Source organism: Pseudomonas sp. GL-RE-26 (assembly GCF_019956275.1).
Taxonomy (GTDB): Bacteria; Pseudomonadota; Gammaproteobacteria; order Pseudomonadales; family Pseudomonadaceae; genus Aquipseudomonas; species Aquipseudomonas grandcourensis.
In genome coordinates this window covers 115,344-173,014 of sequence record NZ_JAHBDI010000044.1, presented here as the reverse complement: position 1 = coordinate 173,014, position 57,671 = coordinate 115,344, and the positions used below count along the sequence as shown (strand labels likewise).

Below are 57,671 nucleotides of genomic sequence, written 5' to 3'. Positions count from 1 at the left end.
GTCGACGATGGCTTTGGCGGTGTCATTGAGCAGGTCACGTACCCGCAGGATTTCGTCCGGGCTCCAGCGTCCATGGTGCATTTGCAGGGCGTGGCGCAGGTTATGCACAGCCTCATGGATTTCCGCCGGGCGATCATGGCCGCGCAGCGAACGCTTGCTGACGTCGATGCGCATCCGCACGCCATCCAGTGCTACGGCTTGCTCTTGCAGGAATAGACGTCCGGCATCGGTGATGGTGTAGCGTTTTTTTCCGCCTTCGGCGTCGCCCAGGATCAGTTCGCTTTCTTCCAGGAACGTCAGGGTCGGGTAGATCACGCCGGGGCTGGGGCAGTAGGCGCCCTCGAACATGCCTTCGATCTGGCGGATCAGGTCGTAGCCATGGCACGGCTGTTCGGCGATCAATGCCGGCAGCAACAACTTCAGATCGCCGGGGGCAAACACCCGGGGCCCACGGCTTCCGCGTTCGCGGGCGGGACGTTTTTCGAAGCCGTCGCGGCCATCGCCGTGCTCGCGGTGGGGGGAATGATGGTCTCTCATTTTCTGCTTTCTCTCGTCGTCTTTAGATACAACTTAAGATATATCTTAACGAAAATGCAAAGGTTCCTGACCAACGGCAGTCCCTGCATCGGCCCTGGCTTGAAGGTCAAATCGAAAAAATAGAGCTTATTAGTACAGGTAAAATTTCAGAAATTAGTGTTAACTCTCTAATGTATTAGTTTGCTCCATTGTTTACTGGGGTTGTGGTATTGGTCTTACAGAAGGTACTTTGTTAATCTCTCGAATATCATTGCAGGCAGGATGCTGTTTGTAGTCTGTCTCTTACAGTCAAGCATTGGTTTTATAGTTATTCCTGCTTTTTTCTTTCTGCTGTCAAGGCACTCCGGCTACGCACTTGCAGGAACTTTCTTGCTTACTTTAAAGATAAATTGATCGATCATCTTTCGGCGTTGAAAGTTCGGCTGAGCCAATAGCTGCTCGTGACAGTTTTTGCTCGGCATGAACTTTCAGCCCTTCATCCTTTTAAAAACACAGGTACTGAAAGATGTTCAAGAAAATCGCGTTCGCTGCTCCCCTGGCTGTTCTGGCTCTGAGTTCTTCGATGGCGTTTGCCGCAGAAGAAATTCGTAGCTCAATCAACATCAGTGCCACCATTCCAAGCAAGGTTTTTCACGCTCAACCAGTGAATCCTGACTTCGGTAAAGATGAAACGATGGCCTACAATCTGGTCGACGGCACCTTGAGCCCGTTGCGTGCAACTTACGACGTTCGGCACACCAACGGTTCGGTTAACGCTTATGTAGAAGGTGGTCCGCAACCTCTGTTCAATGGTGCCGACAGCATTGCGCTGACCTACTCCTTCAATGGCGTAACCTTGACCGGAACTTCTCAAGAAGTGGTCGGCGATACTGAGTCCAACGGTGGTATGCGGGCTGATCTGGTGATTGCGGCGGCCAAACCAACTACCACTCAGGCAGGTCTTTACACCGCCACCCCTGTTGTGATTTTTGATGCCATTCCGCGCACCTGATTTTCGAAGCCGCAGGCGTATCCCGTAATACGGTTATGAACTAAGTCGGTTCTTTATTCGTTAACGCTTACCGGTCGATGGGTAATCACTGCCCATCGATCGGGTTTAACGCACTTATCTTTAGAGTATCTCGTTCATGTTCCCGATGACTCCCATCGCGACGGCGCTTGCCCTTTTTTTTTGCGCAACGGCTCTGGCTACAGCGGCGGAAAGTGGCCAAACACCTCGAAGTTTGTTAGCGCAGGCCAAAGGTTTGCCTAGCGAGTTTGAAGAGCATTTTTTTGATGTGCCATTAGCGGTGCGCGTGGAACTTGATCAACAGTTTCTGGGGGAGGCGATGGTGGTGTTAACCCGCGACGATCGTATCACCCTCGTTGACTTCACTGATGTCAGTGACAGCACGATCAAAGCCAGCGAACGCGACACTTGGTCCAATTATCTGAAACAAGGTGTAGCACTGGGCGGCTGTCAGACTAAATGTCCTGAACAATTGCTTGCCGTGCACTACAGCCTTGAAAACTCCCTGGTCTCGATTCTCACGCAAAACGCCGAGCGTGACGAGCAGGCGCAGCTTTACTATGCGTTGCCTGAAGGCGGCAGCACCGGGTTGATCGTACGCAACCAGTTGAATCTCAACGGTGGCCAGAATCAGGACCTGGGCGGACGCTATGGTCTTGAAGCCAGCAGCAGTCTGGGTAACTGGACCCAAGCGGTAAACATTCAGCTGTCCCGATTGGGTGGCCCGGATAACCAGCTCTTTCACTCGGTGAATGAGCTCTTCACACAGCGCGAACTGGAAGGTAATTTCCTGCGCCTGGGCCTTTTCACGCCCTCGTCCGAAGGGTTGACGCGACAACCGCGTACTTTTGGCACCAGCCCTGACACGGCATTCGGCGTCATGTACGGCAGCTCGGACAGCTTGGCGATCAATAACCCGAAACCGGCGGTCTATCCGATTTATGTCACCGCCAATCGTCAAGGCTCGGTAGAGATCTACCGTGACGGTTTGTTGATCAATACCCAGGCGGTGCCCGCCGGATTACAGACCCTCGATACCCGACCGCTACCGGGTGGGATCTATGAAGTGGAGGTGCGCCTGATCGAAGACGGTCAAATCACCTCCAGCTCTCAGGAACTGATTTACAAACCCAGCAATTGGCGCAATCACGACGAGCGCTGGCGCTACAACCTGTTCGCCGGCCGTGAATCCAAAGTGCTAAGCAACTGGGACGAGCAGGACGACGGCGACATGACCGCCGGAGCGGCATTCAACTTTCTGCTGCATCCACGAGTCATCCTTGGTCTGAGCGGGCGACAAGTGCGGGACACTTTGCAGTATGGAACCTCGCTCGATTGGGCGATCGTCAACAGTGCCAGTCTTTATGCCAGCGTCTACCAAACCGAGGATTACGGCACCGGACTTGATGTTCAGGGGCTCTATTCCTATGGCAGCGGCAGCATCGTCGCCAGCCACAACCGTAGTTGGCTCGACACGACCCGGCTCTACGACACGTTACCGGACGGTACGCGAGTGCGGCAGCGCAATGTCTTTGTTGGTCAGACAAGTAACTCATCGCTGTCGGTGAATCATCGTCTGACCAGCAAAAGTTCGATCAATGCCCGAGTCTCCCACAGTGAAGGCAACACCGAAGGCACAGGGGTGGATCTCGGATGGACCCAGCGTACCCGTCTGTTTGGCAGCGATGCCAACTGGCGGTTGTCGTTGTTCGACAGGCCGGGAAGTTTCAGTTCGGGTGATGACAGAAACCGCGGTATCGACTTGAGCGTCAACATTGCATTGGGCGGTCCGGGTGAGCAGATATCCGGCAGTATCGGTACCCGTACGGACCGGGATGGCGGCCGGGACAACAACGCGTCGATCAGCTATCGCAAAGACCTTCAGGATCACCTGCTGCAAAGTGTCTCGGCCACGGCGATCACTGATACCTACGGCGTCGGTTTGAATGCCATGGCAACGATGCAATCGGACCTGGTCAACGGCGACGGTTTTATTCAGCGCTCGTCTTTCAACAACGACCTCACCGGCGGTCTTAACCTGGACAGCACCGTGGCCGTCGGCGCGAGCAAGATGGTCATGACCAGCCAGTACCACCGAGATGGCGCCGGCATGATCATCGATGTGGCGTCGGATATCGATGGCATTGTCTTGCGTGCGGACGACTTGAGTGGCAGCAGCGCGGTGCTGCGGCCGGGGCGTAACTTCGTACCCATCACGGCTTACAAAAGCAGCTCGGTGAGTTTCGATTTCGAAGGCAATCATGTGCCTGCGGCGAACATACAGCCACCCCGTTCCAGCTATCACCTGAACAAGGGCGGCGTGGAGTACCGCAAGATCACCGTCAGCAAAACCGTCACCGTGCTCGGACGCTTGGTCGACCCTCAGGGTAAGCCGCTCAAGGGCCATCACATCATCAACCACGCCAGTCGTGGCGTCAGCGAAATCGACGGCTTCTTCTCCATGGAAATGAACGCCGGTTCTCCCACCCTGGAAGTGCGCTCCGGCAACCAGTTGCTCTGCCAGTTCCGTCTCGATCCGGACAACGCCCAGCGGGAAAACGATGTGCTGATGATTGGTGATCTGCGCTGTACGCCGGATACGTTGGCGGATGCCACTGGCAATGCCGAGACGGCCGGATAAGTAGCCGTCGAGGCTCTGGAGGAAGTTTTGTGTCTATCAATATGAATGCGGTGTGTGCCATAAAAAAAGCGATGAGTTATTGTTTTTTGTACTTGAGTCTCAGTACGGCTCCTTTGTTCGCTGGTGCGGCGTCGATGGATATTCAGGCGAAATTCAGTCCTGATCCGACTAATCCGTTGGTTAATAAATTTATCAATACAACGCCGCCTTCAGGGTATTGCGCTGACTTTTATACTACCTGTGACTTCCACAATATCTTCAGTTTAAGAACACCACTTGAGTTTAGTTCAAGTTATGCCATCCCGGGGCGACATAGCGATCCACGGCAGGGCGCGATGTTCAAGGTGCCCGCTGACTGGAAAACATTCGCTGTCACGAAAGTTTCGGGTGAAGGCTCGACCGCCAGCGAAACTGTAGAAATGAAAGTGCGTATTGCCGGTTTAGGGGCTCGATACAGGCTCAGCGATACGTCCAGCAATTTAGTTGGGCGCCCAGACTCTGATCACAGAATTTTGTGGACGGGGCAGTCTTGGATTACTGCTCCATCGCCGTGTAGAAACAGTAATACAACTTCGCACAATGAACGGGAGTACAATTTTTTTTGGCTCACGCCCGTTGCGGGTACATGTGCAAAAACGGCGGCGTATACCATTCCTGGTTTTGAATATTTGTTCTTTGACATTGGTTATGCCCTTGAAACACCCGAGCCTCTAAAAATGAGTCAGGGGATCTACACCGGCAGTGTCACTTATCAGGTAGGGCCTCATGGTGACTTTGATATGGGCGACAACATGTTACCCAGTGAAAACAGCCTGACGCTGAACTTCACCCTGGAAGTTCAGCACACTCTAAAAATTGAAATTCCACCCGGTGGTAATCGAATCGAACTGGAGCCTCAAGGCGGTTGGCAAGCCTGGCTCAATCAAGGGCGCAAACCGGTTCGGTTGTTCCGGGACCAGACCTTTAATATTTCGGCGTCATCACGATTCAAGATGCAGCTCGAATGCCAATACCTGGCGGGGAATGCCTGCGGGTTACGCGACACTGAATCCGCGCATCTGGTGCCGCTCAACACCAGTGTGAGCCTGCCGTATGGCCTGACCGATGCAGCGGGGCAAGCAGTCAATCGTCGCCCATTGCGTCTGGATGGCAGTGGCACGGAGCTTTTTCAACCCGGCTTTTATCTCGATCGCAAGCCGGCAACCCTGCACTTTGAAATTGCCCGTGAACACGTCGAGTCGATGCTGAGTGAGGGCGTTAGAAAAACATACTCGGGTGATGTCACGGTGATCTGGGATTCGGAAGTTTAAACCCATGTCGGTGGATCCGATTCGGGGGGTTAATTTATTGAGGTGGTATGTCATGAAACGTCTGTTGGTACTCTTTGGTTTTTCTGTGTTTTCCCATGCTGCTCTGGCCGGGCCGCAAATCAATGTCGGAGTTGTTTACGACTATCTGGATGGCGATAAAAGTACTTATTTGAAACGTGTATTCAACGGTGGTGACAGCACCGCTTTCGTCAAGATCAACATCCTCGAAATTATCTATGACATCGATGGCAAGGCCCGGGAAATTCCACTGGAGAACCAGGCAGATGGCACTTCCCGCAATGGCTTGATGGCCAGCCCCGCGCGCTTGATCGTGCCGGCCAACGGCATGCAGGGTTCGCGGTTGTTGTACATGGGGGAGCGTGAAAAAGAACGTTACTTCCGTGTGCGCTACGTGCCTGTGGTGCCGGAGAAGGAAGATGAGTTTGCTGTGTCCGTCGAAGAGCGTGAAGACTACAAAAAGAGCCTGTCGGCAGGGGTCAACGTACTGGCCGGGTATGGCACTGTATTTTTCGTACGCCCCAAAGATACTCGTTACGACAGTGTGATCGAGAACGACGTCAGCCAGTACCGAATCCGTAATAACGGCAACACCGTGGTGGTGATCGATGAGTTCAAGGACTGTTCAGTCAAGAATGAACAGGAATGTCAGCCCGTTACCAAGCACCACATTCTGGCCGGTCGAACGTTCAGGTTCGATAAGCAGGCAGGCCGTGAATACCGTTTCACCATGGTTGAAGGGTCAAAAGCCACAAAACTGGACGTAAAGGGATAACACTGAGCATTGGGCGGAAGTTGCGTTACGGCTTTCAGCCTTTTTAATTGCGTGCAGTGCAAACAGGTGATGACGCATGTTTAAGAAATTAATGACCCTCATTTCGATGGTGGCGCTGACGTTGGGCAGCGTTTGTGCGTATGCCCTCGTCGAGCGAGAAACCTTTGAAGTCTCAGTCACCATCCCGACTGCGGAATTCTATGTGTTGCCGGTTGATCCGGACTGGATTGGACGAGAACAGAAACTGACCTGGGATTTGACTGCGCAGGCACTAAGCCCGCTGCGTAAACAATTCGATGTCAAAAACAGCAATGGCGAAATCACTGCACGATTAAGTGAAGAACCTTATTTGAGCAATGGCAGAGACGTAGACAACATTGTATTGGATGTTCAGTTCAACCGGGTAAAGCTCACGGTGCATGATGCGCCCGTCATTTCGGAAATTGACGGAAAAACCGGTAAACGCGTGGAGCTGGTGATTGCGGCAGTCAAACCGGATGACGGTTACAAGCCCGGTGAGTACTACGGCAGCGTGCACATGATCTTTGAGGCGAGTGCTCCTTGATCCTGTTTTAGAAACAAATGACGAGCGTTTTCGTCACGTTTAAATTTCAGGCTGGTTAACAATGAAACTCTCTTTTTCGCTAAAAGTGATGACTGTGCTTTCCTTGGCGGGAGGTTTATTAACAGGGTTGTATGCTCCGTCCGCCAATGCGGTAGTTCAGGAGATTCGGGCGGAGTTCGTACCTGATCCGACAAATCCGATGCTCAACAAATTCAAGAACACAACACCGGAAACCGGGGTTTGCCCCCAATGGATTGCCGCTGTATGCAAGAGGATGGGAATCTTCAGCCTTCAGGTACCCGGTCTACGATTCAATTCCTCAAAACCTATTCTTGCCAATCATGCCGATCCCAGACAGGGTGCGATCTTCAGTGTGCCGTCCAGTTGGCGGAGTCTGGAGGTCGTCCACTCCCGTACAGGCGAGCGGGAGACGGTTCAGATGAGAGTCGCGGGAATTGGCGGCACCTGGAATATGGCCAGACCCCCAGGGGTCAGTGCCTGGTCGCATGGGGGGTACTGGTTTTATCAATGGCGCAATGCGCCGGCTCCCTGTACCGGTGCTGCCGTGGGGGCTGCCGGTACAGCTTTCTCGCCCTTTTTCTGGCTGGTTCCCGAGGGTGCGGGCGCTTGTGGCAGGGTACCCTCTGTCGATATTCCCTGGTTCAACTTCTATTCGGTTTCGTACGTCTATGAACTCCGGACTCCAAACCCCTTGGGAATGTCTTCAGGTGAATACAAAGGTTCACTGACCTACACCACAGGTCCGGGAATGGATTTCGACATGGGGGATGTGCTGATTCCCAACGACGACGCCATTACCCTCAATTTCACCCTGGATGTCATGCATGCGCTAAAAGTCGACGTCCCGCCGGGAGGTAACCGCATTGAACTGGTGCCTCAGGGCGGTTGGCAAGCCTGGTTGAATCAGGGACGCAAGCCGGTGCGGCTGTTCCGGGACCAGACATTCAATATCTCCGCTTCATCGCGGTTCAAGATGCAGCTCGAGTGCCAGTTCATCGCCGGAAACACCTGCGCTTTGCGCGACACGGGCTCTGCCGATCTTGTGCCCTTGAATACCAGCGTGACACTGCCATACGGCTTGACCGATGGAACGGGACAACCCGTTGATCGTCGTCCCCTTCGACTTGATGGCAGTGGCACTGAGTTGTTTCAACCTGGTTTATACGTCGATCGAAAGCCGGGAGCCCTGCACTTTGAGGTGGCTAAGGAGCACGTCGAACAGATGTTGCGCGAAGGGGTTGCCAAAACCTATACGGGAAATGTCACAGTGATCTGGGACTCGGAAGTGATCTAATAGCACGCCCCTGAAGGCTCATTTTACGAGTTCTTCAGGGGCGGTATCAGTTATTGATAGTTTAAATATTGGCTCTTGTCATGGCCTCTCGAGTCAAGCGTCTTGATAGTTCTTTTTCCTCGTCTCCCAAGTCGACGAGCAGCCGATTGTAAATGTCCTCACTTATTGGCGTGCCGGAAAATACGGTGTCTTCCTGAATCGAAAAGCCGTTCATGAGTCCAATAAGTCTGTTTCGTAATTCCATGCGTTGGATTTTCGTCAGTTGTGTCGAATTGCCCCATTCGAGCTGGGTGCTGCGTAAAGTATCGAGCTGTTCTGATTTACTCAGGTAGACCTGTTTGTTTTCTTCGAACTGCGAAGGGTATGTTTCACGAAGAAAGCGCTCCCAAAAATCGAGTTCAAGCATTTTGTTGACCAGCCCATCACCTTGCTCTAAGGACAGAATTGTGTCGTAGGCACCGTCAATCATGGCATCGGTTACACCAGACACCGACCGGTAAAGCATGGATTCGGATTGCCAAGGCAGGCCCAAACGTCCAGCCAAGCCCGTCTGATATGCCAGGTAGACTTCTACTTCGTCAGGATTACCCTCACGGCTGCTCATATCGGCCCGGGCGATATCGTTGACCAACTCAAGGCGTGCCGAACCTTTGGCTAAGGTCACTAATTTATCTTCAAGTTGCGCCGGATTGGAGGAATAGGAGTATGCCTCTGAGGACAGTACTTCGATGCCCATGTTGTTGAATAGTTGCGCACCGGCATCGGCACATCTCACTGGGTCCATCGCCATAGCAAACAGCTTTTCCCTAAGTTTAGTATCCGCATGGATTGCATCGAGCATGCGTGAGAGTCGCTGTATGAGTTGGGCCCGAACTTCGCCACCAGCCCGATAATCGGCAGATCTCCGTGCATTAGAAATGAAATACATAAAAGGCCTAGCGTTGGGTTCGTGAATTAGCTCTTCCCATCGTTTAGCCTGTTCAGCGCTTATACCAGGTACGTTGGTCAATAGTTGTCCGAGCGGCGGATTCCTCTGATCAGGAAGTGGCGCGTCGGGCTCGTTGGGAAGGTCGAAATGTCGACGCAGCTGTTGATAGGCCTGCCGGTTGGAGTCCGAAAGCCTTCTTACATCCAAGCGAGTACGAGCCACAACCCAAGCACTTGGCGAGCTCGGAACCACTTCAGGGATCACGGTTATCGGATTTTCCCGCATATCGAGAAAAAAACCGCGAGGTCTGGTTTTGGCGAAAGTGCCTTCGGGCCAAGTGTTGATCGAAGAGTTTCTCAACCCTAAAATCATCAACCTGGGCATGCGCCCAATATCTGGCAACAGAGTCAATGGATTGTCTTCGAGCTCAAGTATTTCCAGATAGGTCAAGTTCCTCAGTTTTTCGACTGAGCGAGAGTCCAGTGTAATTGAGTTGTGACACAGCCTCAGACGTTCCAAGCGATGCATGGCACCGATGCTGTCTGGCAGGCGCGTCAGTTCGCAGTGGTTGGCATTGAGTTCCCGAAGATTTGGAAAGTCCTTTAACACTCCGTAAAGCTCGCTTGAAAATCTTGTATTGTCGAGTTTAAGCACGGTGACTTTGTCGAGGAATTTTTTGAGTTTTGGGCGCTTCGACCACCAGGTTTCCAAATCTAAGACCAACATCTCCCTCGAGAGGTTAAGAGAAAAAGTGGACGGTTCCGTTCGGCTGCCTAGGTCTGTATTTTTTCGCTCGAAACAGTTAGTAAGCCGTTCGACAATGTGGCTTCCACCGCCGCTTAAGAATCCATCGCTGTCCCAAACCTCGCTAAGAGGGTACTGGCGCTCCCATTGATCAAGTATTCCCCGTAACTCAGCGAGATCGTTTTCCTGTTCGTCCATGGCCTTGAGTGGTTCACCTCGGGAGATCAAGGCATTAGCAAATACTTCAACCTCGGCCTCGCTGAAGTGTGGATGAAGATCCTGAATGCGTTCGTGCAGTGTTTTTCCTTCCTTGCTGATGCCTCCTGCACGTACCAACAGCACGGTCTCGTGCTCGACCACCATACGAATCGGTGGTGTGGCCAGAACCGCGCGGCGCTCGCTCGGTGTCTCGGTCTTGGCGATGATCCAGTGCCTGAAGAACCCGACATCCCCCGCTCGATATCCCACCGCTCTGCGCCCATCCCTGCCCATGGCCTGGAGCAGGGCAGGAAGAAAATCATCGGCTGCGTGGATCTGCTGATCCTCGGCGTCACGCACTTCGTATTTTCCGGACTCGTTGCGGATCATGACCCTTACTTGTGCTGCATCTTCCGGCCCGGCGCTGCAACGCAGTTCGCCGTCGAGCGCGCCCTGGCGGATTTCGATGCGCAGGTTGCCGAAGGTATCGGTTTGCGTGCGCAAGGTGCCCAGCACCAGGCGTTCGGTATCGCCACTGACCAGCGCGTTGTCGTACAGGCCGTGGGCAGCGCGCACCGCCTGGGTCTCGAACTGAAGTTCCCGGGCCTGGCTTTTCAGGCGCAAGGGCAGGCGCTTGTGTCGGGTAGTCTGCTGGCGTTCCGAATGGGTGGCGCTGGCGAAGATTTTTTCTGCGACGGGGCCGGGCAGTTCGGGAAAGTCGCTGAACAGTGCAGCCATTTCGGGGGGCAGCGCAGGAAACGGATTCACCGGTGCCCCCAGGCGTTGCAGGGTGTCTGTCAGCAAAGGCGGCGGCGGGGCGTGCTCGATGTGCATCCTGCGCAGTTCGGCCTCTTCAGTACCGCTGATCTGACGGATCCGCTCCAGTTGCGTGTCGCTGAAGGCATCGGTCGTATGGCCCAGGCGACGCATCAGGGTCGTGCCTTCCCACTCGCGCGGGTTCTCCGTTTCACTGACCCAGGCACCATGACTGTTGTGCCGCAGGTTCGGGGTATACGCGTCGGGGCGTTGTGGATGTTGAATGCGGTGTTGTCCGGTTACCGGGTCTGTTTGCACGGCGAACAATTGATCGTCCAGTCGCAGAATCTGTTGCCCTTGATGCTGGTAAATCCCCTGTGCATCGGGCCTGGCGTCTGTGGGCAAGGCCAGGTCAGATTGTTGATAGGGGGCGAGGTCCGGGTTCCACAACCGCGTCCGCCCATCGGCCGTTTGCACCGGCTTGAGTCCTTCGAAGAACGGCGAGAGTTTCGCCCGCGCGACATTGCCGATTGCGCCGCCCGCCGCAAATGCGCCCAACTGGACGACACTTTCCAGCACGCTGATGGTTTGTTCTGCTGCTTCGGCAAAATGACCTTCGGCCAGATCGACGATACCCTCGACCACTTCATCGGTCAGTTGATAGGCGGTGTACGCCAGCATCAGCTCGCCAAGGCCAGGGACAAGTGGCGTCGCCACCAGCAGCGCGACGTTGAAAATGTCCGACAGCATTTTTTCCAGGTTATCCCACCAGGCCCAGCGGGCCATGCGATCGGCGTACTCGGTGGAAATCGCGATTTCCCGCCCATCGTTGAGAATCTTGTTGAGCTTCTGGCGGTAGTAGTAGCCCCAAAGATCATTCTTGAACACCGTCTCTCGGTCGGTCTTGACGCTCGACAGGCTGAACTTCAAGTCAGGGTTGGCCACGGGTGTTTCACGCCAACTGGGCAAGTTGGAGCCAGGTGGGACCGGCTGCCATTCGATTGTGCTCAGGCGGTCATTGAGGCCGGCAAAGAAATGCCCGCGTTGCTGATGGGGCACGAACTGGCTGAAGTACTGTTGATAACGTTTGCTGGAGGTGCCATCGCGCAGCTGGCGTGTCAGTTCTGTCATGAAATCGAGCGTCGACGGGTACAGCTTGAGCGGATGCTCCGGGTCATGGGGAACATACGCCATGACCGGGACGGTGCCTGTGGCGGTGGATACATCAGGGGCGATCAGCACAATGCCAACCAGGCGCGTGTCCATCATCGACAGGTTGTAATAACCGACGGGCTGCCCGCGCCATTGCATTTTTGAGCGATCGTCGAGCATACCTTGCACGACGTCATAGGCCTCCTGGTCGATGTCCTTTTTCATCAGGGCCATTTGCGCCGCAACGTTCAACGCACTTTTCTGACTGCGGATAACGATGTAGCGCAGGTAATTGCTCGCCACTCTGTTGGTCGACAGCAAAAAATCGTTCAGATGCTGTTGGTATCTGGCACCGATGTTCAGTTCGCGGCACAGTGATTTGAACTGATCGATGCTCAGTTTGTGCTTGAGGTGTTTGACCCCGAAATGCCCACGAGCGTCGGGGCGGGTGATGAACTCGGAGTCTTGGTGAAACGACTCGTCGAGCGAAAAATTATGCAGGGCGGCGTCCAGCAGCGAAACAGTTCGGCTGGTGGTACCGTCTGAAAAGTCATGCACCCACCAGGATGTTTTCACCGGTGCATACAAATGTAGCCAGGTCTGCTCGACATCGTCATCGACGCCGAAGCGGTCCTTCAGCGCCTGTTGCAGGATGGGCCGGGCAAATGCGTAGACATCCTGCAGTTCGCTCAGTGCGCGATCTACCTCGTTTTGCGCCGTCCAGCTGAGCTTGATGCCGTGCTTCAGTCGTTGCTGCAGCACCTGGGTGGCTTTCCGCAACGGGTCTGGAAGGATCACTCTGTCGGCTTTCAGTTCGTTGACACGAGCGATGGAGGTGTCTTTCAGCCAGTAAGGGATAGCCTGTTTGACCCGTTCAAAATGGATACTTTTATCGGCCAGATCATTGGCGAGCGAGTCTGGAATATACGGATTGGGCATTGTCTGATCGTCCGTTGATCAATAATGGAACGGACAGACTAGGTACGCGTGGCCCCCGAAAAAAGCTCAAAAACTGGTTTGAAAGGATGCCTGTTTTGCCCCGATCTTCCCAAAATCAAAGAGTGAAAAATACATAGTTACCGCCACCCCGGCCCCGGTTTTGGTACTGGTTAGCGCACAGCCGTTGCCTGGGTTGGCTGGCACATCGTGTGGGTGCCCGGTTGCAGGTACGGCGTCAGAATCGGTGCCATGCCCTTGAGCACCTGCACCGGCAACGCTGAAGTGAAGGTGAAGTTTTCCGCCGAGCGGCCCGGCACGAACGCCGTCAGGGTGCCGAAGTGGGAATCGCCAATGTAGAACACGAACGTGGCCGTGCGGTTGAGCGATTTCGAACTCAGGATCCGTCCGCCGGAACCAATGGCTTCGATACGGTTGTCGCCAGTACCGGTCTTGCCGCCCATGGCCAGTGGGCTGCCATCCGGCAGTTTGAAACTGCCGGCCACGCGCTTGGCCGTACCGGCATCCACCACCTGTGAAAGGGCTTCGCGCATGGCGGTCGCCACCTCGGATGGCATCACCCGTTTGCCGACGTCCGGGTCATTGATCAGTTGGGTTTCATAGGGTGTGTTCGCAGCGAAATGCAGGCTGTCGATACGCAGGGTCGGCATGCGTACGCCATCGTTGAGGATGGTACCGATCAATTCGGCCAGGGCGGCGGGGCGGTCGCCGGAGCTGCCGATGGCGGTGGCCAGCGACGGCACCAGGTGGTCGAACGGATAGCCGACTTTCTGCCAGCGCTGGTGAATATCGAGGAACGCTTCGATCTCCAGCATGGTGCGGATGCGACTGTCGCGGGCACCCTTGTGCCGGCTTTTGAACAGCCAGCTGTAGACCTCCTGGCGCTCGAACTGGCTGGCTTTGACGATCTCGCTCCACTTGGCGTCGGGGTGATTGAGCAGGTAGCCCATCAGCCACAGGTCCAGCGGGTGGACCTTGGCGATGAAGCCTTGATCCGGCAAGTCGTAGGAGCCGGGAGCGTAGGCCTCGTAGAGCCGCACAAGACGTTCGTCAGTGAGTTTTTCCGTGAGCGTGGCGCCCTTGAGGTGTGAGCGCACGAAGGCGTTGAAGCTTTCCTGGCTGGCCTGCGGCAGCAGGTAGCGGTGCACGGCGGCCATGCGGATCGGGGTGGGGCGCATGCTGTCGAGGAAGGTATCGAGGCGGTCCTGGGTGTCCTTGTTCTTGTACCTCTTCCAGAACTTGAGCAGGAACGAAGTGCCCTCGCGGTCGGCGAAATCGGCCAGGTACTCCTGACGCCGTGGGTCTCGGTCGTCCTTGAGCAGTTCGGCACTGCTGTTCGGGCCGGAGTAGATGGTGTAGCGCACCAGGTCTCGCATCAGGCGAATGAACGGCAGGTTGATCGATTCGCGCAGGGCGTCGCGTATGGGCGGTATCCGGCCGTTGTCTTCCTTGCGGAAGTTGTGGAACACGTGCAGGCCGCCCCCGGTGAAGAATGCCTCGCCAGGGCTGGCGGAGTATTTACGGTCCAGAGCGGCACCGAGCATTTTTTGCAGGTCGCGGTCCTTGTTCTCGATCAGGTAATCGACCGCCCAGCGGCTCAGGCGGTCCTGGTCCGGCACGTCGACTTTCTTCAGTTCCGGAACGGTCATGCCGGCGTATTTGTCGTGCAGCTCGGCGATGATTTGCAGGTAGGTGGTCAGCACGCGCATTTTCGCGGTGGAGCCCAGTTCCAGTTTGCTGCCTTCGTTGATGTCGAATGGCTGGTCGGTGCTGTCGGTCTGTACCCGAACCCGCGAACCGTCCGGGGTCAGTTCGAACAAGGTGAAGCTGTAGCGCACCTGGGTGGTGCTGGTGGTGGTCAGGAGGCGTTCGCCGATCAGGCCGATTTGCGTGGCAAACTCCGGGTCGGCGAGTTTTTTCAGGTACGCGGTGGCTTGGGTTTGCAACTCGCCTTGCAGGGTGCTGGTGGCGGAGAGGTCAAGGCGGTCGAGGTCATACAGCGGGCGATTGAGCATGCCGGCCAGACGGCTGCGCGCAACACTGATGCCCTTGTTGGTTTCAATCGGTTGAATGGTCGGCTGGGTGGCCCAGTCGCGGTAGGTCACTTTGCTGGCCAGGGCGGCGGCGGCGAACTCGGCGTCGATCACATTGTTTTGCGCCAGCAGGCGAATATGGCTGTCGGTGAGGTCGGCCAGTTCATCGTGACCCTTGGTCAGGTAATGCGACGGGCGGCGCTGGGCAATCATCAACGACAGCATTTCGCGCAGGGCCAGGCCTTTTTCCGCCATGGTTTTTGGATCCGTCGCGGTGCTGGACAGCGCTTCGTTGGCCTGATTGAAGTCGGAGCCGTACCACACTCGCAACCCTTCAGCCATGCCGTGCACTTCACCGTGGCCCGGTACGGCTGACAGCGGCACGCTGTTGAGGTAGTCGCGAACCACGTTCTGCCGGGCTTCGAGGGTTTGTGGCCCGGCCTGGTAGGCGCGTACGGTGGCGGAAATCATCTGGCGAATCTTTTCCGCGCCATTGACCGTCAAGCCATCGGGGGAATGCCGGTACTTCTCCAACTGCGTGGCCAGGGTACTGCCACCGGCGGATTGGCCGGGAACGTGCAACAGCTTGGCCACCTGGGACCATGCCGCCATGCCGAACCGCGGCCAGTCCACCGCCGGGTTGGCCAGCGGTTCTTTTGGATCCAGCAGGAAGCGGTTTTCGATGAACAGAAGGCTGTTGACCACCACCGGCGGGATCGAGGCAAAGGTCGAGTAAAGCTGCTGTGGATAGTTGTACTGGTACAGCGGCGCTGCACGGCAATCGGTGATCGACAGCCCGGCCTGGATTTTCTCGGCATAAGGCACGAACAGGCCCTTGTCGCTGTACTTCAACAGCGCCGGGGAAAAGCGGGTTTGTGCTTCGACGACGAAATCGCGCTTGATCAGGCGCGGCAGGAACTCATCCAGCGAGCTGTAGCCCAGGCGCCGATCGAACGGGCCGTCCCCCGGATAGCGAATAGCATCGCTGGGGCCGGGCTTGAGTTCATAGTTCAGGGACGCGGCGTATTTGCTGACTTCCCGAGCCTGGAACTTCGAGGTACGCATTTCCCTCGCAGCCGCCAGCCCCACAACAATCGCGATTATCAACAGCAATAGCCAGAACGCTCCCCATCCGTGCCTGGAGCGACGGGGTTTTTCAGGAATAGGCGCTTCATCCTCACGTTCATTCGGAACCACGGTTTTACTCGAATCGGTTTGCCACAAAGCGCCCATAGTCGACTGATCCATTCACGCAGATTGATCGGACTTCACTGAAGCTTAGACGGTGGTTGGCGAAGGTGAAAAAAATGTGAAGGGCAAAATGTCGGGTAATGGCCTCTTTTTGTGGCGAGGGAGCTTGCTCCCGCTGGGCTGCGCAGCGGCCCCCAGGCAGGCAAATGCGATTTGTCTGGATGATATGTTTCACCGGCTTTACGACTGCTGCGCAGTCTAGCGGGAGCAAGCTCCCTCGCCACAAGAGGATCAGCCAGCCATTTGTACTCAGGGCCAGCACGCATCCCAGAGCGGGTAGTCGCCAATTTTATCCACAAGCCCCGCCCTGAGTGGATTGGCAACGATGTAGCGAGCGAACGGTAGAAGATCTTCTCCGTCGCGGATGGCCCGGTCGTGGTAGCCGGTTTGCCAGAAGGCTCCTCTTTCGTTCAATTCCCGGTTGATCGTGAGAGTGCTGCGAGATTTTATGGCCTGCATGAGTTGCGGCAGCGTGTGCCGCTCAAGCTGTATTAACCAGTGGAAGTGGTCCGGCATGATGACCCAGGCCATTGAGTTGACCCATTTTTGATCATGGGCTCGCCTGAGCTCCTCAACCAACAGGCGTCCAAGCCGCCAATCCGCGAATAATCGGCGGCGCTGATGTACGACTGCGGTTATTAAATATCCCCGTCCTGATTCTGAGTAACGTCCGCGGCGCAATAGTTGCGAATTTGGATGTGGAGGCATTCCGTTGCTCCCTTTAGCGTTTGGTTAAACGCTAGCGCCTTGTTTTCCTACTCGTGGCTGCGATTGCTGAATGAAACTTCCCTGCGAATTGAAAGATTCGGATCCACGCAGCGCCTTTGTGGCGAGGGAGCTTGCTCCCGCTGGACTGCGAAGCGGTCCCCTTATCAGCAACTCTGCTCTGTCTGGAATATCTGGTTTTTTGGTTTTGCGACTGCTGCGCAGTCGAGCGGGAGCAAGCTCCCTCGCCACAGTAGGACGGTGGGCTGAAACACTTGAGCTAGAGCTTTATAGGCTTTTGTCTGGGCATGACGATGCACCATTGTTGTGCAATACTCGGCGCCGTTTTCCCACTGATCTTGCGGGTATTTCCTACAAGACGACTCTGCCCACGAAGCAGAACCGGTTCGGGAGGCGATGGCTTATCGGTCAGCGCTTCGCCACTCGGTGGTCATATCCAATAACAAGACGAGGATGTCCCCATGCCCGTAGGCAATCACCTGCCCCAAGGCGAGACCGCTCAGGGCGGTCCGCTTAAACGTGAACTCGGCGAGCGGCATATTCGCCTGATGGCACTCGGTGCCTGTATCGGTGTCGGCCTGTTCCTGGGCTCGGCCAAGGCCATCGAAATGGCCGGCCCGGCCATCATGCTGTCTTACATCATCGGCGGTCTGGCGATCCTGGTGATCATGCGCGCCCTCGGCGAGATGGCCGTGCACAATCCGGTCGCTGGCTCGTTCAGCCGTTACGCCCAAGACTACCTCGGCCCGCTGGCGGGCTTCCTGACCGGCTGGAACTACTGGTTCCTGTGGCTGGTGACCTGCGTCGCGGAAATCACGGCCGTGGCGGTGTACATGGGGATCTGGTTCCCCGATGTGCCGCGCTGGATCTGGGCGCTCGCCGCGTTGATCAGCATGGGCTCGATCAACCTGATCGCGGTCAAGGCATTCGGTGAGTTCGAGTTCTGGTTTGCCCTGATCAAGATCGTCACCATCATTGCAATGGTGTTCGGCGGCATCGGCATCATCGCCTTCGGTTTCGGCAACGACGGCGTGGCCCTGGGGATTTCCAACCTGTGGACCCACGGCGGCTTCATGCCCAACGGCGTGCAAGGCGTGTTGATGTCCCTGCAAATGGTGATGTTCGCCTACCTGGGCGTGGAGATGATCGGCCTGACCGCCGGTGAAGCGAAGAACCCACAAAAGACCATCCCCAACGCCATCGGCTCGGTGTTCTGGCGGATTCTGCTGTTCTACGTCGGCGCGTTGTTCGTGATCCTGTCGATCTACCCGTGGAACGAAATCGGTACTCAGGGCAGTCCGTTCGTGATGACTTTCGAGCGGCTGGGCATCAAGACAGCGGCGGGCATCATCAACTTCGTGGTGATTACCGCTGCGCTGTCGTCCTGCAACGGCGGCATCTTCAGTACCGGGCGCATGCTCTACAGCCTGGCGCAGAACGGCCAGGCCCCGGCCGGCTTTGCCAAGACCTCGACCAACGGCGTGCCGCGGCGTGCATTGCTGCTGTCGATTGGTGCGTTGCTGCTGGGCGTACTGCTCAACTATCTGGTACCGGAAAAGGTGTTTGTCTGGGTGACGGCGATTGCCACCTTCGGCGCGATCTGGACCTGGGCGATGATCCTGCTGGCCCAACTGAAATTCCGCAAGGGCCTGAGCGCCAGCGAAGCGGCCGGCCTGAAATACCGCATGTGGCTGTACCCGATCAGCTCTTATCTGGCGCTGGCGTTCCTGGTGCTGGTGGTCGGCCTGATGGCGTACTTCCCGGACACCCGCGTGGCGCTGTATGTGGGCCCTGCGTTCCTGGTGCTGCTGACGGTGTTGTTCTACGTGTTCAAGTTGCAACCGACCAATGTTTCGCAAGGTGCGGCGCGTTCGGCTTCGTAAGTCGTAATGCCTGAAAGACAAAAGCCCCGGTCGAAATGATCGGGGCTTTTTGTTGAAGGACATTTATCTGTGAGCAGGGGCTTTTGTGGCGAGCGAGCTTGCTCGCGCTGGGGCGCGTAGCGGCCCTGAACGCTGCAATCGTGATCCTTCAGGTGCACCACGCTATCCGGTTTACGTCTGCTTCGCAGCCGAGCGGGAGCAAGCTCCCTCGCCACAGAAGCAGTCAACGGACGGCGACGGTTTGCGGTGACCGGGTCAACCACTTGTTGAACTCCAGCCACGCCGCCAGCAACGCCATCAACCCGGCACCCACCAGCGCCGTGAAGATCTGCATGGCAAAAGCATCGTTGGTCAACGCATTGACCATGTCCGCCAATGGCGCCAGCAGCACGCCCAGACAGAAAATCTCCAGCGAGAAACGGCCCATGCGGCAACTTTGCTGCGCGAGCCAGTTTTGCGTCCATCCACTGTCGGGAATCAGTTTCGCCGTGACATAGGCCAGTGCCAGGAAGTGCAGCAGGCGCACGGGGGACAGATCGGTCTTGCTGATGGGGTACAGGAAGTTTCGCAGGCTCGCCGGCACCACGGCATCGTGAATGTCCGGCCAACGCCACAGAACGGTCAACACACCGGCGGCTACTACATACAGCGCCGCACTGACAAACAGCGGCTGGCGTAGCAATGGGCGGGACTCGGGCAAGCGCGGGCGCTGGCTGTGAATCGCAGCGGCACCGCCGAGTACGAACAGCAACTGCCAGGCGACCGGGTTGAAATACCACACGCCGTCCTTGATGGCCGTCAGGTTCCAGCCAGCCAGCGGCACCATCAGGTACAGCGCCAAGGACATCGCGACCACCACCCAGGCCTTGCGCACCAGCAGCGGCAGCACCAGGGGCAAGCCCGCCAACAGCACGATGTACAGCGGCAACGGGTCCATCAGGTTCGGCTTGAAGCGCAACAGCAGTTCATCGATCAGGGCCTGCTGCGGGTTGCTGATGAAGTGATGCATGCCCATTTCCTCCACCAGGTCCCGTGTTTCCACGTGGCTGTTGGCGAAAAACACAATGCCCATCAGCATCGCCAGCAGGAAGATATGCACCACGTAGAGCACCCAGGCCCGGCGCAGGATTTTCACGCAGGCGATCAGAAAGCCTTCGCGCGCCAGGACTTTGCCGTACGCCAGTACGGCCGCGTAACCTGCCAGAAACACGAAAACCTCGGCCGCATCGCTGAAACCGAAGTTACGCAGGGTGATTTGCCCCAAGGGGTTGTGGGGCACGTGATCCCAAAAGATGAAGATCAGTGCCAGACCACGAAAAAAGTCGATCCGGTGATCGCGTGCTAACGTCATGACAGCAGGCTCGTAACAGCGGGTAAAAATGGGATTGGCCGCGGGCGCAAAGGCCACGCGCCCGATCGGCGGCGCGCAGGGTGGACTGATTCGCGGGCAATTGCAAAGTCGGGATATTGCCGGATGTCTCGGGGGTTGCCCCAAGGCTCAACCGCTGGTCTGAAAGGTCCGTCAACCTGCGATTTCTGACAGCAGACAGTCATCAAATACTAATGAGTGCAACGTTCTTGAAACGGAAGCGTCCCATGAGACTGTTGTGGAAAGGGCTGTCCAGTTACACGGTGATCGGGGTCGCCAACACCCTGATCCACTGGCAGATCTTTTTCCTGCTGAGCGTGGCGGCCGGCCTCAGCCAGGCAATCAGCAACCTGGCGGCCTTCTGCGTGGCTGCGTCGTTTTCTTTCTACATGAACGCGCAATTTACCTTTGCCGCCAATGCGACGGTCGCAGGTTACCTGCTGTTTCTTTTGGGCATGGGGGCATTGAGCCTGGGGGTCGGTCATCTCGGCGATGTCTGGCGATTGCATGGTTTGCTCACCGTGGCCTTGTTCTCGGCGTTGAGCCTGGTATTCGGCTTCCTGTATTCCAAATACGTGGTGTTTCGCGAGCGTGATCAATGAAAGTGTCGCTCATTGTCCCTGTGTTCAACGAAGAACAGGCGATCGACCTGTTTTATCAGGCGGTACGACGGGAATTGAAGCTCAGCGGCACCGACGTCGAGATCGTCTTCATCAACGACGGCAGCTCCGACCGCACGGCCGAACAGGCTACGGCACTGGCCCAGGCGGATGATCAGGTCATGCTGATCAATTTTTCGCGAAACTTCGGCAAGGAGCCGGCATTGTTTGCCGGCCTGGAACACGCCAGCGGCGATGCCGTGATCCCGATGGATGTCGACCTGCAGGACCCGATCAACGTCATTCCGTTATTGGTCGAGCAATGGCAAAAGGGTGCCGACGTGGTGCTCGCCAAGCGCCGCAGCCGGGCCGCCGACGGCTACCTCAGGCGCCACAGCGCGTCGATTTTCTACCATGTGCTCAATCGCATCGCCTACACCCGCATCGAGGAAAACGTCGGGGACTTCCGGCTGATGGATCGCAAGGTGGTCGATGTGATCCGTTCCCTGCCCGAGCACCAGTTGTTCATGAAAGGCGTGTTGTCGTGGGCCGGGTTCAATACCGTGGTGGTGGAGTTCGAGCGGGCGGGGCGAGTGGCGGGGAGCAGCAAGTTCAACGGCTGGAAGCTGTGGAACCTGGCACTGGAAGGCGTGACCTCGTTCAGCACCGTGCCGCTGCGCTTGTGGACTTACGTCGGTGGCGGCATATCGATTTTCGCGGTGCTCTATGCGGTGTACATGGTGCTGGACAAGATTTTCTTCGGCAACAGCGTCCCCGGTTATCCGTCGCTGATGACCGCGATCCTGTTTCTCGGCGGCGTGCAACTGATCGGCATCGGCATCCTCGGCGAGTACATCGGGCGCATCTACATCGAGGCCAAGCACCGGCCGCGCTATGTGATCAAGGACATCGTCGGCGGTAAAAACCGGGGCGGGCGCTAGCATGGGCCGGTTCAGCGACTTCTTCGTTCGCGAGCTCAGCCGGCATCAGGTCTGGAAGTTTTTTCTGTTCGCCACCTTGGTGTATGTCCTGCCGTTGATCCTCGCGGATTTTCCCTACATCGATGACAACTGGCGCTCGCTGTCGGCGGGTATGGCCTGGGCCGAACAGGGCCGACTCTTCGCCCAGCTGTTCTACAACGCGCTGTCCTTCAGCCATGCCGCGCCGAACATCTTTCCCTTGCCCTTGTTGATCGCCACGCTGGCCATGGCGTCGGCGCTGACCAGCCTGACGTTCCATTACTTCCGCCAGCCCACCGTCGCTTGTTGCCTGGTGCTGTTGCCGCTCTGGTACAACCCGTTCTTCCTGCAAAACCTGTCCTATCAATACGACGGTCCCGCCACGGCCCTGAGCCTGGTGACGGTGATCTACGCCATAACCTTTCGTCACCCGTGGCGCGGCGTGCAATGGCTGGTGCCGGCGTTCCTGATAGCACTGGCGCTGGGGTTGTATCAGATCAGCCTGAATGTGTTCCTGGGCCTGTGTTGCCTGGAGTTGCTCAGGGCCGCCAACGATAAAACGGCCCCGGTGCCATGGCGCGACCTGCTGGGCTGGAAAGCCGCCCAGGTCATCCTCGGCGGGTTGATCTACAGCGTCAGTGCGGGTCCGTTCATGGACTCCAATCGCACATCGATGCTCGATTGGACGGCGCATGCTTCATTGCAGATCCAGATCAACATTGGCCGGGTCCTGGAAAAGGTCGTGCTGCTGTTCCATGGCGGATGGCTCTGGGTGTTCGGCGGGTTGCTGTTGCTCGCGATAGCCGGGGCGGTGCGGTTGGGATTGAACGTAGCGGCGCGCCAGGACAGCGGGCCGAAGAAGCTGTTGATCGGCCTGATGTGTTTGCTGACTTTTCCGGTGGTGACGCTGCTGGTGTCCGGTGTGGCTCTGTTTTTCCGCGACTTCAACGAAGGCGCTCGCACCTTGATGGGCTTCGCCGTGCTGCTGGTATTGCTGTTCTACCTGGGTCATCTGGCGCTGGCGTCGATCCATGAGCGCCTGCCACTGTTGTTGATGATTCCCCTGCTGGCCATGTTGTCGCTGTCGTTCGCCTACGGCCGGGTGCTGACGGTGCAGAAAACCTTTGCGTCCACGGCGCTGGCCGGTCTTGCGTACGACATCGCCAGCCACCAGTCGCTGCGCGAGGCCAGGCGGATCTACATCTCGGTGAGTTATTCCGACTATTGGTTAGTGGCGGCGTCAGGCTCATTCAAGCAGCTGCCGGTGCTGCACTACCTGCTCAATACCGACTTTTACATGCTGGCCGAGAATCTGCCGAAAGCGGGGATCACCAACGTGGTGGCGGAGCGGGAGCGGCGCAACGCGACACGGGTGGGTTATCAGGGTTATCCGGCACTGGTGGACAGCCAGTACTACCGGATTTACCTGATCGGTGATTACGGTTTCATCGTGATGAAGGAACCGACCCCGAGCAAAACACTGCGTTGGTGAGGCGCGATTTTGATCGGGGTGGCGAGGTCATGCCGCCGCTATGTCATGGGGCTCGAAACTGTCGGCCCGGGCCATCTGCCACATCCGCGAGTAGAACTCGCCGTTCACCTCGCCGGTCAGCAACTCCCCCGGTTTGAGGAATACGTGCAACTGCGAGAACAGCTTGATCTCGGTCGCCGACATGCGTCGCACCAGATGCTTGGCCGACAACTGCGACGGGTGTTCGAGGCCGGCGGCGGCGAGCATTTCCGCCAGGGCCTTGAGGGTGTTGCGGTGGAAGTTGAATACACGCTGGGCCTTGTCCGGCACCACCAGCGCGCGCTGGCGCAGGGTGTCCTGGGTGGCGACGCCGGTCGGGCATTTGTTGGTGTGGCAACTCTGCGACTGGATGCAGCCGATGGCGAACATGAAGCCGCGTGCCGAGTTGGCCCAGTCGGCGCCGATGGCCAGCACGCTGGCGATGTCGAAGGCGCTGACGATCTTGCCGCTGGCGCCGAGTTTGATCTTGTCCCGCAGGTTCAGGCCCACCAGGGTGTTGTGCACGAACAGCAGGCCTTCGCGCATCGGCACACCGATGTGGTCGGTGAACTCCACGGGCGCGGCGCCAGTGCCGCCTTCCTTGCCGTCGACGACGATGAAGTCCGGGAGGATGCCCGTTTCCAGCATGGCTTTGGCGATGCCCATGAACTCCCACGGATGGCCGAGGCAGAACTTGAAGCCCACCGGTTTACCGCCGGACAACTCACGCAACTGTGCGATGAAATGCATCATTTCGATCGGCGTGGAAAACGCAGTGTGGCGCGACGGTGACACGCAGTCCTCGCCCATCAGGATGCCGCGGGTTTCGGCGATTTCCCGGGTGACCTTGTGTTTGGGCAGGATGCCGCCGTGGCCGGGCTTGGCGCCCTGGCTCATCTTGATTTCGATCATCCGCACCTGCGGCGTCCGGGCTTGCGCCGCGAAGCGTTCCGGGTCGAAGAGACCGTCGCTGGTGCGGCAGCCAAAGTAGCCGCTGCCCAGTTCCCAGGTCAGGTCGCCGCCGTTCTCCCGGTGATAGGGGCTGATGCTGCCTTCGCCGGTGTCATGGGCGAAGTTGCCGAGCTTGGCACCCTGGTTCAACGCGCGGATGGCGTTGGCGCTGAGGGAACCGAAACTCATGGCCGAAATGTTGAACACCGACGCCGAATACGGCTGGGTGCACTGCGGGCCGCCGACGGTGACCCGGAAACTGCTCGGGTCGCTCAACGGCGCGGGGCGCATGGAGTGGCCGATGAATTCGAAACCCGACTGATACACGTCAATCAGTGTGCCGAAGGGTTTGTCGGCGGTTTCATTCTTGGCCCGGGAATAGACCAACGAGCGCTGGGCCCGTGAGAAGGGCAGGGCGTCGCTGTCGGATTCGAGCAGGTACTGGCGGATTTCCGGGCGGATACCTTCGACCAGGTAGCGGATATTGCCGAGGATCGGGTAATTGCGGCGCACCGCGTGGGGGCTTTGCAGCAGATCGAACACACCGATCAGGCTGAGGACAGCCGTGACGGCGGTGATCGGCCAGAGCCAGTCATAGTCAAGAAAAGGCAGGCTGGCGAGGGTGAAGATCACGCAGACGGCAAAGAAGGCGTAGCGGCTCAGGAGTGACAGGCTCATACGGTTTCCTTGGGTTCGGACTCAATATTGTGGCTAAAACACAAAACACTGTAGGAGCGAGCCTGCTCGCGAAGGCGGCGGTGCAGTCGACATCGATGTTGGCTGACATACCGCTATCGCGAGCAGGCTCGCTCCTACAGAAAAGCTGTCAGGCATTTTGTGCCTGGAGAAAAATCGAAAACAGCTCGGACTGGGATTTGATCCCCAGCTTGCTGTACATGTGTTTCTTGTGGACTTTCACGGTTTCGGCAGAAATTTCCAGCTTACGGGCGATTTCTTTACTGGAGCAACCGCTAAGCATCAAGCGCCCGACATCCAGCTCCCGGGCGGTCAACTGCGCGCCTTTGAGTTGCTGCACAGAGGCCTCCAGCTGTACCCGCCAGTCGGCTTGCGGCGGTGCGGGGGCCAGGGCCACGACTTCGTTGATTTCATAGGGTAGACGCTGGCGCAACAAACCGAGCACCCACGGCTGGATCAACGACAACAAGGCGATCTGCTGGCCGCTGAAGCGCTGGGTGCTGCCCAGGGACAGGCACAGCGTGCGGTCGCCTTCGAGCTGACAATTGAACTGGATTTCGTCGGCCACCACATTCAGACGAAAGTAGCGCTGGTAATACTCGGTCAGCTCGAAGTGCTCCGGGGCCACCTCCGACAGGCGATACAGCCCGGTGCGCGACTGCTCGCGGCAGGCGATGTAGAAGGGGTCGAGCAGGTACAGGCCGCGCAGGTAATCCTGGAACAACTGGTCGGGGCTGCCGTCCTCGCCGGGGCATTCGGCGAACACCTGGGGGCGCTGATCGGCGCTGAAAAGCAGCGCCACCCAGCTGTCGAAGGGCACGTACTGGTCCAGCAAGCGCACAAGCTGGGTCCAGAAGTTGGGCTTGTCCAGGGCGTCGATCAGTTGCCCCACCGAGCGGTGCCAGGCGATGTCGTCCAACGAGAGTGTCATGCATCTACCCCTATCGTGTTACCCCAGCGGCGTAATTCCCCGCCCGGTTGCTTGCTGCGCATACTGGCGCACAGACACCGACCGGGCAATCTTTCTGCCGTCCGGCCCATAACAAGGAATACCCATGAAGGTCGAACTCGCCCAACTGGCAGGCCGTGACAACGATACGGCTTACAACCTCGAACGCACCCTGGCGGCGATGGCTGCGTGCGCAGCCGACACGCAGCTGATCCTGTTCCCCGAAGGCCACTTGATGGGCTTCCCTTCGGCCGAGTCCGTGGCCGAGGTGGCCGAGGCGCTGGACGGCCCGTCCGTCAGTGCGGTGATCGCCGCCGCCCGCCAGCGCAATATTGCCGTGGCCATCGGCATGGCCGAGAACGACAACGGCCGTTTCTACAACACCACGTTGCTGATCACCCCCGAAGGCATCGCGCTGAAGTACCGCAAGACTCACTTGTGGGCCTCGGATCGCGGTGTCTACGAGGCGGGCGATCGCTACGCCACCTGCCTGTGGAACGGCGTGCGCGTGGGCCTGCTGATCTGCTACGACATCGAATTCCCCGAAAGCGCCCGCGCCCTGGCCCAACTGGGCGCCGAGCTGCTGATCGTCACCAACGGCAACATGGACCCGTACGGCCCGACCCATCGCACCGCGATCATGGCCCGGGCCCAGGAAAACCAGGCGTTTGCGCTGATGGTCAACCGTGTGGAAACCGGCGATGACAATCTGCTGTTCGCCGGCGGCAGTGCACTGGTTGATCCGCTGGGCACCCTGTTATTCGAAGCCGGACGCGAGGAAGGGCAGTTTGCCGTTGAACTGGACCTGAACCAACTGACGACGGCGCGCCAGGATTATCGCTATCTGGATGATCAGCGGCTGAAGTTGCCGGGGGAGGTAGTTGAGCATGCGTCCGGATTGCGGGAGCTGCTGATTCCTGTGCGCTGATCCTGATTTCTTGTCGACCAGGATGACGCCATCGCGAGCAGGCTCGCTCCCACAGGGATCTGCAGTGGATTCAGATTTTGTAACCGACACAAAACCCTGTAGGAGCGAGCCTGCTCGCGATGAGGTCCTCCCGGACAACACACCTGCCTGACCCAAGAACAACAACGCAACACCCGTAATTTGCGCCGAACTCGGCTCTGCCATAAATCCAATAAAATTCGGAGTAGTCGCTCATGGCTCGTTTGCAACGCACCCTGTCACTGGGGTCGGTGGTGCTGTTTGGCATCGCCTACATGACGCCGATCATTGTGCTCGGCACCTTTGGCATCCTCGCCCAATCCACCGCCGGCATGGTGCCGGCCGCGTACCTCGCGGCGCTGGTGGCGATGTTCTTCACCGCCATGAGCTACGGGCGCATGGCCTCGGCATTCCCGGTGGCCGGCTCGGCCTACAGCTATGTGCGCAAGGCCATCAGCCCGAAACTCGGGTTCATCGCCGGTTGGGCAGTGCTGCTCGACTACCTGTTCCTGCCCATGGCGATCTGGCTGATCGGCGCGGCCTACCTCAACTCCGCATTCCCGGCGGTGCCGCAGTGGATCTGGGTGCTGGCGTTCATCGGCATCACCAGCGCGATCAACATCGTCGGCCTGAAACTGGCCAACGGCATCAACGCCTTGCTGATGCTGGTGCAGTTCCTGGTGCTGATCGCCTTCGTCGCGTTGTGCGTGCATTACGTCGGCGGTGATGCGAGCACGCCGTTGTGGTCGATCAAACCATTTTTCAACGGCGACATGCAGATGCCGCTGATCATGAGCGGCGCGGCCATCGCCTGCTACTCGTTCCTGGGCTTCGACGCGGTCAGCACCCTGACCGAAGAAACCCGCGATCCACGCCGCACCATTCCCCGGGCGATCATGCTGATCACCTTGATCGGCGGGCTGATTTTCGTCGGCGTGTCGTACTTCGTGCAGATTGCTCATCCGTCGTTCCAGTTCGACAACGTCGACTCGGCGGCCTATGAAATTGCCCGCAACATCGGTGGCGACCTGTTCGTGTCGATCTTCCTGATCGGCCTGATCGTCGGCCAATTCGCCTCGGGGTTGTCGGCCCAGGCCAGCGGTTCGCGGCTGCTGTACGCCATGGGTCGCGACGGCGTGTTGCCGAAAGCGTTTTTCGGCACCTTGCACGAACGCTTCGGCACGCCGATCAACAGCATCCTGCTGTGCGCGGTGGTGGCGTTGCTGGCACTGAAACTGGACGTCACCACCTCGACCTCGTTCATCAACTTCGGCGCGTTCCTGGCCTTCAGCCTGGTCAACCTGTCGGTGATTTTCCATTACTGGATCGGTGGCGAGAAAAAAGGCCCGCGTGAGTTCGTGCTGTTCCTGCTGTTCCCGTTCATCGGCCTGGCAGCGGATTTGTGGCTGATGGTCAGCCTCGATCATCTGGCGGTGTACCTGGGGTTGAGCTGGCTGGCGATTGGCGTGGTGTACCTGGCAGTGTTGACCGGCGGTTTCCGTCGGCAGCCGCCGGAGATGGATTTCCAGGAAGCTGCATAAGCCTTTCTGCCTGAACCTGAGGCCTTTGCTCACGAGCGGCGGACATGTGATCCTTAGCGTTTTTGAGTCAAAGGCCTTTTGTTTATGTCGACGTACTCCTCGCCAACCTCCGGGACAATCCGCATCGCCGCCGCCCTGTTGATCGGCCCTGACGGCCGCACGTTGCTGGTGCGCAAGCGCGGCACCACGGCGTTCATGCAGCCGGGTGGCAAGATCGAGCCCCATGAATTGCCGGTCCACGCCCTGGCCCGGGAGCTGGAAGAAGAGCTGGGTCTGGATATCGACCCGGCGCAGGCCGTTTACCTCGGTCACTTCTCGGCACCGGCCGCCAACGAGCCGGGTTTTGTCGTACATGCCGAGCTTTTTCAGCTGAACATAGATTCAGATGTCACCCCGGAGGCAGAGATCGAAGAAGTAATCTGGATCGACCCGGCCACCGATGGCGATGTCAGCCTGGCGCCATTGACACGGGACCTGATCCTGCCGTTTTATCGAGCATCGCTGACCGCGATCGCCTGATCATCACGCAAAGGACTTCGCCCATGATCCCGCTTCAAGACCTGCTGATTTTTGCTGCTGCCGCGTTGCTGATGGTACTGACGCCGGGGCCGAACATGATTTACCTGATCTCCCGGTCGATCTGCCAGGGGCGCAAGGCCGGGGTGATCTCGCTGCTTGGGGTGGTTGCGGGTTTTTTCGTGCATTTGTTCGCTGCCGCCGCCGGTTTGACCGCGGTGTTCCTGGCGGTGCCGATGGCCTATGAGGTGTTGAAGTGGGCCGGTGCGCTGTACCTGTTGTGGCTGGCCTGGCAGGCGGTCAAACCCGGTGCGCGTTCGCCGTTCGAGGCGCAGCAGTTGCCCCCGGATTCGTCGCGCAAGCTGATCACCATGGGCTTTCTGACCAGCGCCCTGAACCCGAAAATCGCCTTGTTCTATCTGTCGGTATTTCCGCAGTTCATCACGCCGGAGCACGGTTCGGTGTTCAGCCAGAGCATCATCCTCGGCCTGACCCAGATCAGCGTCAGTTTCTGCGTCAACCTGCTGATCGCCATGTTTGCCGCGGGCATCGCCTCGTGGTTCGTCAGCAATCCGACCTGGCTGGCGATGCAGCGCTATTTCATGGGCTTCGTGTTGTCGGCGCTGGCGCTGCGGCTGATGCTTGAGCAAAAACGGATGGTCTGAGGATGTGGATCGAACGACTGGATGCCAGCCATGCCCTGGACTACCGGGCGCTGATGCTCGAAGCCTACGACCTGCACCCGCAGGCCTTCACATCGAGCGTGCGTGAGCGGGCGGCGATGCCGCTGAGCTGGTGGGAGTCGCGCCTGAGCGGCAAGCTGGACGTGGTACTCGGGGCGTTCGAAGAAGGCCGGTTGGCCGGCATCGTCGGCCTTGCGCTCGAGCCTCGGGAAAAGGCCCGGCACAAGGTGACGCTGTTTGGCATGTATGTTTCACCGACGGTCCGCCAGCGCGGGCTCGGCCATCAACTGATTCAGGCGGCATTGGCCGAGGCGCGGAACCATGGGGGTTTGCGCCTGATCCAGTTGACCGTCACCGCCGGCAACGATGCCGCGTTCAACCTCTACCAGCGCTGCGGTTTCGTCCAGTTCGGCCTGGAACCGATGGCCGTGCGGGTGGAAGAGGATTACTTCGACAAGATCCACATGTGGCGCGAGCTCTGAAATCACCGCAGATCCCCCTGTAGGAGCCGGTATTTGTGGCGAGGGAGCTTGCTCCCGTTGGACTGCGAAGCAGTCCCGATACCATCCGCCACGGACTTTCAGTCAACACTCAAGAACATTTACGACTGCTGCGCAGCCGAGCGGGAGCAAGCTCCCTCGCCACAGTGGACAGCATCTGGCTTCTCAGCGAACTGCACTAACCCCATCCAGCGTCGAAAACGACGTGTCCTTGGCCGTCAGCAAGAAGTCGCGCATGTACGGCGCATCAAGCATGTCGGCGCGGATTGCCGCATACAGTGTGGCGAACAAACCTTTCTCCCCCAGCCGCTTGGCTTTCACATAGCCCCGCGAGCTGTATTCATGCAGTGCCCAATGGGGCATGCCGCACACGCCGCGACCGCTGGCCACCAGTTGCATCATCATCACCGTCAGTTCCGAGGTGCGGACCTGGGCCGGCTCGATGTCGGCGGGTTCGAGGAAGCGGGTGAAGATGTCCAGTCGGTCCCGTTCCACCGGGTAGGTGATCAGGGTTTCCGGGAGCAAGTCTTCGGGGACGATATAGGCCTTGCTGGCCAGGCGGTGCTGGTTGGCCACCGCGAGCATCGCTTCATAAGTGAACAGCGGGACATAGGTGATCCCGGCCAGATCCACCGGATCGGAGGTCACCACCAGGTCCAGATCGCCACGGGCCAGGGCCGGCAGCGGTGCGAAGGAGAACCCCGAGGCCAGGTCCAGCTCGACCTCTGGCCAGGCGTCGCGGAACTGGTCGATGGTCGGCATCAGCCACTGGAAGCAACTGTGGCACTCGATGGCCATGTGCAGACGACCGGCGGTGCCACCGGCCAGGCGACTGATGTCGCGTTCGGCGGCGCGCAGCAGCGGCAGGGTGGCGTCGGCCAGTTGCAGCAGGCGCAAACCGGCGCTGGTGAAGCGCACCGGTTTGGTCTTGCGCACGAACAGCTGCATGCCCATGCGCTCCTCCAGCTCTTTGAACTGGTGGGACAGGGCTGACTGGGTCAGGTGCAGGCGATCGGCTGCATCCACCAGGCTGTCGGCTTCGCGCAGGGCGTGCAGGGTCTTGAGGTGACGGATTTCAAGCACCGGGGGCTCCATGAGGAAAACTTGTCGATAAATCGAAAAGGTTGAGTTTGTCTCATGTTGGTGCCGCTGTCGACCACAAGTACGGCGGAGCACATTGCGTGCCCCGCCGTTGCTGCTTCACAGCGTGGAAAAGTGTTTGTTGCCCAGCGGTTTGCCGATGTCGCCGCGCCAGATCGCCTCGATCGTACCGCCACTGGCGGCCACGTCCTTCTGCCATTGCAGGCCCAGGTTGCGTTGTTCCGGCCGTTTCAGATGGCCTTTGACGAAGTCGCTGAACTGAGGCTTGGCCGAGGTGTAATGGAAGTGTGCGTACCATAGGGTTTGCGCCGGTTCGCTGCGCAGGTCGCGCACCTCGTACTCCTGGAGGAAATCCCGTCGTCCGTCTGCGCGTTTGCCCAGGTCGCGCAAACCGCCTTCCTTGCGGATATCCACCACTTGCTGTTCTAGCAGATAGTCCAGATAACCTTCGGTCGGGGTTTTGCTGTTCATGCTTTGATCGATGCGCAGGGTGCGCCCCGTGCGCAACATCTCATCCGCGCGATTGCGCAATTGCAGCGCTATGGTCTCGGCGGGGGACAACCGTTCGATGGCCTGGGCGCGCAGGGTCAACTCCGCCGCTTCGCTGCTCATCATGTGTTCCAGGTCGACGGGCAGCATGTTTTGCTGCGCATAGCCTTTGACTTTGTTGGTATAGGCGTCCGCAGCCCCCAGCCTTTTTCCGGCCTCTGTCAGCAGCGGCCTGACATCGGTCGGCAGCATCGGTTGCGCGGAGACAGCTGGTTCACTGAGGTGATATTTACCGGTGGAGCGGGGCAGCCAGGTTTCCGTACGGCCATCGACACCTTCAATGGTGAAGCGCTTTTGCCGGGTGACTGCGTCGGTGCTGGCGATGCCGATCAACAACTGGTTGTCTTCGGTCTCGAACAACTGCTGCCCGGGCCGTCCTTCCTTGGGAACCACTGACGGGCGGGTCTTGATGGCATTGCGCGCGAAGTCTTCGACCCTGTCCAGATTGTCCAGAAATGCGCTGACTTGCTCCAGATCCAGGTGCTGCGAATAGCCGATGGTCCAGGCGCCCAACTGACGGCGGAACTCGCTATAGGCGGCCAGGCAGTCTTCGAGGACTTTGTTGCGCTGACTGACGGTGGCGCTCACCTGGGGCAGGTGATGTTGTGTCAGTAACACGCGGCCGACCTTGTTGCGGGCTGTTTTCAATTGCGTGTGGAAGTACATCCAGGACAGGTCGGTTACCGCGTCATAATGGGTGATGATTTCCAGGGTATGTGCCGTTTTCAGGTAGAAGTGATTGGCGTCGCTGAATTTTTCATTCACGGTCGTCATGTCCTGCGCCATCTTCGATTTTTGCATCCGGTTGGTGATCCGGCGGTTCCATCGATTGGCTTCCTCGACCGTCGTATGGAGCTGATCGAAGTCTTTGAGAAAGCCTTTGCGGACTTCCTTGCGCTGCGCCATGAGCTGCAAGTGCGCGGCGGTATCGGTGACCGGTGTGGTGTCTGAACGGGCGATCAACTGATCGATACGGTCGAGGTGCTCCAGCAGCCGTTCCTTGACCAGGGCGATCCGCCGTAACGAACGGTCGACGATGATCCAGGCGCAGCGGCTTTGAATATCCTCGATCTGCACGCGTTTGCGGCCATGGCTGTACAGCATCAGCTCATCGAGATTCAGGTATTGGGCCTGGGCAAGGTCGATATCGTTCGCGCAGGTGATATCGGCACGGGCGCGAAGGGTCGGGCGCTGCCGGGGTTCGAGGCCGAAGTAGTGCTCCAGCGTGACGTTGCTGCTGCGGGTCTGGGTATCAAGCCGTCGCGAGTAGGCGTCGGCGCTATTAGTCAGGGTCAACTGCCGACGCAAGGCCCGATCCGTCCACCAGCGTGGCAGCCAGCGGCGAATGGCGACCGGCCAGAGCGGGTCCAATCCATCGGCCATGTGCCCAAGCACCGCGCCACCCCCCACGCCGCCGCCTTCGATCACGGCGCCGTACACCGCGTAGTGGGTGTTCCAGTGGCCGGACTCATCCAGGGCAACCGGCTGTTTGTAGGTCCGGCTGCTGGTGCCGCTCAAGCGCCAGCGGGGTGGTTTGCCTTCCAGCTCGATGCGATAGATTCGCCCCTGGCTGACCATAAAATGGCCGTCAGTGTGGCGATACACGTTGCGATAAATGCCTTCGGTGCCCGGTTGCAGGCCCGCGAGGGAAATCGGCTTTTCATATTCGTAACCGTTGAAGCGTTCCAGGGCACGTCGTGCCTGATGTCGCGTCGATACCTGCAAGGCGCGCGGGCTTTTGCCCAGCGCCCGCCACTGACGATTGCGCGTGACGGCGCGGGCCGCAACGGGCGCAGCGCTGGCACCCGGGAGAATGTCCATGGCCGCATCGATCAGCGACAACAGCACCGCTTCCACCTCGGCCAGGCCATGACCGACATCACCGCGCAGGAAGGCCGCCACCGCCAGGTTGGCGCTGTTCCAAGCGTCGTACAGGGCAATGGTCGCACCGACGAAAGGCAGCATGCCCACGGCCATTTTCAGGTAGTTGAACATCGCGCCGGACTTCAGGGCGACTTGCTCCAGGTACAAGGCATCGTTGGAGCGCGATGTCATCCGATGGGCTTCGAGCAAGCGGCCCATGTGCACGTTCAGCAGATGCGCCGCCAGGGAGGTGCTGGATGGCCAAGGCGTACCGACGCCGATCAGGCCGTCGAAGTTTCTCACTCTCGCCTCGTTGATTCGGCTGACGTGATGGGCGAACTCTCCGGTCAAGGCCCGTCCGGCGAGATAGGTGACCATCGAGCTGCGCAGGCAATCGTTGAATAGCCGTATCCGCGCCTGCTCAAGGCTGTCGAACTGGCGCATAAACACACCGTCCGGGCTGTCCGGCAGGTAGAGCAGGGTCAGGCCACTGATCCGCTCGACAATGAAGGTCACACCGGACAGGGTGCTCGACCCCTGGCCAGGGGTGTCGATGCCGCCTACTGTCAGGTGCGTCGGCAGCAGTTCGATGCGTTGGCCATGGGCGCTGAAGGCTTCACGGCTGCTGGCATCGATGGCGATCTCCAGGACCTGTTGGCCATCGGCATTGATATCTTTGGCGAGCACGGCGAACTCGCCTTGCAGGCGCAGCATCAGGCGCCATGGTTCGCTCAGGCATTCGTGGCGGTATTCATTGCTGAAGGCCGGAGCGGTCGAGGTGCCGAGGAAGGTTTCACGAATCAACGTTTCATACTGTCCGGCCAGGTCCAGTTCGGTGACCATCTTGCGCAGCCAGGCCGGGGTGATGCCGGTTTTCAGCTTCTGTTGATCCGTCGCGTCGCCGCCGCTGATCTCCACTTGCATGAACGACAGTCGCCACGACATCGCCTGATCAATGTTGCTTTGCGCCAGGTCGCCGAGGGACAACTTGCTGCTTTGCTGGCTGGCCACCAGCACGTTTTCCTGGGGTGTCCCCGGTGCCGCCCCCTCGGTGACGACCTTGCGCCAGGCAGTGGAGTCAGGCACGTCCAGTCGCACGTCAACGTTTCGGGTCAGGCCGAACGCCTGGCGCAGGTGGGCATCAATGGCCTTTTTGCTGAAGGTGTCGCGGGGCGGCAACTCGCGCTCCAGCCACTCATGGGAGCGATTCATGGCCTTGATGTAGGACTTGAACAGCGTCTTGATCCGCTCACGTTGTGCGGCGGGCAAGGCGCTGTGCCACGCCGGCAAACGTGCGGCCAGCGCACTGCTGTGAACTTGCTCGACAATGTGCTGATGAGCCAGTTCACGGGCTGCGGGGACAGAAACTGTCAGGCCGGCGAGGGTCTGTTCGCGCAGCTTTTCCAGTTCCGTCTCGCGTTGACTGGCGCGAGATGGAACCGGGTTGGCGGTCAGCAGCCGGGCCACTTGTTGTTCACAGCTGTGAAGCTGATTCTGCAAGGCGTATTCGAACGGGTTCGCAGTCAGTGGCAGGATATGCAGCGCTTGACTGCCGACATTGGCCGAAAGTTTGAACAGCGTCTGTTCCAGAGCCTGTCGAGACGCGAACCGTTGCAGGCCACCGAAGCGTCCGGGCCAGTAGAGCAGCAGGCTCTCGGTCGAGGACGGCAGCAAGGCCGACGGCCGGGAGAACAGTAATACACCGTCCAGTTCCCGGGATTGTGTGCCGGTGGTGTCACCTTCAGTGTCCGTCATCGACAACACCAGGCGCGCTACCACCACTCCGTCCGGGGGTGGTTGATCCGGTGCATCCAGCACGCTGGTCAGCCATTGATGTTCCTCGTGGCTGATCTGGCTCAGGCTCAATTGCAGCTCGGCTTCGGCGCGCAGGCCGTCCAGGCGTGCCTGGTAAAGGGTGGCGTAGTGCGGACGGTTTTTGTGGCGCAATTCCAGCATTTTCTGCGCACTGTCGCTGTGCAGCAGCGCGGTTGCAGCGCGGGTGCTGGCCTGCTCGGCCGTCGTGAGGGCGTCCATTTGCTGTTGCAGGCGTTGCAGGCGCGGGTCAGTGTGATCACCCTGAAAGTTCTCGCCCAACAAGGTATCCAGTGCCGTGCGCTGTTGCGCCAGTGCCTGGTGACGGATGCCCAGTGGAATATCGGGGCTCAACTGGCCGAACAGGACACCGTCGTCGTTGGTATCCACCTCCAGCAGGTCGGCGGGCAGGGCCAGGATCGATTCGTTACGCGACCGGTCCTCAGGTGCGACGTGCAAGCGCGACCACAGGGATTCGGCGCTGGTCTGCAGCACCTTCTGCTCAAGCGCTGTGTACTCGACCCTGAGGGTGCCTGGCGGTAGCCGGGGTTGGTCGAACATCTGCGGCTGATGTTCGATCAGCCAGCTTTCCATATCGACACGGTTCTCAAAGGTCATCCAGGCGGATGGCCGGGAAGGCAAGTACAGCAGTTGAGCGACCGGTTGCTTCGTGTCCCGGGTGATGACCAAGGCGCCCGATAGCTTGACTGACAGGCCTATGTCATCCATGAACTGCATTTGCTCGACGTAAACCCGTGGAGTGGCAGGCGTTGCTGTCTGCACGGGTGGGTCGAGGATCGCCTGTAATGTCTCGATCTGTTCGGTTTGCAGAATGCCCTGGGCAAAAGCCCATTGGCTCGATGCCTCGAAATGCTGACGGTACAAGCGGTTGGCCTGTGCCTTGCGCGACTGATCCGTACCGCGCGCACGGGCATTCCACCAAGTGCTGGCGAGCGGCGACTGCGGGTTTTGCGCCATAAGCGCCCGCCACTGTTCACAGCATTCATTCCAGCGTTCCGAGGCGCTCAGGGTCAGGCTTTGATCCGGGTTTGCGGGCAAAGGAAAGACAAGGCCGAAATCGGCCGTTAGGGGGGTGGTTTCGTCAACCATGACGATGAATCTCCAGAAGGCCGGGCCGTGCCGGCGGTACGGGCATTAGGAGGCAGTCGTCAAAAGGGCGGGTGGTACATAGTTATCGCGAGGCCGAATTTGACGCCTGATGACCGCTCGGCACTCTTCATCAAACTGTCATGGAACTGTGGCAGCGCGCTTGAACAAACTTCATCAGACTCGCGCTCTACTGGGGTTCTGCGTTTTGGTGTTTTTTCATGGGTGCTTCATTCCTTTCACGAATCGTATTGTTGGCCGCGCTGTTGTTCGGCCTGCCGTCCCTGGCGGCTTCGCGTTGTGACGTCAATGTTCCTACCGAACGGGTGGATCTGGCCCAGGTAAGCCTGGCGTACCAGAGCATCGGCCGTGCGTCGGATCCGGCATTGCTGCTGGTGATGGGCCTGGGCGGGCAGTTGATTCACTGGCCGGACGAGGTGGTGGTTGCCCTATGCCAGCAGGGGTTCCGGGTGATCCGCTATGACAACCGCGATGTCGGCCTGTCGACCTGGCGGCAAGCACCGGCTGAAGCCAACCTGACCTTCGAAGTGCTGCGCTACAAACTCGGATTGCCAGTGTCGTCACCGTATTCGCTGACCGACATGGCCGAGGATGGCCTGGGCTTGATGGACGCCTTGCACATCGACCAATTCCACGTGTTGGGCGCCAGCATGGGCGGGATGATCGCCCAGCACATGGCGGCCATGGCACCGCAAAGGGTCGAGAGCCTGACCCTGATCATGACCTCCTCCGGCGCCGAAGGCTTGCCGGCGCCGAGTGCGGCGCTGGTGCAGTTGTTGGCCCGGCGCGGCGCACCGAACCGCGAAGTGGCCCTGGAGCAACAGGCCGACTTGCTGGCGGCGCTGGGCAGCCCGATGGTCACCGATGATCGTCAGGCGCTGCTGCATCAGGCGGCACTGTCCTATGACCGGGCGTTCAATCCCGAGGGCGTGAAACGCCAGATCATGGCCATTCTCGCCGAACCGAGCCGGGTGACCCTGCTCAACCAGTTGCGGGTGCCGGCGCTGGTGGTGCATGGCACGGCCGACCCGCTGCTGCCGGTGATGCACGGGGTGCATCTGGCGGCGCATCTGCGTGGCAGTCAGTTGATCCTGATTCCGGGCCTGGCCCATCGTTTCCAGGAGGCGTTCAAGGCGCCATTACTGGCGGCGGTGTTGCCGTACTTGCGCGAGCACCGTGAAGACACTTCGCACTGGGCGCAGATCGAGCCTGTGGCCGATCGCAATCTCCTCTAACCCCCGATCACCTGTAGGAGCGAGCCTGCTCGCGAAAGCGGTGTTTCAGCCAACGATGATATCGACTGACCCGGCGCTATCGCGAGCAAGCTCGCACACAGGAGAATGCATGGTCCATCAGTGGCTCAACCCGTACTTCTTTACCTTGTCGAACAGCGTGGTTTTGGCCATGCCCAGTTCCTGGCTGGCCTGTGTCAGGTTGCCGCCGCTGCGTTGCAAGGCGTCGCTGAGCAGGTTGCGCTCGAACGCTTCCACCGCTTCGGCAAAGGCCAAGCCCTGATTGCTGGCGCCGGCACCGGTTTTCTTGAACGCCGGCAGGCCCAGGGCAAAGCGCTCGGCAACGTTGCGCAGTTCACGCACGTTACCCGGCCAGTCGTGGCTCATCAGGTTCGAAACGGTCTGGTTGTCCAGTTCCGGCACCGTGCGGTCGAAGCGTAGGGACGATTGCTGCAAAAAGTGTTCGAACAGTTGCAGGATGTCCTCGCGGCGCTCACGCAGCGGCGGCAGTTCCAGGGTCACCACGTTGAGGCGGTAATACAGGTCGCTGCGGAACTCGCCGGCCTTGCTTGACTCGGCGAGGTCGGATTTGGTCGCTGCGATGACGCGGCAATCCACCGCTACGCTCTGGTTCGAACCGAGGCGCTCGAGGGTGCGTTCCTGTAATACCCGCAACAATTTGATCTGCAAGGGCAGGGGCATGCTTTCCACTTCGTCGAGGAACAGCGTGCCGCCGTCGGCGTGTTCGATCTTGCCGATCCGCCGTTTGCCTGCGCCGGTAAAGGCGTTGGCTTCGTGGCCGAATATTTCACTTTCGAACAGGTTCTCCGGCAGGCCACCGCAGTTCAAGGCGACGAACTGCTTGGTGTGCCGCCGACTGAAATCGTGCAGGCAACGCGCAACCAATTCCTTGCCGGTGCCGGTCTCGCCTTCGATCAGCACATTGGCCGAGGTATCGGCAACGTTGGCGATCAGTTCCCGCAGGTTCTGCATGGCCGGCGAGCGACCGATGATCCGTCCTTCGAGGGAATCACGCTCGGCCAGTTGCCGACGCAACGACGAGACTTCCCGCGCCAGGCTACGTTGCTCCAGGGCGCGGCGGGCGACATCCACCAGACGCTCTGGGGAGAACGGCTTTTCCATGAAGTCGTAGGCGCCTTTCTGCATCGCGCCGACGGCCATGGAAATGTCGCCGTGGCCGGTAATCAGCACCACCGGCAAGCTGCGATCACGCTCCTTGAGTCGTGTCAGCAGTTCCAGGCCATCGATGCCCGGCAGGCGAATGTCGCTGACGACAATGCCGGCGAAGTTGTCGCCGACCCGCTCCAGGGCTTCTTCGGCGCTGCCCACGCCAATGCAGGGAATGTCTTCCAGGGTCAGCGCCTGTTGGCAGCCGAGCAGCACATGGGGGTCGTCTTCGACGATCAATACACTAAGGTCGTTGTTCATATTGGCTCGGCGGGAGTGGGGCTTACCAACGGTAAACTGAGGACGAATGCGGTACCACCGCTGGCCGGGTGCTCGACACCCAGATGACCGCCGGTGGCGGCGGCCAGGCTGGCGGACAGGGTCAGGCCCAGGCCCAGGCCCTGTTCGCCGGGTTTGGTGGTGAAGAACGGTTCGAACAGGTGCTTGCGCGCTTCGGCGTCGATGCCGTGGCCGTTGTCACGTACGCGCAGGCGGTATTTGCCATCGAACGCTTCGCCTTCGAGCCACAGCTCGGGTTGCGGCTGCGCTTGCATGGCGTCGAGGGCGTTGCCAATCAGGTTGACCAGAATCTGCTCCAGGCGGGTCTGGTCGATCTGCACCTGCACATCGGTGAAATCGCGGTGCAGTTGCAGGTGAATGTTTTCCACCCGGCCGCCGAGCAATTGCAAGGCGGCGTCCACGCCTTTGCCGAGGCAGGCCTGACCCTTGTCGTCCCCGCGCCGGGCAAACGAGCGCAGGCTGGCGGTGATCCGGCCCATGCGGTCGATCAGTTCGTTGATGGTCTTGAGGTTGGTGCTGGCCACGTCGAGCTGGCCGCGCTCGAGGAAGCGTACGGTATTGCCGGACAAGGTGCGCAGCGCCGCCAGCGGCTGGTTCAGTTCGTGGGCGATGCTGGTGGACATCTGGCCGATGGCCGCGAGTTTTCCGGCCTGTACCAGTTCATCCTGGGCGCGGCGCAACGTCTCTTCGGCGAGCCGGCGTTCGCGAATCTGCCCCTTGAGCCGTTCGTTGCTGGCGCGCAGGTCGGTGGTGCGTTCGGTAATCCGACGCTCCAGCTGATTGTTGGCTTCCTGCAAGGCTTCCCGGGCCGCAAGACGGGTGGCGATTACCTTGCGTCGCTCGTTCCAGGCGATCAACAGGAAGGCGAAGAGGGCAAACGCCACGGCCACCAGAATCCCCTGATTGATCGCTTCGCGGCGCAGATCCTGCAGCGGCGTGAGCAGGGTGAAATTCCACGGCGTATCGCTCAACGGCCGGGTTTGCGCCAGGTAGCTGATGTTTTCATCGTCGGACACCAGTTCGCTGTTGGCCGGGAACGTGAGTTTCTCCACGCCTTCGGACAGGGTTTCCCGGGCCAGCGGCTGCAGTTCATTGAGGGGGAACCAGTAGTACTGCAGGCTGCGGGCGAGTTTTTCCTTGGTTTCTTCGCTCAGCGGCACCACCGATTTCAAGCGCCGCGCCGGATCGCTGGACAGAATGATGATGCCGTTTTCATCGCTGACGAAGGCTTCCAGGCGTGCCCGTTGCCAGCGTTCTTCCATGGCTTCCAAGCGGACCTTGACCACGGCGACGCCGATGATCTTGCCGTGTTCTTCCAGGCCATGGGCCAGGTAGTAACCGGGTTCGCCATTGGTACTGCCGATGCCGTAGAAGCGTCCGGGCTGACCGCGCACGGCGTTCTGGAAATAGGCACGGAAGGACAGGTCTTCACCCAGGTAACTGTCGACATCGCGCCAGTTGCTGGTGGCCATGACGCGGCCGGTGGTGTCCATCACGTAGATGGCCCGACTGCGGCTGCGCCGGTTCAGGCCTTCGAGGTAATCGTTGACCGTCTGCCGGTGTTCCGGAGTCGGGTCGGCCAGCAACTGCGAAACGCTGGTTTCGAGTTCCAGCAGGCTGGGCAGGTAGGTGTATTTGCTGATTTCGCTTTCGACGGCGCGGGCGTGCAGTTCCAGCTGGCGCTGGCCGTTTTCGCTGAGGCTGCGGATGCCGTAGTGTTCACTGATCCAGAAGCCGATAAAGCCCAGGCCGATCATCATGGCGATGATCAGCGGCGGCAGGAACAAATGACGAACCAGACGGGGTTTCACGGCGAGTGATGGCGACGCTGCGCGATAAAGAGTGGGGTCGCATTTCATCACAGATGCCTTGGGTCAACCAGCATGGCAACGGGCTTGCTCTGGTTTCCTGCCGAACGCGGAACCTGTGGCGAGGGAGCTTGCTCCCGCTCGGCTGCGAAGCAGTCGTAAAACCGATAAATGCGGTGTGTCAGACACAATGCATTTTCAGGTTTTTGGGCCGCTGCGCGACCCAGCGGGAGCAAGCTCCCTCGCCACAAGGGCAATCCAGTTACCGTCTTTCTTAGTGCTGCAGAATCTTGTTGAGGAAGTGCTGCGTGCGATCGGCACGGGCGTTGATGTCACCGAAGAACTCTTCTTTCTTGCAGTCTTCGATGATCTTGCCGGCGTCCATGAAGATCACCCGGTCGGCCACTTTACGGGCGAAACCCATTTCGTGGGTCACGCACATCATGGTCATGCCTTCGTGGGCCAGTTGCACCATCACGTCGAGCACTTCGTTGACCATTTCCGGGTCGAGCGCCGAGGTCGGTTCGTCGAACAGCATGACGATCGGGTCCATCGCCAACGCACGGGCAATCGCCACACGCTGCTGCTGACCACCGGACAGTTGGCCCGGATGCTTGTGGGCGTGGGCCGAGAGACCGACGCGTTCGAGCAGTTGCAGGCCTTTCTTGGTGGCTTCTTCCTTGCTGCGGCCCAACACCTTGATCTGCGCGATGGTCAGGTTTTCGGTGATGGTCAGGTGCGGGAACAGCTCGAAGTGCTGGAACACCATGCCCACGCGGGAACGCAGTTTCGGCAGGTTGGTCTTCGGATCGGCGATGGAGGTGCCGTCGACCACGATGTCGCCTTTCTGGAACGGTTCCAGGGCGTTGACGCACTTGATCAGGGTCGATTTGCCGGAACCGGATGGCCCGCACACCACGATCACTTCGCCTTTTTTGACCTCGGTGCTGCAATCAGTCAGTACCTGGAAGTCCCCATACCACTTGTTGATGCTTTTGATAGAGATCATACGGCGAACCTTTTTTGCAGACGCTTGACCAGCTGCGAGGCGGCAAAGCTGATGGTGAAGTACACGAGACCCGCGAAAATCAGGAACTCATTGGAGCGGCCAATGATGTCGCCACTGGCGCGCGAAGCATTGAGGAAGTCCACCAGGCCGACGGCGTAGACCAGCGAGGTGTCCTGAAACAGGATGATGCTCTGCTGCAGCAGCAGCGGTGTCATCTTGCGGAACGCTTGCGGCAGGATGATCAGGCGCATCATCTGCCCGTAAGTCATGCCCAGCGCCTGGGCAGCGCCCATCTGGCCTTTTGGAATCGACTGCACACCGGCACGGACGATTTCGCAGAAGTACGCCGCTTCGAACATCATGAACGCCACGATGCAGGAGGCGAATGCGCCGATCGGCGTGTCTTCGCCGGTGATCCAGCGCAGCACGAACGGTACCGCCAGGTAGAACCAGGTGATCACCAGCAGCAGCGGGATCGAGCGGAAGTAGTTGACGTAGGCGCCGGCCAGGTTCGACAGCAGTTTGTTGTGCGACAGACGGCACAGCGCCAGGATGGTGCCGAGGATGATGCCGCCGATCACGCCCATGGCCATCAGCTTGAGGGTCATGATCATGCCGTTCCACAGGCCCGGCAGGGACGGGATGATGCCCGAGAAGTCGAATTCCATCATTTACCCCCTACGGAGATCAGGCCCGGTACGGCGACTTTCTTCTCGACCAGGCGCATCAGCAACATCAGGCTCATGTTCAGGGTGAAGTAGATCAGCGTTGCCAGGGTAAAGGCTTCGAACAGGTTGGCGGAGAACTCGGCGGTCTGTTTGGTCTGCGCGAGCAATTCCATCAAGCCGATCAGCGAGGCCACGGAGGTGTTCTTGAAGACGTTCAGGAATTCCGAGGTAAGCGGCGGAATGATGATCCGGTAGGCCTGGGGCAGCAGCACGTTCCAGTAGATCTGCGGCAGCTTGAAACCCATGGCGCGGGCCGCGGATTCCTGGCCTTTTGGCAGGGCCTGGATACCGGTGCGCACCTGTTCGCAAACCCGGGCGGTGGTGAACAGGCCCAGGCACACGACGACGCTGAGGAAGGCCGAGGTGGTCGGGTTCAGATCCTGCTTGTACCACTCTTGCAGGTCCGCCGGCAGCAGGTCGGGTACCAGGAAGTACCAGATGAACAGCTGAACCAGCAGCGGCACGTTACGGAAGAGTTCGACGTAGCAGGTGGCGATGCCCGATACGATGCGATTCGGCACGGTACGCATGACGCCCAGGACCGAGCCCAATGTCAGGGCGATGATCCAGGCCGCGATAGCGATGCCGATGGTCCAGCCCAGGCCGGTCACGTACCAGTCGAAATAGGTTTCGCTGCCCACGCCGGTGGACTTGAAGAACACGCCCCAGTCCCAGTTGTAATTCATTAGGGTCTCCCCTCAGTTCAATCGATGTACAAGTGCCCGCTTGGGGGAAGCTCCGTTCCCGCCCGACCCAGGTGGCCTGTGTGGTCAGTTCTGTTAGCTCAACTTCGGCACCAGAAGTCCATATCCTTCGTTGCTGTTCCTCGCCATAGCGGGCTATGACTCGTCACAGCGCCTTGGCTATGAACTTCTGGCATCCGAATTTGAGCTAACGAACTAACCGTACAGGCCACTTCGATCAGGCACACGCCCCCGGCTCGACAGCCACCGGTTCGAGTGTTTCCAAAAAATGCCAGCAGGAAGTGACCACCTCCTGAAAGGGCCAGGGCCCTCTCAGGAGATAAGGTTAGTCAGAAATCAGGACTTCTTGTCGTCAGCCGCTTTATCAGTCGGTTTGGCGATCAGGGCCTTGAGTTCGTCGCTCATCGGGAAGTTCAGGTTCAGGCCTTTTGGCGGGATTGGTTGCATGAACCATTTTTCGTAGATCTTGTTGATCTCGCCCGATGCGTAGGTGGCCTTGATGGCGTCATCCACAGCCTTTTTGAACGGCTCGTCGCCTTTGCGCACCATGCAGCCGTAGATTTCGTAGGACTGTGGAGTGCCGGTCACGGCCCAGTCGCTTGCCTTCTTGGCCTTGGCGGCTTCACCGGCCAGCAGGGCGTCGTCCATCATGAAAGCCACTGCACGGCCGGTTTCCAGCATCTGGAACGACTCGCCGTGGTCTTTGGCGGAGATGACGTTCATGCCCATCTGCTTGTCGGCGTTCATCGCCTTGAGGATGCGCTCGGACGTGGTGCCGGCGGTGGTCACGACGTTCTTGCCGGCCAGGTCAGGGAAATCCTTGTACTTGGAGTCTGCCTTGGACAGCAGGCGAGTACCGATTTCGAAGATGCCAACGGAGAAGTCAACTTGCTGCTGACGCTCGACGTTGTTGGTGGTGGAACCGCACTCGAGGTCCACGGTGCCGTTCTGCACTAGCGGGATACGGGTCTGCGAGGTCACCAGGTTGTACTTGACCTGGAGGTTCGGCATGTCGAGGTCTTTTTTCAACGCTTCGACGACTTTCAACTGGATGTCGTGGGAGTAGCCGACCGGTTTGCCGGAAGCGTCTGCAATGTAGGAAAACGGAATGGAAGCGTCGCGATGGCCCAGGGTGATGGTGCCGGACTCTTTGATCTTCTTCAGGGTGCCGGTGAGTTCGGCGGCGAAAACTGGCGTGCTGATCAGAGCGGCAGCAATGGCTGCGCCCAGGATGTGGGGAACGATGCGCATCAAATTTTCCTCGACATTGTTTTTTTTATGGAGCCAGTTCATCGGCCCTTTTGTGCTGCAAAACACCTGAGCGCTATTGAGAGTCGGCGCAAAGGACATTCGTCGAAGAAGTGTAGAGCATGACTCGTGCCAGACCAGTCTCAATTGATCAAGTAATTGATTTATAAGGAAATTAAATATTTTTCGCGTTGAGATTTCAGTGAGATGGTCCGGTTAACCGAACCGACCCGCAGGTCGCGTTCGGAAAACCGAATGGTGGCTGGGTGCTACTCGGGTGTCAGGTGTATTTGCGCTTGTCCGGCGCTGGCGGGAAGTACTGATACAACCAGGTTTCACTCAACGTGCGGTCGTTGGTGCGGATGAACAGCCGCAGCTCGACAGGCTCGACGCTGTCACTGGTCGGGTACCAGTCAAACAGGATGCGGTAGCCTTTGATGTCATCGAGCTTGAGCACGCTGAAATCCTTGACCTCGCCGTTCGAGCAAGTGACTACAGGCTCGATGCCCGCGCCTTCAGGCAAGCGGTCCAAGCCGCCGCCGGTGAAGTCCACGGCAAAACGACGGGCCCAGACTGGTGGGTAATGTTCGCCTGGTGCCCAGCCTTCGGTGAAACCGCCCATGCCCGAACGGGTCGCGTTGACCCGTGCCAACGGCGTTCCGACTGGCGGCAATGCGCTCCAGTACAGCTTGTAGCCGTAGTTCAGCGAATCCCCCGCAGCCACCGGTTTCTTCGGCGTCCAGAAAGCGACGATGTTGTCCATGGTCTCGCCGGTGGTCGGGATCTCCAGCAGATCGATTGAGCCTTCGCCCCACGCGGTGGTCGGTTCTACCCACAGGCTCGGGCGGCGGCTGTACCAGTCGACGGTGTCCTGATAGCTGGCGAACTCGTGGTCGGTCTGCACCAGGCCGAAGCCCTTCGGGTCGGTATCGGCGAAGGCATTGAATTGCAGGGTGGCCGGGTTGTTCAGCGGGCGGCAGATCCACTCGCCATTGCCGCGCCACATGGCCAGGCGGTCGGAGTCGTGGATTTGCGGGTGAATGGTGTCGCACATGCGGCGCTCGTGGGTGCCGCAACTGAACATGCTGGTCATTGGCGCGATGCCCAGTTGGTCGATGGCGGTGCGTGCGTTGACGTGGGCATCGATCTCCATCACCACGCGCTCGGCCTGGCAGTCGATATCGAAGCGGTAGGCACCGGTGGCGCTCGGCGAGTCGAGCAAGGCGTAGACCACGAAGCGGGTGCTGTCCTTGTCCGGCGTCTCGAACCAGAACTTGGTGAAGTCGGGAAACTCTTCGCGCTTCTTGGCGTAGGTGTCGATGGCCAGTCCGCGGGCCGACAAGCCGTACTGGCCGGTGGCGTCCACCGCACGGAAATAGCTGGCGCCGAGGAAGGACACGACGTCGTGCTTGTCCAGTTCCGGGGCCTTGAACAGCTTGAAGCCGGAGAAACCCAAGTCGCCCTTGAGCTGCGCGGTGTCGACCGTGGTGTTTTCATAGTTGAACAGCGACGGGCGGAAATGCACCTCGCGGGCCATGCGGGTTTTCGGATCGACGCTGTACATGCGCACTGGCTGCTTGAAGCCCATGCCGACATGGAAGAACTGCACGTCCAACTGGCCCTTGAGCTCTTTCCACAACGAATGATTGCCGTCGTAGCGGATCGCATTGAAGTTCTGCGGCGTCATGGTCGCCAGGGTCGGCGGCAACTGCTGCTTGGTGTCCTGGTAGCGATTGCTGGCGAGCTGTTTGGCCTGGAGCTTGAGCGCCTCGAAATCGAACGCGGTGGCCTCGCCATCAGCGGTGCCGCCGCTGGCGGCCCAGGCCTTGGCGGCCAACAGGCCCGTGGCGGACAAACCGGTGTAGGCCGCGATGGCCATGGAGGCTTTGAGCAAGTTCCTGCGGTGCATAAATACAACCTGTCGTGAACAATCCCGCGCCGTTCCTGGCACGTGCTGGATCAGAAATATCGGTTCGGACATGCCTTCGGCCAAACGCAACGGACTTTTAAACAGATGCCCGACAGCTTAAACCGTTCGATTGCAGAGCAAAATTGATTGATGGCACTGCGCCGGCTCGGCAATGAAACAAGACATGTCGGGAAACAATTCCGACAGGGGCTTCTGATTTACAGGGCATTTCTGCTTTTTTCGACTAATTACTCTAAAAACCGCTTTTCAGCGCCCGGAATATTTCTATTCTGTACACATGACCGGTTTATGCCCGAAAGACCGGTGCGGTTCAGTCGGCACATTGCGGCTGCTGAAAAGGGGGAGGGCGATGCGTTTTTTTTGCAGTTTTCTTTGACGTTTAGAAGGACATCGTCCATGTCGAAAGTACAAGGCATCACCGAAATGTTGGGAATCTTTCCGTGTCTGGCCCTGGGGCGACGAAGACGCCGGCTCAATAGCGAGGAAATGAAACTGGTGGAACGCTATCGGGAACTGTCGGAGAGCGACAGGATCGCGATGAGGTATCTGGTGGATGCGATGAGGAGTGTTTCGCGGTTTTGAGCAGGGCGGGTTACCGTGAGAGCCATTTGGCCTTCACGGTGGCCAGGCTGGTTAACCTGCCTGCATCAGCGTCGGCTATGCCAGCGTCTATTGCTGGCTGTCGGACAGATTGCTGGTCGAGCTTATGGAGATACGCTTCTGCAAACGAGCTATCACATGGAATCATTTCGATGATGTTTCGTTTGTCGCTGCGAGTCTCGTTCATGTGGATGTAACTCATTCAGCAGGACAATTAATTGAGAGGACTCAAACCAAAGGGACGGACTGTGAAGTCTGTCCCTTTTTGATCAGCTCGATTTATCCCTTCAACGGCAAGTGCCCGCGATTGGGAAGGGGCGCTGTACCTGCATCAGCTCAGGCATGTCTCGCCACTTGATCCAGGCGTGATGTTGGTAATGCAGCAAGGGCACCGAAACTCCGGCCCAATTCAAGGAGCTCAGGCTTGGCAGGTTTTCCACAGGCTCTGATTTCGCATCACGCAGCGAGGGAATGACTTCGTTGCTCAACCACTGGCGCAGATTGCGGTTTTCCGGGACGAAGTGGTGGACCAGCAAGGCGTACATGCCTGATTCGCTGACCATCAGGGTTTCGACCGTTTTGCCGTCTTTGCGCAGCCAGACGGTGCGACGTTGGTCGGGGTCGAGTTTCAGGGTCAGGCGTTCATTGAGTGGTTTGCCCATCAAGCGACCCAGATCCTGGGCACAGAACCAAGCTTGGTTGTTTTGCATGAAGGCGTGGAGGAAACGGTTGTGGCGGGTGAAGACGGAGGGATCGAAATAGGGAAGAGGCGAGCTTTGAGGATGCATTGGCATGGCGTGATTTCCGTTTTGGCTTGGAAAGTCGCCACCAACCCTTCGACAGGTTGGGTGGCGGACCGAGTGACGTTCGAAGCCGGGACACTTCCAATCAAAACGGAAGCCGGAAGGCCCGCGCCACACGGCCCGCCATAAAGCAGAACTGAAGGCATAAAGCAGCCACAGTTCTATGGGGGCACACGAGCACCGTTTTGACTTGTTCCGGCTTCGACTCCGGGCCGCTGATTTGGCAGCGACGGAGCAAAGCCTATCGGTCAGGCGCTCGCGGCGCCAAGTCTACTCTGGCGACACTTGTTGTAGGAAACGAGGGTTTTTCAGGAAGGCTGCGCCTGTAGGAATGTCTTGTGTCTGCACTGGGCAGAACTCGCCCCGAGATCGCACTTGATCCCGGGGCGATTTTCATTAGTGACTAACCTTCCACGCATCCCCCGCAGGTGCCGTACCGTGGTCATACGGCTTGGCGATCCACATGTAGAGCAGGCCCAGACCAATCACGATGGCAGTGCTCAGCACCATCGCGTAGTTGATGTACCACGCGGCATCCGGGGTGCGTGGCCAGGCCATGTTGATGATGGCACCGACACCATAGACCAGCGCGCCGATGTTCACCGCCCAGCCCCAGGCGCCGAGGGTGAATTTGCCACTCGGTTTCCAGCCTTTCATGCGGGCGTACAGGGCCGCAAGCACGATCATCTGGAACGCCAGGTAGATGCCAATGGCCGCGAAGCTGACGATGGTGGCGACCGCGTCTTGCAGGAAGAAGCCGAGGATGATGATCAGTGCCGGCAGGACACCGGACACGAACAGCGCGGCAACTGGAACTTGAGTTGTAGGGGAAATCTTCTTCAGCAGTCGGCTGCCGATGACCATTTCGTCACGGGCGTAGGAATACAGCAGACGACTGGCCGCCGCTTGCAGGCTGATCACGCAGGAGATGAAGGAAATCATCACCACGCCCATCACCACTTTCGAACCGACCGGGCCGAAGGCGTTGTTGAGGATGGTGGTGACCGGGTCCTTGTCGGTACCGTTGATCACCGCTTGCATGTCCGGCACGGCCAGGATCAGCGCCAGGCAGGCGAACATCGCCGCGATGCCGCCGATGTAGATGGTCATGCGCATGGCCACCGGGATTTTCTTGCTCGGGTTCGGGGTTTCTTCGGCCACGTCGCCGCAAGCCTCGAAGCCGTAGTACAGGAACATCCCCGCCAGCGAGGCGGTGAGGAAGGCCGGCAGGTACGAGCCGTCGACGCTGATATCGAAGGTGTTGAACAACACACTGATGGGTTGATGGCGCTCGAAAATCAGCAGGTAAACGCCGACGATCACCGCGCCCACCAGTTCGCAGAGGAAGCCGAACATGGCGATTCGCGCCAGCACTTTGGTGCCGCTGAGGTTGACCAGGGTGGCGAACAGCGTCAGGAACAGGGCGATGATGATGTTGGTGTTGTTGCTCGGCTCAAAGCCCATCATGGCGGCGAGGTACGGACCGGCACCCACTGCAACCGCCGCGATAGTGACGCACAGGGCGATGGAGTAGATCCAGCCGACGATCCACGCCCAGCGTTTGCCCACCAAGCGGCGAGCCCAGGGGTACACACCGCCGGAAATCGGGAACTGCGAAACCACTTCGCCGAAGATCAGGCACACCAGCAGTTGGCCGCAACCGACCAGCAAGTAAGCCCAGAACATCGGTGGCCCGCCGGCGGCGAGGCACAGGCCGAAGAGGGTATAAACCCCTACGACCGGAGACAGATAAGTGAAGCCCAGGGCGAAGTTTTCCCACAGGCTCATGCTGCGATTGAAGTTGGAGGTGTAACCGAGTTTGCGCAGTTGCTCGGCATCGCTGTCGGCAAGGGCTGCAGAGAGATCGGGTGATGCACTCATGTGTGATTGCTCCGGAAAATCGGCAGATTTCGGATGTCCGAAACCGTGACGGGGCTTTGGGAGCGCCGCCCGGATCGGTGGTTATTGTTTTGTCTTCTTTGGGGTGGAGCCTGGTGGTGCTGGGTACCGGCTTCTTCCTTGGAACCGTGGTGACGCCTTCGCGAGCAAGCCCGCTCCCACAGGGATCGGGTTTGCCTGAAAGGTTTTTAGTGCTTGAACATCACATGCCGCACAACGGTGTAGTCCTCCAGCCCGTACATGGACATGTCCTTGCCATAGCCGGACAGTTTCTGACCGCCGTGGGGCATTTCGCTGACCAGCATGAAGTGCGTGTTGACCCAGGTGCAGCCGTACTGCAAGCGCGCTGCCAGGCGATGGGCGCGGCCGACGTCGGCGGTCCACACGGAGGAGGCCAGGCCGTAGACCGAGTCGTTGGCCCAACCCAGCACCTGCGCTTCATCGCTGAATTTGGTCACCGACACCACTGGCCCGAACACTTCGCGACGGACGATTTCGTCGTCCTGTTGTGCATCGGCCAACACGGTCGGTTCGAAGAAGAAGCCATTGCCCTCAACCGCCTTGCCGCCGGTGATCAAACGAATGTGCGGCTGGGTGATGGCGCGCTCGACGAAACCGGCCACGCGGTCGCGGTGTTGCGCGGTGATCAGCGGGCCGAGTTCGGTCGATGGATCATCCTGCAAGCCGTACTTGATGCTGCTGACGGCGGCGCCGAGTTTCTCGACGAACTTGTCGTAGATGCCTGCCTGGGCATAGATGCGGCAGGCAGCGGTGCAGTCTTGCCCGGCGTTGTAGAAACCGAAGGTGCGGATGCCTTCGACGGCGGCGTCAATGTCGGCGTCGTCGAAGATGATCACCGGGGCCTTGCCGCCCAGTTCCATGTGCATGCGTTTGACGCTGTCGGCGGTGCTGGAAATGATGTTCGAACCGGTGGCAATCGAACCGGTCAGCGACACCATGCGCACTTTCGGGTGGTTCACCAGCGGGCTGCCGACGGTAGGACCACGGCCGAACACCAGGTTGAGCACACCGGCCGGGAAGATCTCCGACGCCAGCTCGGCCAGGCGCAGGGCGGTCAGCGGGGTTTGTTCCGACGGCTTGAGCACCACGGTATTACCGGCGGCCAGGGCCGGGGCGATTTTCCAGGCGACCATCATCAGCGGGTAATTCCACGGCGCGATGGAGGCGATCACGCCCACCGGATCGCGACGGATCATCGAGGTGTGCCCTGGCAGGTATTCGCCACCGGCCGAACCGCTCATGCAACGGCTGGCGCCGGCGAAGAAACGGAACACGTCGGCAATCGCCGGGATCTCGTCGTTCAGTGCGGCGCTGTAGGGCTTGCCGCAGTTGTCCGACTCCAGTTTGGCCAGCTCTTCGCCGTGGGCTTCGATGACATCGGCGAGTTTGAGCAGCAGCAGCGAACGCTCTTTCGGCGGGGTATGCGACCAGCTGTCGAACGCGGCGTCGGCGGCGCGTACGGCGGCATCGACCTGGGCTGCGCTGGCTTCGTTGATGTCCACCAGCACACGGCCCAAGGCCGGGTTGAATACGGGTTGGGCGGGGCCTTCGCCGTCTTGCAGTTGGCCGTTGATCAAGAGTTTGGTTTGCATGGTTCTGTCCTCACTAACACTTTTATTTTTCTGCCTGAACCGGATCTAAATGTAGGAGTGAGCCTGCTCGCGATAGCGGTCATACAGTCGACATCACTATTGAATGACAGTCAGTCATCGCGAGCAGGCTCACTCCTACAGAGATTCGGTTCCTTCAGTGGTTATTCGGTTATTTCCCACCACTGCCCGCAACGCTTTCGCCGCCACGGGTCAGGTAATAGGCGCCGAGAATCGGCAGCATGGTCACCAGCATCACCAGCATCGCCACGACGTTGGTCACCGGCACATCTCGTGGGCGGCTGAGCTGGTTGAGCAGCCACAGCGGCAGGGTGCGTTCATGGCCGGCGGTGAAGGTGGTGACGATGATTTCGTCGAACGACAGGGCAAACGCCAGCATGCCGCCGGCCAGCAACGCCGAGCCAAGGTTCGGCAGGATGATGTAGCGGAAGGTCTGCCAGCCGTCGGCGCCGAGGTCCATCGAGGCTTCGATCAAACTGTGGGAGGTGCGACGCAAGCGGGCGATGACGTTGTTGTAGACGATCACCACGCAGAAGGTCGCGTGGCCGACGATGATGGTGAACATCCCCGGTTCGATTCCCAATGTTTTGAAGGTCGCCAGCAGCGCGATCCCGGTGATGATCCCCGGCAGGGCAATCGGCAGGATCAGCATCAGCGAGATGCCTTGCTTGCCGAAGAAGTCGCGGCGATACAACGCGGCGGACGCCAGCGTGCCGAGGATCATGGCGATCAGGGTGGCAATCGAGGCGATCTGCAACGACAGCTTGATCGCTTCGAGCACGTCCGGCCGTGAGAACGCCACGCTGAGCCAATTCAGAGTGAAGCCCTTGGGTGGAAAGCTGAATGCCGCGTCTTCGGTGTTGAAGGCGTACAGGAAGATGATCAGGATCGGGAAGTGCAGGAACACTAGCCCGCCCCAAGCTGCGATTTTCAGGCCTATTGAGGCTTTCTCAGAGTGCATCGAAGGCCCCCAGTCGTTTGACGATGGACAGGTAGATGGCGATCAGCACGATCGGCACCAGGGTGAAGGCGGCGGCCATCGGCATGTTGCCGATTGCGCCTTGCTGGGCATACACCATGCTGCCGACGAAGTAGCCGGGCGGGCCGACCAGTTGCGGCACGATGAAGTCGCCCAGGGTCAGCGAGAAGGTGAAGATCGAACCTGCGGCAATGCCCGGGATCGACAGCGGCAGAATCACTTGCGTGAAGGTCTGGCGCGGCTTGGCACCGAGGTCGGCGGAGGCTTGCAGCAGCGAGGGCGGCAGGCGTTCCAGCGAGGCCTGGATCGGCAGGATCATGAACGGCAGCCAGATGTAGACGAACACCATGAAGCGGCCAAGGTGTGAGGTCGACAAGGTACTGCCGCCAACGCCCGGAATGCCCAGCACGAACTGCAGGACCGGTTCCAGCCCCAGGTGCTGCACGAACCACTGCGCCACGCCGCCCTTGGCCAGCAGCAGCGTCCAGGCGTAGGCCTTGACGATGTAACTGGCCCACATCGGCATCATCACCGCGATGTAGAAAAACGCCTTGGTCTTGCCGGTGGTGTAGCGCGCCATGTAGTAGGCAATCGGGAACGCGACGATGGCGCTGGCAATCGACACCACAATCGCCATGCCCAGGGTGCGCAGGATGATGTCGAAGTTCGATGGCTGGAACAGCGCGGTGAAGTTTGCCAGGGTCAGGTCGGGAGTGACCGCCATGGTGAAGTCATCGAAGGTGTAGAAACCCTGCCACAGCAGCGTCAGCAACGAGCCGAGGTAGATCGCGCCGAACCACAGCAACGGCGGCACCAGCAGCATCGACAGGTACAGGTTCGGCCGGCGATACAACAGGTTGGAAAACCTGCGCAACGGCGAGCCGCCTGACGAGGTTTGAGTAATAGCCAAGGTGCTCATCTCACACCCCGCCTGCAAGGGTGTCGTGCAAATGGACCATCGCTTCCCGTGCCCAGCGTGCGCTCAGGCGCTGCCCGGTCTGGTGTTGCGAGCTGCTGTCGATCCACTGATTGTTGGCTTGGCTGATGTTCAGGGTCTGGCCGTTTTCCAGTTTCAGTTCGTAGCGGGTGGCGCTGCCCTGGTATTGGATGTCGTGGAGCAAACCGCTGACTTCAATCTCGTGGCTGGCCAGCGGGCCTTCGGCGAAGCGCACGTGTTCCGGACGAATCGAGAACGGCTGCGGATTGCCACTGAGCTGCCTGGCCAAGTCACCGCGAATCACGTTGGAGGTGCCAACGAATTCCGCCACGAAGGTGGTGGCCGGTTTCATGTACAGGTTGCGCGGGCTATCGACTTGTTCGATGCGCCCCTTGTTGAACACCGCCACCCGGTCGGACATCGACAGCGCTTCGGTCTGGTCGTGGGTGACGAAAATGAAGGTGATGCCGAGCTGGCGTTGCAGCTTCTTCAACTCGCCCTGCATTTGCTCGCGCAGTTTCAGGTCAAGGGCACCGAGGGGTTCGTCGAGCAGCAGCACCCGTGGACGGTTGACCAAGGCGCGGGCCAGGGCCACACGCTGGCGCTGACCGCCGGAGAGCTGCACCGGCTTACGTTCGCCGTAGCCGCCGAGGGCGACCATCTCCAGGGATTCTTCGGCGCGCTTGAGGCGTTCGGCCTTGCCGATGCCTTTGACTTTCAAGCCGTAGGCGACGTTGTCGCGAACGTTCATGTGCGGGAACAGCGCGTAATCCTGGAACACGGTGTTCACGTCGCGCTGGTACGGCGGCAGGCCGGCGGCCTCTTCGCCATGAATGCGGATGGAGCCTGCGCTCGGTTGTTCAAAACCGGCGATCAGGCGCAAGCAGGTGGTCTTGCCCGAGCCGGACGGCCCCAGCATGGAGAAAAACTCGCCGTCCTGGATGTCGATGGAAACCCGGTCTACGGCTTTCACTTCACCGAATAGACGGGAAACGTTGGTGAACTGGACTGCAAGCGTCATGGTGCGGTGCTCCAAAAAGGCGAAGGCCGTCGCAGCGGCCCTGCCTGGACTTCTGAAAAAACAGTCATTCGAAAATCAGCTTTGCTTCTTGAAAAGCGTCGATCACATAAAGTCGTTTCGGGAGCGTAGCGAGCGGCGATTAGCCGTGTCCGGCCAGCGCGCAGCCCCCGGAGCGTACGTCAGTACGTGAGGAGGCGAGCACTGCCCGGGCGCGGCTGGTCGACGCGCAGTAGCTACCGGAATGACTTTTACCTGCCGCCCATGATCGCGATGTAGTCCTGGGTCCAGCGGCTGTACGGCACGAACTTGCCGCCTTCAGCCTGCGGGGTTTTCCAGAAGGCGATCTTGTCGAACTGGTCGAATCCGTTGGTCTTGCAGCCTTCGGCGCCGAGCAACTCGCTCTCTTTGCACGCCGCCGGAACCGCTGGCAACGAGCCGAACCACGCTGCTACGTCTCCCTGGACTTTCGGTTGCAGCGACCAGTCCATCCACTTGTAGGCGCAGTTCGGGTGCTTGGCCTCGGCGTGCATCATGGTGGTGTCGGCCCAACCGGTGGCGCCTTCTTTCGGAATGGTCGAGGCGATTGGCTGCTTCTCGTTCATCAGGCCGTTGACCTGATACGGCCAGGCACCGGAGGCAACCACGCCTTCGTTCTTGAAGTCGCTCATTTGTACAGTGGTGTCGTGCCAGTAGCGGTGGATCAACGGCTGCTGGGCGCGCAGCAGGTCGAGCACGGCCTTGTACTGGGCTTCGGTCAGTTCGTACGGATTCTGGATGCCCAGTTCCGGCTTGGCGGTCTTCAGGTACAGCGCCGCGTCGGCGATGTAGATCGGGCCGTCATAGGCCTGCACGCGGCCCTTGTTCGGCTTGCCGTCCGGCAGGTTTTCCGCGTTGAACAGCACGCCCCAGCTGGTGGGCGCGGTCTTGAACACGTTGGTGTTGTACATCAGCACGTTCGGGCCCCACTGATACGGGGTGCCGTAGGTCTGCTTGTTGACCACGTACCACGGTCCATCCTTGAGGCGCGGGTCGAGGTTTTTCCAGTTCGGGATCAACGCGGTGTTGATCGGCTGCACACGCTTGCCGACGATCAGGCGCAGGGACGCATCGCCGGACGCGGTGACCAGGTCGTAACCGCCCTTGGCCATCAGGCTGACCATTTCATCGGAGGTGGCCGCGGTCTTGACGTTGACCTTGCAGCCGGTTTCTTTCTCGAAACCGGTCACCCAGTCGTAGGCCTTGTCACTCTCGCCACGTTCGATGTAGCCGGGCCAGGCCACAATATCCAGTTGGCCTTCGCCCGCCCCGACAGCTTTGAGCGGCTCGGCGGCCTGGACACTTGCGCTGGCCAGCAGCGCGGTGGTGATTGCACTGAGCAGTGCGGTCTTGTGCACGAACATTGGAATTCCCTCTTCTTTAATTATGGTCGGGGCAGTGTTTTGAACGTGGTGAAGCATGCCGTTGGCGGCTTGTTATTAGCGTAGTCAGAGATGTTCGCCATGGCGGGCCATGATGTGCCGCACCACGCTGTAGTCCTGAAGCGAATCGCTGGACAGGTCTTTGCCGTAGCCCGAACGTTTCAGGCCGCCATGGGGCATTTCGCTGACCAGCATGAAGTGGCTGTTGATCCAGGTGCAGCCGTACTGCAAGCGCGCCGCGACTTGCATGGCCTTGTCGAGGTTCTGCGTCCAGACCGACGAGGCCAGGCCGTATTCCGAATCGTTCGCCCAGTCCACCGCTTGTTCCAGCTCTTCGAAGCGGGTCACGGTGACCACCGGCCCGAACACTTCGCGCTGGACGATCTCGTCACTTTGCTTGCAGCCAGCCAGCAGGGTCGGCTGGTAATAGAAGCCGGCGCCGGAATGCACCGCCGCGCCGGTCACCCGCTCGATGTGCGGCTGGCCGAGGGCGCGCTCGACAAAACTGGCCACGCGGTCACGTTGGCGGGTGCTGATCAGCGGGCCGATTTCGTTGTCTGCGTCGCGTTTGCCGGCGAAGCGCAGGCTGCTGACGGCCGCGCCGAGCTCGGCCACCAGACGGTCATGAATCCCGGCCTGGGCGTAAACGCGGCAAGCGGCGGTGCAATCCTGTCCGGCGTTGTAGTAGCCGTAGGTGCGTACGCCTTCGACCACGGCCTGAATGTCGGCATCGTTGCAGACGATCACCGGAGCCTTGCCGCCGAGTTCGAGGTGGGTGCGTTTGAGTGTCTTCGATGCGGCCTGGAGAATCTTTTGGCCGGTGACGATATCGCCGGTCAGCGACACCATGCGGATCTTCGGATGGCTTACCAGATGGCTGCCGACACCTTCGCCGCCACCGCAAACGATGTTGATTACACCGCGCGGCAGGATCTCGGCCAGCGCCGGGGCCAGGGCCAGGATCGACAGCGGCGTGTGTTCGGACGGCTTGAACACCAAGGTGTTGCCGGCGGCGAGGGCTGGGGCGATTTTCCACGCGGCCATCATGATCGGGTAGTTCCACGGCGCAATCGACGCCACGACCCCGATAGGATCGCGACGGACCATGCTGGTGTACCCCGGCAGGTATTCGCCGCTGAGCTGGCCGGTCTGGCAACGCACGGCACCGGCGAAGAAGCGGAACACGTCGACCGTGGCACTCAGGTCATCCTGGCGGGCCAGGTGCAACGGCTTGCCGCAGTTCATGGATTCGAGGCGGGCCAGCAGGTCGGCATTCTTTTCGATGGCGTTGGCGATCTCCAGCAACAGGTTCGAACGCTGTTGTGGCGTGGTCCGCGACCAACCGGCAAAGGCACGATGGGCGGCGAGGATGGCGGCTTCGACCTGCTCGGTGCTGGCTTCGGCGATCTGCGTGACGACTTCGCCGGTAGCCGGGTTGAGAATCGGCTCGACGCAGCCTTGACCGGCGACTAATTCACCATCAATCAACAATGCGGTGAACAACGGGGTCTGCGCGCCAGCCATTTTTCGGGTTCTCTTTTCTTGTGTGGCCATGGTGTTCCCAGTAATTGGGGCCCGGCCGTCTTATATAGATGTAACAAGACTAGTTCGCAGACCCGAGGACAACAAATACTAAATACTGAAGGTGGCGTTCGATTAAATAGATGGCTTGCGCCCTCCGTGGGGTTGCTCGCGGGCGACCGTGAGGAAGGGGTCTACCAGCGCCGGCCGCGCGGTGCCGCGACGCCAGGCCAGGCCGACATCCA

General features: G+C 59.3%; 42 protein-coding genes (2 of these 42 cut by a window edge). 17 read left to right on the top strand and 25 right to left on the bottom strand.

Translation table 11 applies throughout. The features are described from left to right. Positions 1-537 carry the 5' portion of a PadR family transcriptional regulator gene (locus KGB07_RS22885; RefSeq protein ID WP_046041007.1) on the bottom strand. It extends 39 nt beyond the left edge of the window, so the window shows 537 of its 576 coding nt (coding positions 1-537); it begins with the start codon at positions 535-537; its stop codon lies beyond the left edge, outside the window. A 505-nt stretch (positions 538-1,042) separates the two neighbouring features. On the opposite strand from KGB07_RS22885, the gene KGB07_RS22880 reads away from it, so the two are divergent. The 6 genes from KGB07_RS22880 (at position 1,043) to KGB07_RS22855 (ending at position 8,170) form a co-directional block, all read left to right on the top strand. After that, the gene (locus KGB07_RS22880; RefSeq protein WP_223466604.1) at positions 1,043-1,528 is read left to right on the top strand and encodes a CS1 type fimbrial major subunit; all 486 of its coding nucleotides are present in this window, start codon (positions 1,043-1,045) and stop codon (positions 1,526-1,528) included. Between the two features lie 136 nt (positions 1,529-1,664). Continuing rightward, on the top strand, positions 1,665-4,187 hold the full coding sequence (locus KGB07_RS22875) for a CS1-pili formation C-terminal domain-containing protein (RefSeq protein WP_223466603.1): 2,523 nt from the start codon (positions 1,665-1,667) through the stop codon (positions 4,185-4,187). A gap of 71 nt (positions 4,188-4,258) precedes the next feature. Further along, positions 4,259-5,497 carry a hypothetical protein gene (locus KGB07_RS22870; RefSeq protein ID WP_411741541.1) on the top strand — a complete coding sequence of 413 codons (1,239 nt, stop codon included), beginning with the start codon at positions 4,259-4,261 and terminating at the stop codon, positions 5,495-5,497. A gap of 52 nt (positions 5,498-5,549) precedes the next feature. Then, on the top strand, positions 5,550-6,290 hold the full coding sequence (locus tag KGB07_RS22865) for a molecular chaperone (RefSeq protein WP_223466600.1): 741 nt from the start codon (positions 5,550-5,552) through the stop codon (positions 6,288-6,290). A gap of 76 nt (positions 6,291-6,366) precedes the next feature. Next, positions 6,367-6,855, top strand: a complete 489-nt coding sequence (locus KGB07_RS22860; protein ID WP_223466598.1) for a CS1 type fimbrial major subunit — start codon at positions 6,367-6,369, stop codon at positions 6,853-6,855. Positions 6,856-6,916: 61 nt separating this feature from the next. Further along, complete coding sequence (locus KGB07_RS22855; RefSeq protein ID WP_223466597.1) at positions 6,917-8,170, top strand: hypothetical protein; 1,254 nt, start codon at positions 6,917-6,919, stop codon at positions 8,168-8,170. Between the two features lie 61 nt (positions 8,171-8,231). Here the strand turns inward: KGB07_RS22855 and KGB07_RS22850 are convergent, their stop codons facing one another. The 3 genes from KGB07_RS22850 to KGB07_RS22840 all read right to left on the bottom strand — a co-directional run bounded on the left by KGB07_RS22850 (position 8,232) and on the right by KGB07_RS22840 (position 16,897). Beyond that, positions 8,232-12,887: a dermonecrotic toxin domain-containing protein gene (locus KGB07_RS22850; RefSeq protein WP_223466595.1), complete on the bottom strand. Its 4,656-nt coding sequence runs from the start codon at positions 12,885-12,887 to the stop codon at positions 8,232-8,234. Between the two features lie 170 nt (positions 12,888-13,057). Next, positions 13,058-16,171 carry a transglycosylase domain-containing protein gene (locus KGB07_RS22845; RefSeq protein WP_046041015.1) on the bottom strand — a complete coding sequence of 1,038 codons (3,114 nt, stop codon included), beginning with the start codon at positions 16,169-16,171 and terminating at the stop codon, positions 13,058-13,060. A 267-nt stretch (positions 16,172-16,438) separates the two neighbouring features. Beyond that, the gene (locus KGB07_RS22840; protein WP_046041016.1) at positions 16,439-16,897 is read right to left on the bottom strand and encodes an REP-associated tyrosine transposase; all 459 of its coding nucleotides are present in this window, start codon (positions 16,895-16,897) and stop codon (positions 16,439-16,441) included. 479 nt (positions 16,898-17,376) lie between these two features. Here KGB07_RS22840 and KGB07_RS22835 point away from each other — a divergent pair, with 479 nt between their 5' ends. Next, positions 17,377-18,798, top strand: a complete 1,422-nt coding sequence (locus KGB07_RS22835) for an amino acid permease (protein WP_223466594.1) — start codon at positions 17,377-17,379, stop codon at positions 18,796-18,798. Positions 18,799-19,021: 223 nt separating this feature from the next. On the opposite strand, the gene KGB07_RS22830 is transcribed toward KGB07_RS22835, so the two are convergent. After that, positions 19,022-20,149: an OpgC family protein gene (locus KGB07_RS22830; RefSeq protein WP_046041019.1), complete on the bottom strand. Its 1,128-nt coding sequence runs from the start codon at positions 20,147-20,149 to the stop codon at positions 19,022-19,024. 245 nt (positions 20,150-20,394) lie between these two features. Between KGB07_RS22830 and KGB07_RS22825 the strand changes: the two genes are divergently transcribed. From KGB07_RS22825 to KGB07_RS22815, 3 genes are read left to right on the top strand one after another with little or no spacing between them, the layout of a single operon-like run. Then, entirely contained in the window at positions 20,395-20,769 is a 375-nt protein-coding gene (locus tag KGB07_RS22825; RefSeq protein WP_046041020.1) for a GtrA family protein, read from the top strand. Further along, a complete protein-coding gene (locus tag KGB07_RS22820; RefSeq protein ID WP_223466593.1) occupies positions 20,766-21,707 on the top strand; it encodes a glycosyltransferase family 2 protein in 942 nt (313 codons plus the stop codon). The genes KGB07_RS22825 and KGB07_RS22820 overlap by 4 nt, the downstream gene beginning before the upstream one ends. Before the next feature lies 1 nt (position 21,708). Then, complete coding sequence (locus tag KGB07_RS22815; protein ID WP_223466592.1) at positions 21,709-23,217, top strand: glucosyltransferase domain-containing protein; 1,509 nt, start codon at positions 21,709-21,711, stop codon at positions 23,215-23,217. Between the two features lie 27 nt (positions 23,218-23,244). Here the strand turns inward: KGB07_RS22815 and KGB07_RS22810 are convergent, their stop codons facing one another. Beyond that, entirely contained in the window at positions 23,245-24,864 is a 1,620-nt protein-coding gene (locus tag KGB07_RS22810) for an FMN-binding glutamate synthase family protein (RefSeq protein WP_223466591.1), read from the bottom strand. Between the two features lie 148 nt (positions 24,865-25,012). Then, on the bottom strand, positions 25,013-25,813 hold the full coding sequence (locus KGB07_RS22805; protein ID WP_046041024.1) for a helix-turn-helix transcriptional regulator: 801 nt from the start codon (positions 25,811-25,813) through the stop codon (positions 25,013-25,015). 124 nt (positions 25,814-25,937) lie between these two features. Here KGB07_RS22805 and KGB07_RS22800 point away from each other — a divergent pair, with 124 nt between their 5' ends. The 5 genes from KGB07_RS22800 to KGB07_RS22780 all read left to right on the top strand — a co-directional run bounded on the left by KGB07_RS22800 (position 25,938) and on the right by KGB07_RS22780 (position 29,999). Beyond that, positions 25,938-26,759, top strand: coding sequence for a carbon-nitrogen hydrolase family protein (locus KGB07_RS22800; RefSeq protein WP_046041025.1), 822 nt, complete (start codon positions 25,938-25,940; stop codon positions 26,757-26,759). Between the two features lie 233 nt (positions 26,760-26,992). Further along, on the top strand, positions 26,993-28,318 hold the full coding sequence (locus KGB07_RS22795; RefSeq protein WP_046041027.1) for an APC family permease: 1,326 nt from the start codon (positions 26,993-26,995) through the stop codon (positions 28,316-28,318). A gap of 84 nt (positions 28,319-28,402) precedes the next feature. Next, on the top strand, positions 28,403-28,837 hold the full coding sequence (locus KGB07_RS22790) for an NUDIX hydrolase (RefSeq protein ID WP_223466590.1): 435 nt from the start codon (positions 28,403-28,405) through the stop codon (positions 28,835-28,837). A gap of 23 nt (positions 28,838-28,860) precedes the next feature. Continuing rightward, entirely contained in the window at positions 28,861-29,499 is a 639-nt protein-coding gene (locus KGB07_RS22785) for a LysE family translocator (RefSeq protein WP_223466589.1), read from the top strand. 2 nt (positions 29,500-29,501) lie between these two features. Next, the gene (locus KGB07_RS22780; RefSeq protein ID WP_046041030.1) at positions 29,502-29,999 is read left to right on the top strand and encodes a GNAT family N-acetyltransferase; all 498 of its coding nucleotides are present in this window, start codon (positions 29,502-29,504) and stop codon (positions 29,997-29,999) included. Positions 30,000-30,182: 183 nt separating this feature from the next. Here the strand turns inward: KGB07_RS22780 and metR are convergent, their stop codons facing one another. Continuing rightward, positions 30,183-31,100 carry a transcriptional regulator MetR gene (gene metR, locus KGB07_RS22775; RefSeq protein WP_046041032.1) on the bottom strand — a complete coding sequence of 306 codons (918 nt, stop codon included), beginning with the start codon at positions 31,098-31,100 and terminating at the stop codon, positions 30,183-30,185. A 117-nt stretch (positions 31,101-31,217) separates the two neighbouring features. Further along, complete coding sequence (locus KGB07_RS22770; RefSeq protein WP_223466587.1) at positions 31,218-36,452, bottom strand: dermonecrotic toxin domain-containing protein; 5,235 nt, start codon at positions 36,450-36,452, stop codon at positions 31,218-31,220. 218 nt (positions 36,453-36,670) lie between these two features. Between KGB07_RS22770 and KGB07_RS22765 the strand changes: the two genes are divergently transcribed. Beyond that, complete coding sequence (locus tag KGB07_RS22765; protein WP_046041035.1) at positions 36,671-37,705, top strand: alpha/beta fold hydrolase; 1,035 nt, start codon at positions 36,671-36,673, stop codon at positions 37,703-37,705. Between the two features lie 117 nt (positions 37,706-37,822). On the opposite strand, the gene KGB07_RS22760 is transcribed toward KGB07_RS22765, so the two are convergent. The 7 genes from KGB07_RS22760 to KGB07_RS22730 all read right to left on the bottom strand — a co-directional run bounded on the left by KGB07_RS22760 (position 37,823) and on the right by KGB07_RS22730 (position 46,596). Further along, a complete protein-coding gene (locus tag KGB07_RS22760; RefSeq protein ID WP_046041037.1) occupies positions 37,823-39,151 on the bottom strand; it encodes a sigma-54-dependent transcriptional regulator in 1,329 nt (442 codons plus the stop codon). Beyond that, entirely contained in the window at positions 39,148-41,049 is a 1,902-nt protein-coding gene (locus tag KGB07_RS22755) for a sensor histidine kinase (protein ID WP_046041038.1), read from the bottom strand. Before KGB07_RS22755 ends, KGB07_RS22760 begins: the two co-directional genes overlap by 4 nt. A 223-nt stretch (positions 41,050-41,272) precedes the next feature. Then, entirely contained in the window at positions 41,273-42,007 is a 735-nt protein-coding gene (locus tag KGB07_RS22750; protein WP_007985725.1) for an amino acid ABC transporter ATP-binding protein, read from the bottom strand. Then, positions 42,004-42,675, bottom strand: a complete 672-nt coding sequence (locus KGB07_RS22745; protein ID WP_223466639.1) for an amino acid ABC transporter permease — start codon at positions 42,673-42,675, stop codon at positions 42,004-42,006. Before KGB07_RS22745 ends, KGB07_RS22750 begins: the two co-directional genes overlap by 4 nt. Next, positions 42,675-43,421: an amino acid ABC transporter permease gene (locus KGB07_RS22740; protein WP_046041041.1), complete on the bottom strand. Its 747-nt coding sequence runs from the start codon at positions 43,419-43,421 to the stop codon at positions 42,675-42,677. The genes KGB07_RS22745 and KGB07_RS22740 overlap by 1 nt, the downstream gene beginning before the upstream one ends. A gap of 354 nt (positions 43,422-43,775) precedes the next feature. Further along, positions 43,776-44,690 (bottom strand): glutamate/aspartate ABC transporter substrate-binding protein, encoded by a 915-nt coding sequence (locus KGB07_RS22735; RefSeq protein ID WP_046041277.1) that lies wholly within the window; start codon positions 44,688-44,690, stop codon positions 43,776-43,778. Between the two features lie 277 nt (positions 44,691-44,967). Further along, complete coding sequence (locus KGB07_RS22730; protein WP_046041042.1) at positions 44,968-46,596, bottom strand: glucan biosynthesis protein D; 1,629 nt, start codon at positions 46,594-46,596, stop codon at positions 44,968-44,970. Positions 46,597-47,013: 417 nt separating this feature from the next. On the opposite strand from KGB07_RS22730, the gene KGB07_RS22725 reads away from it, so the two are divergent. Then, positions 47,014-47,199: a hypothetical protein gene (locus KGB07_RS22725; RefSeq protein ID WP_046041279.1), complete on the top strand. Its 186-nt coding sequence runs from the start codon at positions 47,014-47,016 to the stop codon at positions 47,197-47,199. 305 nt (positions 47,200-47,504) lie between these two features. On the opposite strand, the gene KGB07_RS22720 is transcribed toward KGB07_RS22725, so the two are convergent. From KGB07_RS22720 to KGB07_RS22680, 9 genes are all read right to left on the bottom strand, one after another. Continuing rightward, positions 47,505-48,011: a Bro-N domain-containing protein gene (locus tag KGB07_RS22720; RefSeq protein ID WP_223466586.1), complete on the bottom strand. Its 507-nt coding sequence runs from the start codon at positions 48,009-48,011 to the stop codon at positions 47,505-47,507. A gap of 405 nt (positions 48,012-48,416) precedes the next feature. Further along, complete coding sequence (locus tag KGB07_RS22715) at positions 48,417-49,901, bottom strand: APC family permease (RefSeq protein WP_046041047.1); 1,485 nt, start codon at positions 49,899-49,901, stop codon at positions 48,417-48,419. Between the two features lie 206 nt (positions 49,902-50,107). Next, positions 50,108-51,532 (bottom strand): gamma-aminobutyraldehyde dehydrogenase, encoded by a 1,425-nt coding sequence (locus tag KGB07_RS22710; protein ID WP_223466585.1) that lies wholly within the window; start codon positions 51,530-51,532, stop codon positions 50,108-50,110. Positions 51,533-51,701: 169 nt separating this feature from the next. Then, entirely contained in the window at positions 51,702-52,511 is an 810-nt protein-coding gene (locus KGB07_RS22705; RefSeq protein ID WP_223466584.1) for an ABC transporter permease, read from the bottom strand. Then, entirely contained in the window at positions 52,501-53,448 is a 948-nt protein-coding gene (locus KGB07_RS22700) for an ABC transporter permease (protein ID WP_046041053.1), read from the bottom strand. The genes KGB07_RS22705 and KGB07_RS22700 overlap by 11 nt, the downstream gene beginning before the upstream one ends. A 1-nt stretch (position 53,449) precedes the next feature. Continuing rightward, positions 53,450-54,487: an ABC transporter ATP-binding protein gene (locus KGB07_RS22695; RefSeq protein ID WP_223466583.1), complete on the bottom strand. Its 1,038-nt coding sequence runs from the start codon at positions 54,485-54,487 to the stop codon at positions 53,450-53,452. Positions 54,488-54,735: 248 nt separating this feature from the next. Continuing rightward, entirely contained in the window at positions 54,736-55,887 is a 1,152-nt protein-coding gene (gene ydcS / locus KGB07_RS22690; RefSeq protein WP_046041056.1) for a putative ABC transporter substrate-binding protein YdcS, read from the bottom strand. A gap of 84 nt (positions 55,888-55,971) precedes the next feature. Further along, positions 55,972-57,459 (bottom strand): gamma-aminobutyraldehyde dehydrogenase, encoded by a 1,488-nt coding sequence (locus KGB07_RS22685; protein WP_080925318.1) that lies wholly within the window; start codon positions 57,457-57,459, stop codon positions 55,972-55,974. 102 nt (positions 57,460-57,561) lie between these two features. Continuing rightward, positions 57,562-57,671 carry the end of a LysR family transcriptional regulator gene (locus KGB07_RS22680; protein WP_007975056.1) on the bottom strand. The gene runs 805 nt beyond the window's last position, so 110 of the gene's 915 nt are visible here — the last part of the coding sequence; the start codon falls outside the window, past its right edge; it ends in the stop codon at positions 57,562-57,564.

What these genes read in the sequence shown, in the direction of transcription:
- KGB07_RS22745 (WP_223466639.1), bottom strand. Translation starts at nt 42,675, where the DNA reads ATGGAATTCGACTTCTCGGGCATCATCCCGTCCCTGCCGGGCCTGTGG.
- KGB07_RS22755 (WP_046041038.1), bottom strand. Translation starts at nt 41,049, where the DNA reads ATGAAATGCGACCCCACTCTTTATCGCGCAGCGTCGCCATCACTCGCC.
- ydcS (WP_046041056.1), bottom strand. Translation starts at nt 55,887, where the DNA reads ATGTTCGTGCACAAGACCGCACTGCTCAGTGCAATCACCACCGCGCTG.
- KGB07_RS22715 (WP_046041047.1), bottom strand. Translation starts at nt 49,901, where the DNA reads ATGAGTGCATCACCCGATCTCTCTGCAGCCCTTGCCGACAGCGATGCC.
- KGB07_RS22820 (WP_223466593.1), top strand. Translation starts at nt 20,766, where the DNA reads ATGAAAGTGTCGCTCATTGTCCCTGTGTTCAACGAAGAACAGGCGATC.
- KGB07_RS22685 (WP_080925318.1), bottom strand. Translation starts at nt 57,459, where the DNA reads ATGGCCACACAAGAAAAGAGAACCCGAAAAATGGCTGGCGCGCAGACC.
- KGB07_RS22785 (WP_223466589.1), top strand. Translation starts at nt 28,861, where the DNA reads ATGATCCCGCTTCAAGACCTGCTGATTTTTGCTGCTGCCGCGTTGCTG.
- KGB07_RS22730 (WP_046041042.1), bottom strand. Translation starts at nt 46,596, where the DNA reads ATGCACCGCAGGAACTTGCTCAAAGCCTCCATGGCCATCGCGGCCTAC.
- KGB07_RS22860 (WP_223466598.1), top strand. Translation starts at nt 6,367, where the DNA reads ATGTTTAAGAAATTAATGACCCTCATTTCGATGGTGGCGCTGACGTTG.
- KGB07_RS22770 (WP_223466587.1), bottom strand. Translation starts at nt 36,452, where the DNA reads ATGGTTGACGAAACCACCCCCCTAACGGCCGATTTCGGCCTTGTCTTT.
- KGB07_RS22840 (WP_046041016.1), bottom strand. Translation starts at nt 16,897, where the DNA reads ATGCCTCCACATCCAAATTCGCAACTATTGCGCCGCGGACGTTACTCA.
- KGB07_RS22735 (WP_046041277.1), bottom strand. Translation starts at nt 44,690, where the DNA reads ATGCGCATCGTTCCCCACATCCTGGGCGCAGCCATTGCTGCCGCTCTG.
- KGB07_RS22880 (WP_223466604.1), top strand. Translation starts at nt 1,043, where the DNA reads ATGTTCAAGAAAATCGCGTTCGCTGCTCCCCTGGCTGTTCTGGCTCTG.
- KGB07_RS22875 (WP_223466603.1), top strand. Translation starts at nt 1,665, where the DNA reads ATGTTCCCGATGACTCCCATCGCGACGGCGCTTGCCCTTTTTTTTTGC.
- KGB07_RS22845 (WP_046041015.1), bottom strand. Translation starts at nt 16,171, where the DNA reads ATGGGCGCTTTGTGGCAAACCGATTCGAGTAAAACCGTGGTTCCGAAT.
- KGB07_RS22855 (WP_223466597.1), top strand. Translation starts at nt 6,917, where the DNA reads ATGAAACTCTCTTTTTCGCTAAAAGTGATGACTGTGCTTTCCTTGGCG.
- KGB07_RS22765 (WP_046041035.1), top strand. Translation starts at nt 36,671, where the DNA reads ATGGGTGCTTCATTCCTTTCACGAATCGTATTGTTGGCCGCGCTGTTG.
- KGB07_RS22780 (WP_046041030.1), top strand. Translation starts at nt 29,502, where the DNA reads ATGTGGATCGAACGACTGGATGCCAGCCATGCCCTGGACTACCGGGCG.
- KGB07_RS22815 (WP_223466592.1), top strand. Translation starts at nt 21,709, where the DNA reads ATGGGCCGGTTCAGCGACTTCTTCGTTCGCGAGCTCAGCCGGCATCAG.
- KGB07_RS22695 (WP_223466583.1), bottom strand. Translation starts at nt 54,487, where the DNA reads ATGACGCTTGCAGTCCAGTTCACCAACGTTTCCCGTCTATTCGGTGAA.
- KGB07_RS22710 (WP_223466585.1), bottom strand. Translation starts at nt 51,532, where the DNA reads ATGCAAACCAAACTCTTGATCAACGGCCAACTGCAAGACGGCGAAGGC.
- KGB07_RS22790 (WP_223466590.1), top strand. Translation starts at nt 28,403, where the DNA reads ATGTCGACGTACTCCTCGCCAACCTCCGGGACAATCCGCATCGCCGCC.
- KGB07_RS22865 (WP_223466600.1), top strand. Translation starts at nt 5,550, where the DNA reads ATGAAACGTCTGTTGGTACTCTTTGGTTTTTCTGTGTTTTCCCATGCT.
- KGB07_RS22800 (WP_046041025.1), top strand. Translation starts at nt 25,938, where the DNA reads ATGAAGGTCGAACTCGCCCAACTGGCAGGCCGTGACAACGATACGGCT.
- KGB07_RS22830 (WP_046041019.1), bottom strand. Translation starts at nt 20,149, where the DNA reads ATGACGTTAGCACGCGATCACCGGATCGACTTTTTTCGTGGTCTGGCA.
- KGB07_RS22760 (WP_046041037.1), bottom strand. Translation starts at nt 39,151, where the DNA reads ATGAACAACGACCTTAGTGTATTGATCGTCGAAGACGACCCCCATGTG.
- KGB07_RS22725 (WP_046041279.1), top strand. Translation starts at nt 47,014, where the DNA reads ATGTCGAAAGTACAAGGCATCACCGAAATGTTGGGAATCTTTCCGTGT.
- KGB07_RS22870 (WP_411741541.1), top strand. Translation starts at nt 4,259, where the DNA reads ATGAGTTATTGTTTTTTGTACTTGAGTCTCAGTACGGCTCCTTTGTTC.
- KGB07_RS22810 (WP_223466591.1), bottom strand. Translation starts at nt 24,864, where the DNA reads ATGAGCCTGTCACTCCTGAGCCGCTACGCCTTCTTTGCCGTCTGCGTG.
- KGB07_RS22720 (WP_223466586.1), bottom strand. Translation starts at nt 48,011, where the DNA reads ATGCCAATGCATCCTCAAAGCTCGCCTCTTCCCTATTTCGATCCCTCC.
- KGB07_RS22805 (WP_046041024.1), bottom strand. Translation starts at nt 25,813, where the DNA reads ATGACACTCTCGTTGGACGACATCGCCTGGCACCGCTCGGTGGGGCAA.
- KGB07_RS22740 (WP_046041041.1), bottom strand. Translation starts at nt 43,421, where the DNA reads ATGAATTACAACTGGGACTGGGGCGTGTTCTTCAAGTCCACCGGCGTG.
- KGB07_RS22825 (WP_046041020.1), top strand. Translation starts at nt 20,395, where the DNA reads ATGAGACTGTTGTGGAAAGGGCTGTCCAGTTACACGGTGATCGGGGTC.
- KGB07_RS22835 (WP_223466594.1), top strand. Translation starts at nt 17,377, where the DNA reads ATGCCCGTAGGCAATCACCTGCCCCAAGGCGAGACCGCTCAGGGCGGT.
- KGB07_RS22850 (WP_223466595.1), bottom strand. Translation starts at nt 12,887, where the DNA reads ATGCCCAATCCGTATATTCCAGACTCGCTCGCCAATGATCTGGCCGAT.
- KGB07_RS22795 (WP_046041027.1), top strand. Translation starts at nt 26,993, where the DNA reads ATGGCTCGTTTGCAACGCACCCTGTCACTGGGGTCGGTGGTGCTGTTT.
- KGB07_RS22750 (WP_007985725.1), bottom strand. Translation starts at nt 42,007, where the DNA reads ATGATCTCTATCAAAAGCATCAACAAGTGGTATGGGGACTTCCAGGTA.
- KGB07_RS22705 (WP_223466584.1), bottom strand. Translation starts at nt 52,511, where the DNA reads ATGCACTCTGAGAAAGCCTCAATAGGCCTGAAAATCGCAGCTTGGGGC.
- KGB07_RS22700 (WP_046041053.1), bottom strand. Translation starts at nt 53,448, where the DNA reads ATGAGCACCTTGGCTATTACTCAAACCTCGTCAGGCGGCTCGCCGTTG.